At 37.2% G+C, this 44,455-nt stretch carries 37 protein-coding genes and 1 pseudogene; 20 read left to right on the top strand and 18 right to left on the bottom strand.

Annotated features, from left to right (window positions below):
* Positions 1 to 36: 36 nt before the first annotated feature.
* Positions 37 to 2,211, bottom strand: a complete 2,175-nt coding sequence (locus GGG_RS0112320) for a TonB-dependent receptor (protein WP_010115290.1) — start codon at positions 2,209 to 2,211, stop codon at positions 37 to 39.
* Between the two features lie 268 nt (positions 2,212 to 2,479).
* Between GGG_RS0112320 and tig the strand changes: the two genes are divergently transcribed.
* The 4 genes from tig (at position 2,480) to GGG_RS0112300 (ending at position 6,875) form a co-directional block, all read left to right on the top strand.
* Positions 2,480 to 3,811 carry a trigger factor gene (tig, locus tag GGG_RS0112315; RefSeq protein WP_010115289.1) on the top strand — a complete coding sequence of 444 codons (1,332 nt, stop codon included), beginning with the start codon at positions 2,480 to 2,482 and terminating at the stop codon, positions 3,809 to 3,811.
* A gap of 189 nt (positions 3,812 to 4,000) precedes the next feature.
* Complete coding sequence (clpP, locus tag GGG_RS0112310; protein ID WP_010115288.1) at positions 4,001 to 4,612, top strand: ATP-dependent Clp endopeptidase proteolytic subunit ClpP; 612 nt, start codon at positions 4,001 to 4,003, stop codon at positions 4,610 to 4,612.
* Positions 4,613 to 4,647: 35 nt separating this feature from the next.
* Positions 4,648 to 5,958, top strand: a complete 1,311-nt coding sequence (gene clpX, locus GGG_RS0112305; RefSeq protein ID WP_010115287.1) for an ATP-dependent Clp protease ATP-binding subunit ClpX — start codon at positions 4,648 to 4,650, stop codon at positions 5,956 to 5,958.
* A gap of 167 nt (positions 5,959 to 6,125) precedes the next feature.
* Positions 6,126 to 6,875 carry a DUF2846 domain-containing protein gene (locus GGG_RS0112300; protein ID WP_010115286.1) on the top strand — a complete coding sequence of 250 codons (750 nt, stop codon included), beginning with the start codon at positions 6,126 to 6,128 and terminating at the stop codon, positions 6,873 to 6,875.
* Positions 6,876 to 7,365: 490 nt separating this feature from the next.
* Here the strand turns inward: GGG_RS0112300 and GGG_RS0112295 are convergent, their stop codons facing one another.
* The 3 genes from GGG_RS0112295 to GGG_RS0112285 form a co-directional block, all read right to left on the bottom strand.
* Positions 7,366 to 7,893 carry a DUF2059 domain-containing protein gene (locus GGG_RS0112295; protein ID WP_010115284.1) on the bottom strand — a complete coding sequence of 176 codons (528 nt, stop codon included), beginning with the start codon at positions 7,891 to 7,893 and terminating at the stop codon, positions 7,366 to 7,368.
* A 49-nt stretch (positions 7,894 to 7,942) separates the two neighbouring features.
* On the bottom strand, positions 7,943 to 8,494 hold the full coding sequence (locus tag GGG_RS0112290; RefSeq protein WP_029574570.1) for a DUF2059 domain-containing protein: 552 nt from the start codon (positions 8,492 to 8,494) through the stop codon (positions 7,943 to 7,945).
* 83 nt (positions 8,495 to 8,577) lie between these two features.
* The gene (locus tag GGG_RS0112285) at positions 8,578 to 10,104 is read right to left on the bottom strand and encodes a fumarate hydratase (protein ID WP_010115282.1); all 1,527 of its coding nucleotides are present in this window, start codon (positions 10,102 to 10,104) and stop codon (positions 8,578 to 8,580) included.
* A 534-nt stretch (positions 10,105 to 10,638) separates the two neighbouring features.
* Here GGG_RS0112285 and GGG_RS0112275 point away from each other — a divergent pair.
* Together GGG_RS0112275 and GGG_RS0112270 are read left to right on the top strand one after the other, a co-directional pair.
* Positions 10,639 to 11,256: a trans-aconitate 2-methyltransferase gene (locus GGG_RS0112275; RefSeq protein ID WP_010115281.1), complete on the top strand. Its 618-nt coding sequence runs from the start codon at positions 10,639 to 10,641 to the stop codon at positions 11,254 to 11,256.
* A gap of 278 nt (positions 11,257 to 11,534) precedes the next feature.
* Positions 11,535 to 12,332, top strand: a complete 798-nt coding sequence (locus GGG_RS0112270; RefSeq protein ID WP_010115280.1) for an isopentenyl phosphate kinase — start codon at positions 11,535 to 11,537, stop codon at positions 12,330 to 12,332.
* Between the two features lie 64 nt (positions 12,333 to 12,396).
* Here GGG_RS0112270 and GGG_RS0112265 read toward each other — a convergent pair whose 3' ends face one another.
* Positions 12,397 to 13,737 (bottom strand): MFS transporter, encoded by a 1,341-nt coding sequence (locus GGG_RS0112265; RefSeq protein ID WP_010115279.1) that lies wholly within the window; start codon positions 13,735 to 13,737, stop codon positions 12,397 to 12,399.
* A gap of 405 nt (positions 13,738 to 14,142) precedes the next feature.
* Here GGG_RS0112265 and GGG_RS0112260 point away from each other — a divergent pair, with 405 nt between their 5' ends.
* Complete coding sequence (locus GGG_RS0112260; RefSeq protein WP_029574569.1) at positions 14,143 to 16,350, top strand: TonB-dependent siderophore receptor; 2,208 nt, start codon at positions 14,143 to 14,145, stop codon at positions 16,348 to 16,350.
* Positions 16,351 to 16,522: 172 nt separating this feature from the next.
* Here the strand turns inward: GGG_RS0112260 and pta are convergent, their stop codons facing one another.
* From pta to GGG_RS0112245, 3 genes are all read right to left on the bottom strand, one after another.
* On the bottom strand, positions 16,523 to 18,661 hold the full coding sequence (pta, locus tag GGG_RS0112255) for a phosphate acetyltransferase (protein WP_010115276.1): 2,139 nt from the start codon (positions 18,659 to 18,661) through the stop codon (positions 16,523 to 16,525).
* A gap of 50 nt (positions 18,662 to 18,711) precedes the next feature.
* The gene (locus GGG_RS0112250) at positions 18,712 to 19,929 is read right to left on the bottom strand and encodes an acetate/propionate family kinase (RefSeq protein WP_010115275.1); all 1,218 of its coding nucleotides are present in this window, start codon (positions 19,927 to 19,929) and stop codon (positions 18,712 to 18,714) included.
* Between the two features lie 371 nt (positions 19,930 to 20,300).
* The gene (locus GGG_RS0112245; RefSeq protein ID WP_010115274.1) at positions 20,301 to 21,566 is read right to left on the bottom strand and encodes a glutamate-5-semialdehyde dehydrogenase; all 1,266 of its coding nucleotides are present in this window, start codon (positions 21,564 to 21,566) and stop codon (positions 20,301 to 20,303) included.
* Between the two features lie 303 nt (positions 21,567 to 21,869).
* On the opposite strand from GGG_RS0112245, the gene GGG_RS0112240 reads away from it, so the two are divergent.
* Positions 21,870 to 23,201: an alpha/beta fold hydrolase gene (locus GGG_RS0112240; RefSeq protein ID WP_010115273.1), complete on the top strand. Its 1,332-nt coding sequence runs from the start codon at positions 21,870 to 21,872 to the stop codon at positions 23,199 to 23,201.
* Positions 23,202 to 23,278: 77 nt separating this feature from the next.
* Here the strand turns inward: GGG_RS0112240 and GGG_RS0112235 are convergent, their stop codons facing one another.
* Positions 23,279 to 24,133, bottom strand: coding sequence for a class I SAM-dependent methyltransferase (locus GGG_RS0112235; RefSeq protein WP_010115272.1), 855 nt, complete (start codon positions 24,131 to 24,133; stop codon positions 23,279 to 23,281).
* Between the two features lie 86 nt (positions 24,134 to 24,219).
* On the bottom strand, positions 24,220 to 25,239 hold the full coding sequence (gene nagZ, locus GGG_RS0112230) for a beta-N-acetylhexosaminidase (protein ID WP_010115270.1): 1,020 nt from the start codon (positions 25,237 to 25,239) through the stop codon (positions 24,220 to 24,222).
* A gap of 196 nt (positions 25,240 to 25,435) precedes the next feature.
* Between nagZ and GGG_RS0112225 the strand changes: the two genes are divergently transcribed.
* The 3 genes from GGG_RS0112225 (at position 25,436) to GGG_RS0112215 (ending at position 31,692) form a co-directional block, all read left to right on the top strand.
* On the top strand, positions 25,436 to 27,619 hold the full coding sequence (locus GGG_RS0112225) for a carboxy terminal-processing peptidase (RefSeq protein WP_010115269.1): 2,184 nt from the start codon (positions 25,436 to 25,438) through the stop codon (positions 27,617 to 27,619).
* 210 nt (positions 27,620 to 27,829) lie between these two features.
* Positions 27,830 to 29,899 carry an EAL domain-containing protein gene (locus tag GGG_RS0112220; protein ID WP_010115268.1) on the top strand — a complete coding sequence of 690 codons (2,070 nt, stop codon included), beginning with the start codon at positions 27,830 to 27,832 and terminating at the stop codon, positions 29,897 to 29,899.
* A 593-nt stretch (positions 29,900 to 30,492) separates the two neighbouring features.
* The gene (locus GGG_RS0112215; protein ID WP_010115267.1) at positions 30,493 to 31,692 is read left to right on the top strand and encodes an integrase arm-type DNA-binding domain-containing protein; all 1,200 of its coding nucleotides are present in this window, start codon (positions 30,493 to 30,495) and stop codon (positions 31,690 to 31,692) included.
* Here GGG_RS0112215 and GGG_RS0112210 read toward each other — a convergent pair.
* Positions 31,685 to 31,906 carry a hypothetical protein gene (locus tag GGG_RS0112210; RefSeq protein WP_010115266.1) on the bottom strand — a complete coding sequence of 74 codons (222 nt, stop codon included), beginning with the start codon at positions 31,904 to 31,906 and terminating at the stop codon, positions 31,685 to 31,687. The genes GGG_RS0112215 and GGG_RS0112210 overlap by 8 nt on opposite strands.
* Positions 31,907 to 32,120: 214 nt before the next feature.
* Here GGG_RS0112210 and GGG_RS0112205 point away from each other — a divergent pair, with 214 nt between their 5' ends.
* From GGG_RS0112205 to GGG_RS19755, 5 genes and pseudogenes are all read left to right on the top strand, one after another.
* Positions 32,121 to 33,002, top strand: coding sequence for a hypothetical protein (locus GGG_RS0112205; protein WP_010115265.1), 882 nt, complete (start codon positions 32,121 to 32,123; stop codon positions 33,000 to 33,002).
* Between the two features lie 158 nt (positions 33,003 to 33,160).
* Positions 33,161 to 34,387, top strand: coding sequence for a hypothetical protein (locus tag GGG_RS0112200; RefSeq protein ID WP_010115264.1), 1,227 nt, complete (start codon positions 33,161 to 33,163; stop codon positions 34,385 to 34,387).
* Positions 34,388 to 34,772: 385 nt separating this feature from the next.
* Positions 34,773 to 35,717, top strand: a complete 945-nt coding sequence (locus GGG_RS0112195) for an inovirus-type Gp2 protein (RefSeq protein WP_010115262.1) — start codon at positions 34,773 to 34,775, stop codon at positions 35,715 to 35,717.
* A gap of 182 nt (positions 35,718 to 35,899) precedes the next feature.
* Positions 35,900 to 36,202, top strand: a pseudogene (locus GGG_RS21575) (DUF6508 domain-containing protein); the annotation flags it as partial.
* Positions 36,203 to 36,232: 30 nt separating this feature from the next.
* On the top strand, positions 36,233 to 37,036 hold the full coding sequence (locus tag GGG_RS19755; protein WP_032811740.1) for a GIY-YIG nuclease family protein: 804 nt from the start codon (positions 36,233 to 36,235) through the stop codon (positions 37,034 to 37,036).
* A gap of 84 nt (positions 37,037 to 37,120) precedes the next feature.
* Here the strand turns inward: GGG_RS19755 and GGG_RS0112185 are convergent, their stop codons facing one another.
* The 5 genes from GGG_RS0112185 to GGG_RS0112160 form a co-directional block, all read right to left on the bottom strand.
* Positions 37,121 to 37,765 carry a hypothetical protein gene (locus GGG_RS0112185; RefSeq protein ID WP_010115259.1) on the bottom strand — a complete coding sequence of 215 codons (645 nt, stop codon included), beginning with the start codon at positions 37,763 to 37,765 and terminating at the stop codon, positions 37,121 to 37,123.
* Positions 37,766 to 37,779: 14 nt separating this feature from the next.
* Positions 37,780 to 38,004, bottom strand: coding sequence for a hypothetical protein (locus tag GGG_RS0112180; protein ID WP_010115258.1), 225 nt, complete (start codon positions 38,002 to 38,004; stop codon positions 37,780 to 37,782).
* Positions 38,005 to 38,133 (bottom strand): hypothetical protein, encoded by a 129-nt coding sequence (locus tag GGG_RS21540; protein ID WP_264650126.1) that lies wholly within the window; start codon positions 38,131 to 38,133, stop codon positions 38,005 to 38,007. It lies immediately after the preceding gene.
* A 2-nt stretch (positions 38,134 to 38,135) separates the two neighbouring features.
* Complete coding sequence (locus GGG_RS0112170) at positions 38,136 to 38,390, bottom strand: hypothetical protein (protein WP_010115257.1); 255 nt, start codon at positions 38,388 to 38,390, stop codon at positions 38,136 to 38,138.
* Positions 38,391 to 39,075: 685 nt separating this feature from the next.
* On the bottom strand, positions 39,076 to 39,366 hold the full coding sequence (locus tag GGG_RS0112160) for a hypothetical protein (protein WP_010115256.1): 291 nt from the start codon (positions 39,364 to 39,366) through the stop codon (positions 39,076 to 39,078).
* A gap of 205 nt (positions 39,367 to 39,571) precedes the next feature.
* On the opposite strand from GGG_RS0112160, the gene GGG_RS20690 reads away from it, so the two are divergent.
* From GGG_RS20690 to GGG_RS0112140, 4 genes are all read left to right on the top strand, one after another.
* Positions 39,572 to 39,871 (top strand): hypothetical protein, encoded by a 300-nt coding sequence (locus tag GGG_RS20690; RefSeq protein ID WP_081399945.1) that lies wholly within the window; start codon positions 39,572 to 39,574, stop codon positions 39,869 to 39,871.
* Between the two features lie 59 nt (positions 39,872 to 39,930).
* Positions 39,931 to 40,965 (top strand): DUF932 domain-containing protein, encoded by a 1,035-nt coding sequence (locus GGG_RS0112150; protein ID WP_010115254.1) that lies wholly within the window; start codon positions 39,931 to 39,933, stop codon positions 40,963 to 40,965.
* A gap of 202 nt (positions 40,966 to 41,167) precedes the next feature.
* Entirely contained in the window at positions 41,168 to 42,211 is a 1,044-nt protein-coding gene (locus tag GGG_RS0112145) for a YqaJ viral recombinase family protein (RefSeq protein ID WP_010115252.1), read from the top strand.
* Between the two features lie 212 nt (positions 42,212 to 42,423).
* On the top strand, positions 42,424 to 43,359 hold the full coding sequence (locus tag GGG_RS0112140) for a hypothetical protein (protein ID WP_010115251.1): 936 nt from the start codon (positions 42,424 to 42,426) through the stop codon (positions 43,357 to 43,359).
* Between the two features lie 180 nt (positions 43,360 to 43,539).
* Here GGG_RS0112140 and GGG_RS0112135 read toward each other — a convergent pair whose 3' ends face one another.
* Both GGG_RS0112135 and GGG_RS21040 read right to left on the bottom strand, forming a co-directional pair.
* Complete coding sequence (locus tag GGG_RS0112135; protein ID WP_010115249.1) at positions 43,540 to 44,031, bottom strand: hypothetical protein; 492 nt, start codon at positions 44,029 to 44,031, stop codon at positions 43,540 to 43,542.
* Positions 44,031 to 44,455 (bottom strand): hypothetical protein (locus GGG_RS21040; protein ID WP_010115248.1); only part of this gene is annotated, 425 nt, incomplete at its 5' end. The genes GGG_RS0112135 and GGG_RS21040, both read right to left, overlap by 1 nt.

The following is a 44,455-nucleotide window of genomic DNA, read 5'->3' as shown; positions in this document are numbered from 1 at the left end:
AGTGTTTTTATTGAAATTTTGGATTATAAAAAATCCTTAAAAATCATAGGATAAGGAAAGCCATAAATTACGACCTGAAATGTAAGTTCCAGAAGTACTAGAACCTATCGTCATATAATCATAGTAAGAGGCTGGATTACCATTTGCATCTATATAAGTGCCATTATCTGTAAAATCTTTATCCAGTAAATTGTTTACTGCACCATTAATACGGAGATTGTCATTAATTAAGTAGCTCGCACCTAAGTTAAATAGGTTATAGCCTTTTAATTTGTTTCCTGTTGCTGCATAAATAATGGCAGCATCACCAGCGGTTTGTTCTGTACTATAACGCTTACGCTCAGACTTATATTCATGTTGTAACCAAAGATCAAACTGATCATTGATATGCCATGTTGATGTCATATTGAAAGCATTTTTAGGAACGTTATTCAGATAAGAGCCTTTATTTTCACCTTTGGTAATCTCGGTTTCCATATAGGTATAAGCAGCTTTAATATCCCATTCTGGAATGATGTTGTATTTTAAACTGAGTTCAACACCTTTTGTTTCAGCTTCATCCGCATTGATACTTTGAGAAAATGTATCTTGAGTAATATGAGATCCATAACTTACGCAGTTTGGTCGATTCGGATTGGTTGTTGAAGAACAATTGTATAAATCAGGACCATCAGTGATCAAATTATCAATTTTTGTGAAAAATGCAGTTGTTGTAAGATCCAAATTACCATTATTAAAATTAAAGCCAAGCTCGTAATTTAATGATTCTTCAGGCTTTAGATTTGGAGAACCAACTAAAAAGTTTGTACCTTGACCACTCACACCAATAATACCGTCATGTAGTGCTTTTGCAGAAGGGGCTTTATATCCAGTACTCACACCACCTTTGAATGTGAATGCATCTGTCGCATTCCAAACCAAATAACCTCGTGGGCTAAATTGTCCACCAAAGCCTGAATGATCTTCATAACGACCACCGACTGTTAAGTGTAATGCATCATTTAGGCTCCATTCATCTTCTGCATAAAATGAGAATGAGTCTTTCTTAAATTTTGCTCCAGCGCCAGCCACATCATCTGCTATTTCAGCTTTTTTATATTCTCCTCCAACGGTCACTTTATGATTCTGAATCGGTAAAATGACATGTGAGTCTGCAACAAGGTCTGTATTTTCTAAAGTACGGTCTTGTCCTGCGTAAGCATTATTTGGAAATGTATTTCTAGGAATGGTTCGACCTAAAGTTTCAGTTTTTGTTTGGCTAACATAAGATTTCCAAGTACCAAAACTGTAATCACCGTCATGACCAATAGAATATTGTTCACGATTAAATTCTAATTCATCTTTATAACCGTTTGCTCGCGTAGGTGTGTCTTGAGTCCCTAAGCGATTATCATCGTTACTGTATGTTTGGCTAGAATGAAACCCATCGACCCAAAGCGCATTTTTATCATCCATTTTTAAATGTAACTTACCACCTACATCATAAATATCTGCTTCACTTGGGCGAGGATCACGACCTGAAGTTCCAGGGATACGTGCAGATTCTTGACGATCTAAATAACTACCACGTAGCTGTAATCCCAAACGGTCATTTATCAATGGTCCATTCAATACAAAGCTGGTTTTCCATGAGTCTGCTTCGTCTTTATCTTCCATAATGTTACCACCAACAGTAACATTTCCATTCCATTGATCAGATATTTTCTTGGTTATGATGTTAATGACACCTCCCATAGCCTCAGAGCCATAACGAGTTGCCATTGGCCCACGAATAACTTCAATCCGTTCAATGGAGGCTAAAGGTGGAAGAAATCCATTTGATGATTCACCAAAACCATTTGGTGTTACATCTGACGAAGTGGATTGGCGGCGACCATCAATAAGAATGAGGCTATATTCATTGCCTAAACCACGCATTTTGATGTTTAAACCTGAGGTTTTACCCACACCATCACGAATATCAATACCAGGAACATCAACCAATAAGTCTGAAATACTGGTTGCATTCTTTTTTCTTATATCTTCTTGCGTAATGACGCTAATCGATGCAGGCGCATTTTTAATATCTTGTTCAAACCCCGCAGCTGAAACCACAATTGTTGAAAGTTGATGTGTTGAGGAGGAATCTTCAGTTTGCGTATTTGCAAATGCTGAACTTGCGGTTATTCCGATAATAGCGAGACTTAATGGGCGGAGGTTGAACTTACTCATAAATAGAATTCCAAACTGGACGAGATAAATATATGAAAATTAATAAAATATTAAAAAGAGGTTTAATGATAATGATAAAGTTTATCATTTGCAATAAATTTCATACAAAAGTTGAGCATTTACTCAAAAAATAAAAAAAACGAAATAATCTAATAAAACAGGATAAAAACTTATAGTTTCGTCATCCTGTTTTGTATATCCTTTAATGTTGTCATATAATGTGGCACTTTTTTAAAAACTGTAATTATTAAATTCTATCGAGGAAGCCATGCAAGTAACTTCTGAAGCGGTTTCGGGCGTTGCCCGTCGTTTAAATGTATCTGTACCGACGAGCCGTATTAACGAGCAGTTTGAAGCTCGCTTGAAACGCACTGCTAAAACTGTGAAGATTAACGGCTTCCGTCAAGGTAAAGTGCCTGTAAATGTTGTACGTCGTGAATACGGCGCTGGTATTTACCAAGAAGTTGTTAACGACATTATTCGTGACACAGTATTCGAAGCAATCCAACAAGAAAAAATCAATGCTGTTGGTATGCCAAATATCGATAAAGTTGAAAACAAAGATGACGCTTTAGTTTATCAAGCAACTGTTGAAGTTTATCCAGAAGTTGACGTTAAATTTGACGGTCTTGAGATTTCACGTAAAACATCTGAAGTAACAGACAAAGATGTTGACGCAATGCTTGAAAATCTTCAAAAGCAACGTGCTGAATGGACTGAAACTAAAGGCATGGCGAAAAAAGACATGCAAGTTACTTTCGATTTTGAAGGTACTGTAGATGGTGAGAAGTTTGAAGGCGGTGCTGCTGAAGACTTTAAACTTGTTCTAGGTTCTGGTCGTATGATTCCTGGCTTCGAAGACGGTATCGTTGGTATGAAGAAAGGCGAAGAGAAAGTAATCGATGTTACTTTCCCTGAAGACTATCAAGCTGAAAACCTTGCTGGTAAAGCTGCTCAATTCAAAATCAATGTAAAACTTGTTGAAAAGCAAAAGCTTCCTGAAATTGATGCTGAATTCTTAAAAATCTTTGGTGTTACTGAAGAAGAAGGCGTTGAAAAATTAAAAGCTGACGTTCGCAAAAACATGGAACGTGAAGTGAAAAATGGTCTTCGTAACCAAGTAAAAGGTGCAGCTTTTGATGCACTTGTTGCTGCTAACGAAGTTGAAGTTCCTGAGTCTATGTTGGCTCAAGAAATTGACCGTCAACGTCAACAAATGATTCAACAATTCACTCAACAGTTTGGTGCTCAAGGTGCAAAAGCATTTGACAGCAGCATGCTTCCAGATGAATTGTTCAAAGAACAAGCTGAAAAAGCAGTTAAACTTGGCGTATTAGTCAGCAAAGTATTGGCTGATGCTAAACTTGAAGTAGATGCGGCTCGTGTAGATGCTTATATCGAAGATATGGCTTCTTCTTATGAAGATCCTACAGAAGTAATCGAATACTTCAAAACTGATAAACAACAACGCGCTCAAATTGAAGGCGTTGTGTTAGAAGATCAAGTTGTAGATCATCTTCTTGCTGCTGCTAAAGTAACTGACGAAGTTGTAAGTTACCAAGACTTATTGAAAGAACAACAAGCTCGTCAACAAGGCTAAGTTCTTCAGTCTAAAAAGGGCGCTTCGGCGCCTTTTTTTTATGCGATTTGATAGAGGCTTGTTAGATTCATTCACAATACTGATGCAAAAAATATCGGATATTTGGTTGGGAATATTTTGCATTTTCAGTCATTATCCCTCATATTGTGACTATGAGTGCAGTAACAAAAATTCAGGAATAAATAACATATGTATGTTCCATCAATTGAAAACGCTTTAGTACCAATGGTCGTAGAACAATCTTCTCGTGGTGAGCGTTCTTTCGATATTTTTTCACGTCTTTTACGTGAGCGTGTGATTTTTTTAACAGGCGAAGTTGAAGACAACATGGCGAACTTAATTGTTGCGCAAATGTTGTTCTTGGAAGCAGAAAATCCGGACAAAGATATTCATTTATATATCAACTCACCGGGTGGTTCTGTGACTGCTGGTATGGCAATTTACGATACCATGCAATTTATTAAACCTGATGTTGTGACTTATTGCATGGGGCAAGCAGCATCAATGGGCGCATTTTTATTAAATGCGGGTGCAAAAGGCAAGCGTTATTGCTTGGAAAATGCACGTGTGATGATTCACCAACCATTAGGTGGTTTCCGTGGACAAGCATCTGATATTGAAATTCATGCACGTGAAATTCTGTTCATTAAAGAGCGATTAAATCGTTTGATGGCAGAACACAGTGGTCAAGATTATGAAAGAGTTGCGAAAGATACAGATCGTGATAATTTCATGACTGCTGAGCAAGCGAAAGAATATGGTTTAGTGGATCAGGTATTAAGTAAACGCCCTCAAAACTAAACTTTAAAGACAAGATTTAAGAATTTGGAGTGAAAATGTCCGATCTTCCTCAAGGACAAAAGCATTGTTCATTTTGCGGTAAAACGCAGTCTGAAGTCGGTAAACTGATTGCAGGCGAGGACGCATACATTTGTAATGAATGTGTGGATGTATGCTTAGACTTAGTCCAAACCAGCCAGCAAGTGGAAACAGGTGATTGGGCGACGCGTCCATTACCAAAACCACATGAAATTCGTGCGGCATTGGACCAGTATGTGATTGGTCAAGATACAGCAAAGAAAACCCTTTCTGTTGCAGTATATAACCATTACAAACGTCTAAAAGTAAGCCAAACAGGTCATAAGCCTGCTGACGCTGTGGAAATTGCGAAAAGTAATATTTTGCTGATTGGACCTACCGGTTCAGGTAAAACTTTACTTGCACAGACACTTGCTCGTTTGCTAGATGTTCCATTTGCGATGGCAGATGCGACAACATTGACCGAAGCAGGTTATGTCGGTGAAGATGTTGAAAACATTATTCAAAAGCTACTGCAAAAAGCGGATTATGATGTAGAGAAAGCTCAGAAGGGCATTATCTACATTGATGAAATTGATAAGATTACCCGTAAATCTGAAAATCCATCGATTACCCGTGATGTGTCTGGTGAAGGTGTACAGCAAGCATTGTTAAAAATGATTGAAGGCACAGTTGCATCTATTCCGCCTCAAGGTGGTCGTAAGCATCCACAGCAAGAATTTATTCAAGTGGATACTGCAAATATCTTGTTTATTTGTGGTGGTGCATTCTCTGGACTTGAAAAAGTTGTACAACAACGTCAAGAAAAGGGTGGTATTGGTTTCACCGCTGATGTGAAAAATAAAGATGATAGTAAAAAATTATCTGAATTATTCCGTCAAGTTGAAGCTGCAGATTTAGTGCGTTTTGGATTAATTCCAGAATTCATTGGTCGTTTACCTGTGATTGCAACGCTTGAAGAGCTGGATGAAGAAGCGTTGATGCAGATTTTGACTGAACCTAAAAATGCATTAACACGTCAGTATCAATATCTCTTTGAGATGGAAAATGTTGACCTCATTTTTGAAGACTCGGCATTACGTGCTGTGGCGAAGAAAGCACTTGATCGTAATACAGGTGCGCGTGGTTTGCGTTCTATCCTTGAAAATGTATTGCTTGAAACGATGTATGACTTACCAAGTCGTCAAGATGTAGGTACAGTAATCATCAATGAAGCTGTGATCAATGATAAAGCTGAACCTGTTTATCAAGCAGGTCGTCAGCCAAAGCAAGAACAAGTCGATGTTGAAAAAGTGGATTTAAAGGTACTTGATTCAAAATCTGCTTAATTCAGTGGATTTTGTTTGAATAACCGATGCACTTCATCCGAAACGTGTAATTAGCTTGACTATTTACACGTTTTTTATTTTTAAATGGTCATTGAAATGTTAAGCTCAATGACGAGAATAGTGTTTATTAAAAACGAAAAATAAAAAATACGCGGTGAGGGATAATCATGCGTTACGTTGGTTTAGTCGTTCTGGTCAGTTGTGGTCTAGCAGCTTGTCAAAGTCATCAATCCGTTGAACAACAGTCGGCAAAAGTTGTTTCAACTTTAGATCCTATTGATTTCAAAAAAGAAGATTCGTTGGTTCATGAGAAGCTTGATCAATATAAGATCGCTTCATTTTCTGCTGGTTCGTGGATGAAACAAAAACCAGGGCAATATTTTAAACTGGTTAAGCCTCAAAATCCTCAAGCAGCGGTGGTTTATTTCTATCGTCCAGATAGTCGATGGAATAGACAAGAAATCATTCCAACCAGCTTCTTTTTAAATGGGGAGCATATCCCTAGCCTAATCAGCAATCATTATTACTGGGTTGAATTAGCCGAAGGTGATTATAAGCTAAGTTTAAGCCGTCCTTTAGGGGTTTTGCATTTTCAAAAACCAAAAGTTGCCTATTTTTCTGTAGAAGCAGGTGGGCAATACTTCGTGAAATATGAGGAAGAAAAATTTCGTGGAGGACCGAATGGTGAAGCAGGCTTACTACGTGTTGGACCTCTCATGCAAATGCCTACACGACAAGCTTTGAAAGAAATTGCGATGACTCAGTTGAAATCTCCAGGATTAAACTTTGTTGGAGAAGTCGCAGCGGATGGTCGTGTGATCAAACCTAAAGAAGAAATTAAAGGTGAAGATTATAAAGTCAGTGATGATGTACATTTGACTCGACCATTTAAGATTTGGAATCCAATGACTTGGTAATAATGAACTTTATATTATTGATTTATGAGTCAAAAAGATGATCCTAGGATCATCTTTTCATTAGGCTACGCAGTTTTATTTACTTCGTTTATCGTTTTGTTTTCTATCTTAACGTCAGTTCGGGATAGAGTTTGATGTAAGTTATTGAAAAGATAGATCAGGCACAGCGGAGTCCCACCGTTTAAAGTCAGATGTAGGGATTAACCCACTTCGTCTTGCACTTCGCTTGAAATATATTTCAATCTTGTTCAGGTTCGACCTGAGAGGTACTACCTCGTAAGCCTTTCGGGATGAGTGGCACTGCCACGTAAGGGCCAAACCATTTGTCAGTCGCCAACTCGACAGATACTATCAAGTACCTAATATATTGCAAAAACAGTATATTACAGATGTGGCCCGGCCTCGAACAATGCGACTGACATTTCCGCGTATCATATAGCTGGGAACATATCTTATCCCGAACTCAGGTTATCTTAAATTTTCTCAGGTCTCAATTGGCCTTCTTTTTTAACTCATTTAACTGTTTTGCAATGTCTTCAAAATCTTGCTGTGAAGTTTGCATGACTGAGCTTAATTGGTCATTCATAATTTTCATGGTTTCTTGAGCCACCAATGGTGTTTTTTGTAAGATCGATTGACCCACCGAGCTTGAATAAAAATCTATCTGTGCTTTAACTTCTTCGGCACTAAATACATCACCATAAATTTTTGAATAAACAGGTTTTAATTTATCCCACGCTAACATTTTCTGACTTTGTGTATAGAGCTTATCTGCCAATTGATTTGCGATGACTTGTTCTTGCGGGCTTAAATTTTCATGCTTTACAACGCTTTGTACGATTACATAAGCTTGCTGATCTAACTGTGGACGAAGCTGTTTAAGCGTGTCTTGCATCAGTTGATTTAAATTCATCACACTAATCAATTTATCGACATCTTGTGCTGTCGCTGGAGCTGCAAAACTTAAATTTGCTGAACAACAAATAAGACCACAGATGAGATATTTGATGGCTTTCATATTTTTTCCTTTATACCTATTACATTTAGAATTGAATGTATTTATAAATTCAGTCTTCTTGTCCTTGAACCAAAGGCACTAAGATCGCTTCCATTTTTTGTTTAATCAACTTTTGGTTTTCTTCTTTTAACATCTGTTCTTGTGAAAACTTGGTTGTTTCTAACATGATTTCAGACATCAGTAGATTCATTTTTTGATTAATCGATTGTCCTATAGGTGTGCTCAAAAATTCAATATTGGCTTGAACCTCTTCTTCAGTAAAAGTCTTTTTGAATAAGGCTTTAAACATATTAATGAATTGAGGATCTGTGGTAATTTTTTGCTGAACTTCACTGTAGAGTGCACTGATTTGTAATGCTGCATTTTGCTGGTCGATATTTAAAGTTTGTGCGCCAGTGACTTGACGGACTAGGTCTTCTGCTTGTTCATCAAAATAGGGTTGCATATCTCTAGTGCTTTGTCTAAAAATCTCAGAAATATTAGAAAGCTGCATCAGCCGATCTATACTTTTATCTGTAGCTGGGCGAGCAAAGGCGATGGATTGGGTTCCCAAAAATAAACTTGCGAATATAAGCGGTATGATCAGTTGTTTTATTTTCATTATTTAACCCAAATAAAAAAGCACTCTTCATCATAGAGTGCTTTTTTATCAAGATTCAAGTTGAATCTTAAAAGAATGATGGATTAACTCGCAGCAGCATCAACGACTGGGATTTTTCCAATTTTTGCTTGCCAGATTTTTGGTGCAGTTGCATGAATAGAAGTACCATTCACATCGACAGCAACAGAAACAGGCATGTCTTCAACTACAAATTTGTAGATTGCTTCCATTCCTAAATCAGCAAATGCAACAACTTCAGCTTGGCGAACTGCTTTAGAAACTAAGTATGCAGCACCACCAACAGCCATTAAATAAGTCGCTTTGTTGTCTTTGATTGCTTCAATCGCTGTAGGGCCACGATCAGCTTTACCAATCATACCAAACAAGCCAGTTGCTTCTAAAACTTGACGTGTGAATTTGTCCATACGAGTCGCTGTTGTTGGGCCAGCAGGGCCAACTACTTCATCACCCACAGGATCTACAGGGCCAACGTAGTAAATAAATTTACCTTTAAGATCGACTGGAAGCTCTTCGCCATTATCCAACATTTCACACATGCGTTTATGCGCAGCGTCACGACCTGTATAGATTGTACCGTTTAACAACAATGTGTCACCTGGCTGCCAAGAATTCATTTCTTCTTGAGTAATGTTGTCTAGGTCAACACGCTTAGAGCTTGAAGAATCCCAAGTCACTTCAGGATAATCAGAAAGTTTAGGTGCTTGAATATGTGCAACACCAGAACCATCTAATTGGAAATGTGCATGACGCGTTGCAGCACAGTTTGGAATCATACCGACTGGTTTACCCGCAGCATGACAAGGATAATCTTTAATTTTGATATCAAGAACAGTTGTTAAACCACCAAGACCTTGAGCACCGATACCGAGCGCATTTACTTTCTCAAAGATTTCCATACGAAGTTCTTCGATTTTATTTTCAGGCCCACGGCGAAGTAACTCGTCCATGTTGATTTCTTCCATGAGTGATTCTTTTGCAAGCATCATGGCTTTTTCAGCAGTACCACCAATACCGATACCTAACATACCAGGAGGACACCAGCCTGCACCCATTGTCGGAACAGTCTTAAGTACCCAATCCACGATAGAATCAGAAGGGTTTAACATCGCAAGTTTAGATTTATTTTCTGAACCGCCACCTTTGGCAGCAACCGTGATATCTACTTTATTACCCGGTACGAGTTTGTAGTGAATCACAGCAGGGGTGTTGTCTTTGGTATTCTTACGACCAAAAGCAGGATCAGCAAGTACAGATGCACGAAGAACGTTACTATTTTCTAAATAACCTTGACGTACACCTTCATTGATTGCGTCGTCTAAGCTCATGGTTAAATCAAATTTAACATCCAAGCCCACATCAACAAAAACGTTCACGATACCAGTATCTTGACAGATTGGACGATGACCTTCTGCACACATACGTGAGTTAATTAAGATTTGTGCAATCGCATCCTTTGCGGCTTTGTTCTCTTCACGATCATAAGCACGGCTCATCGCTTGGATGAAGTCTTGTGGGTGATAGTAAGAAATGAACTGAAGCGCATCTTTGACCGATGTGATCAAGTCATCTTGCTTGATAATAGTTGTCATATCGAAAATCTCTTGAGCGGGCTGATAGCTAGCGGGCTAAATTATACGTGATAAAGCAAGATTTGTGGGTGTTTTGCTGAGGATTTGGGCTAAAGTTTAATGAATAACACTTATAATTTATGCTCATACTTGGCTGTTATTTCGTGTCATAAACAGCGTATATTTTGAAATAAAGCTGAAATATTTTAATGGTTGGGATAATTTTTATTTTTCAAATTATTGTTATTTATAGCTAAAAATTATTTTTAATAAAATTATTCGAATATGACGGTGTTGTCATAAAGTTGTCATAAAACTTTCACATAATGGCATCAACAAAATAGAGTGATGAAATATGACAATGTTAAGCGTTCTGATGGTTGTAGCTTTTAGTATGTTTATTGCAGCAACTTGGATTTATGGTCAGAAAGAAGATCAAGCCTAACGCTTTATCTTCTTTTTTTATGTCTAAATTTTAAAAATAATTCCTTCATTTATTGTTAAAATTTCTATCCTCATTCGAATAAAAAATTCAATTCATTGTCCAAATAAAACATGACAGATCAATCTCATCTTGCTGAAAATATTATTCAAATTTATAAAAAACATGGTCGTGCATGGACTGAATTACGTGGTGATTTTTTGTATGAACAAGCGTGGTTAGATCGCTTTCTTTCGATCATTCCAAAGCATTCAAAGATTCTCGATCTCGGCTGTGGTTCAGGTGTGCCCATTGCTCGGTATTTGATTGAAAATAGTTGTTCTATCGTCGGCGTTGATGCTTCTGACACAATGTTAGAAATGGCAAAGCAGAATTTTCCTGAGCAGACTTGGATTCAGGCTGATATGCGAGATATTGAATTAGATCTCAAATTAAATCAAAAATTAGATCAAAAATTTCAAGCAATTTTAGCGTGGGATAGCTTTTTTCATCTCACTCAAGAAGACCAACGGAAAATGTTTGAACAATTCTCTAAGTTTGCCGAACACGGTACAGCATTGATGTTTACCAGTGGCCCTGCAAACGGTGAAGCCGTTGGCGATCTATTTGGAGATGCTTTGTATCATGCCAGTTTGTCAGCAGAAGAGTATCGTGAATTATTGAATCAATATGGTTTTGAAGTAGTGAAAATGATTGCAGAAGATGTTGAATGCGCAGGGCATACGGTGTAGTTGGTGAGAAAAAAATTAAGCTTAGGTTGAAACTGGCATATATAATAATGGCTAATTGTTAGCTTAGATTTTAGCTAATACAATTTAGAGAAGTCTAGATACAATATGACAAGCAAAAGAAAAATTTTCTGAATGCTGTAGTTTGCATGATTGTCATTCTGGAATGATTTTTGAACTCAAAATGTAAGCAGGCCCTATGATATTTGTTGTATCATTTGTACCTCATAGTTTTACAAATTTTAATAAAATTTAAAGTCAGAACTTATATAGCGATAAATATGTTTAATTCACCACTATATGTCGTAAAGCTTGGAGGTAGCATAACTACCATCAAAAATGGAAATTACGAACTAAATTATGAAAATCTAAAAAATATTGCGGAGACCATATCAAAATCAAAATTATTGAGTAACTCAAAAATAATTCTTGTTTTTGGCGGTGGCTCTTTTGGTAATGTGGCACCAATAGAATATAATATTTTATCTAAGAGCAATAAAGATAACCATTTGGTTAATATATCTAAAATGACGACTGTAATGTTTTCAATGCTTACAGATATTGCAAATGTTTTTATTGAATATGGTCTTCCAGTCTACCCTTTTCAGTGTTCAGCAATTGTTAGACAAAAGATAAACTTGAAATACGAAATAAATATTGAATCTATATTACTAGCTTTAAAACAGAACTATATACCGATAATTTCAGGAGATTTAGTTTTTAACAGAGAAAATAATTTTACTATTTTTTCAAGTGACAACATTCCTTTTTTAATATCTGAAGTTTTTCCTGTTAAGCATGTTTTATACTATACGGATGTAGATGGCTTGTATTCCAATTTAATTGATAAAAAGATTATTCCATTAATTAAATTAGGGGATTTTAAAGCGATTAAAAAGTTAGCTGGTCCCTCATTAAATCAAGATGTTACTGGTGGTATGGCTCATAAAATAATACAAATCGAGAATCTATTAAAAAATAACGTAACCAGTGAAATACTTTCTTTTAAAAATTTTAGATTAATTGATCATTCCCTAAATAAAGAGATTCATTTCGGTACACGCTTTGAGGTAAATTGAAATAATTACAAAGTTCATTCTGTAAAACGTTAAATAGCATCATTACTCGAAAGAAAAATCGAATTTACACAACATCTTCATTCAATACAATCTGTTCATTTTTATCAAAAGCTTTGGGGTAAAAGCGAGAATAAGCTCCATGAATTTCATCTTCAGGTAAAGCCAACACTTGTCGAAGATTTGAACTAAAAAATGATAAGACGGAAGCAGATACAATGATCAAGCTCAGGACAATCATTGTGGTATATAGTCCTAAATAGCTCATAAAAATACCTGCAACTACAACGCCAAGTGGACTGGCAATACCTGTACCAAAAGTTGCTGAGGCACTGATTCTATTTAGAAAATGATTTGGAGAAGCAGCGCTACGCATAAAACTAGTATTGGTCACAGCAACCATTAAGCCACAGCCAGCTAGACCCATTCCAAAACATAAGAGTAGAAAATAAGCTAGATGAAAAATGCTTAACACTTGGCACATCAATGCGGTTATGAAAATACCCAAACCTAAAGCCAAATATCCAGAATAAGTGGTGGTTGCACGACCAAAATGAGCATTTGCCATTGCGCCAATCTTTGTTGCACCGATAAACATACCGATAGCAAAAAAAGTGTCTGCGATACCAAATAGCCAAGGACTTTTGCTGTAATTTTGATAAAAGAATGCAGGTAGAATGACGCCTAAAAATGGATAAAGCCCTAAATTCATGAAAAAAGTAATTTTAATTAAACTGATTTCGGGTGGTAGTCGTAAAATTGCAGAAAAACCACTGTACCATTTGGGGCGTTTAGGTGCATGTTCGAAGTCTTGAGGGAGGTTTGTCGGCTTAATAAATGCTAAAAGTACAATTGAAACAATAATTAACCCAACACCTAGCCAAAGGGTATTTTGTGCACTGATGATTGAAATCAATCCAGTCCCAATAATAGGCGAACAAAATGTGACTATAGTGATGGCTGCTGAGCGCCATTGAATTGCTTTAGAAAGCAATGCTTTAGTCACTTGAAAAGGAATAATACTATTTTGTAATGGTTCACGAATTCCTACCGCTAAACCAGCGATCACTTGGCATAAAATCAGCAATCCTGACCAATACAAATCCGATGTAGCGAGTAGAGCAATGACCACTGATGAAATTAAGCTCATCAAATAGCAAATTGAAATCAGTTTTTGTTTATCGTAAGTATCACCAAGTGAGCCAAATAATCCACGTGCTAAGATATCAGCCGCAGAACCTACAGCAACAAAAACTGCAAAAGCAGTTGCATCATGGGTGATAGAAAGTACCCACCAAGCAAGTGCAAGATATGTACATCGAGAAGCAATACTGTTAAAAATTGCAGAGAACTGAATGAAATAAAAATTTCGTCCAAATGGAAATTTGCTTGTACTCGTTTCATTCATTGATGTAGCTACCAGTTTTTATTTTCTGTTCAAATTATGTTTTATCTTTTCCCTTTAAAGATATTGAAATAGAACGTTTTTATCAACGTTAAATTAACCATAAATCGATTTTATTTTTGAAATTTTCTGGATAAAAGTCATGAAAAATTGAAAATCTGTAAGCAACTTCATTATAACGGTGATGATTTATTTTTATTCTTTCATGGCGGAAAATTTTAATTTTAGGAACTTAACTTAGATTCACATTGTGAGAAATTGAACAGGATTTATCAACTTTTTTAAATAATTTTGAGCTTATATGGTGCAAAAGTTGTTTATTCTGTAGTTGAATTAATATGTTTTGTAAAGTTTTATAAAAGAAGTTATTATAATGATAATTGTTATCATTATATTTTCGGTGTTCTTGTGCCTTTCGTGAAAAATCCTTTATCCCTGATGATGCTATCGACAGGGTTTCTTTTTGTTTCCTCGACAAGTTTTGCAAATTCAGAAATAAATGAAGCGCAACAAACCAGTTCAGCAACACTTCCAACCATTGTTATTGAAGCGATGGAAGAAGGGGATCCAATAAAGACTTATGTTGATTATAAACAGGCAAATGTCACTCGAAATGGTTTGGATAAGAAAGATATTCCACAAACGATTGATACCATTGATGTTTCAAAGTACAAGCTTTATGGCGCAAATGATTTAAGCGTGATGTTACAAGGTACACCTGGTGTTTCGACCAGCTATGATGCACGAAATGATGGTATTTCCATTCGTGGATTTAATGCAGATACCAATGATATTTACCGTGATGGTGTCCGTGAAAGTGGACAGTATCGCCGTAGTACCGCAAATATTGAACGTATCGAGATTTTAAAAGGCCCTGCATCGGTACTTTATGGTCGTAGTGCAGGTGGTGGTGTCATCAATATGGTGACCAAAGTTGCTAACTTTGATTCTAAAAGTTCTGTTGGCGCCTATGTGGGTTCTTATGAGAATGTCGGCGGAACCATTGACCTGAATAAAATTTTAAATGATAACTGGGCAGTACGTTTAGTCGGTGAAAAGTCAGACAGTAATAGCTTTCGCTCAGGTATTGGCTTTAATCAAGAAATGCTTTCTCCAAGTGTGACTTATCGTAGTGATGATGAAAAGCTCCTGTGGACGACAGAATATACTTATGACAGTCTAAACAGAACGCCTGATCGTGGGCCAGAGTATGCAAATCTACCTGCAGGTGTTTCGATTAAAACAGGCTTTGCTGGTGAAAATGATCATATTGTTGATGAAACCAAATCATTTAGAACAGATTTAAAATATGAATTTGCCCCTGATTGGAAATTTCATTGGGCACTCAGTCATCGTGAATCATTCCAAGATTTTGATAATTTCTTTGCTGGAACGTGGTGTTCAGCGTCGGGTCTACAAAATGACGGCAAGCCATGTGATTGGCAAGGTAAAATCCGTCAAAATTATGCTTGGCAACAAACAACAAATAAAACTTTAGTCAATACTTTTGATATTACGGGACAATTTAAAACAGGTCTTTTAGATCATAAAGTCATGTTTGGCAGTGATTGGTCGAATGAAAAACGAGAACCGATCCTTGGAAACTATTCAAGTGGAGAAAAGGCGGGAATTTATTATCGCTATGTTGATCCATTTAATACGGCAGACAACTTCTTATCACCAAGTTGGGCATTGTTGAATGGCTCACGACCTGATGAAACATCACATAGTCAAACCGATGCCAATGCACTGAGTTTCTTCCTGCAAGATTTAATATCATTCAATGAAAAATACAAAATGATGTTAGGTTTACGATATGACAGTTATGATTTTAAAACCCATGATGTCCGTAAAAACAGTACTCGATCTTATAGTGATGATAGTGTAAGTCCAAATATTGGTTTTGTTTGGCAGCCTGTTGAAAGCCAAAGTTTTTATGCATCTTATAGTAAAAGCTTTTCACCTTATGGCGGGCGAGGATTGTTGGGCGTAAGTGCTTCGATCGAACCGAACTTATATGATGCTGAACCACAATATAACGAGCAGTATGAAATTGGTGTAAAAAGTGATTGGTTAGATGGCAATTTGAATACACAACTTTCAATCTACGATATTACCAAAAACAATATCCGCTATCAGCCTGATGCCATCTATAAACCAAATGAATGGGAAGTGGGGCAGAAACAACAATCAAAAGGTGTAGAATTTAGTTTTATCGGTAAAGTGCTTGAAAATCTCTACGTTCGTGGTGGTTATGGCTTTATTGATGCAAAATGGAAAGATGATAGTCGTAATGTGAAGGAAGCTGACAACTTAAAAGGCAATCGACTTGGCGGTATTTCTGAAAATACAGGGAACTTATTTGTCCGTTATTTACCGACTCAAAATTGGTACGGTGAAATGGGTGCAACCTATGTGGGTTCTTATTATACGACAGATAAAAATACTGCAAAAATGCCAGACTTTACTCGTGTAGATGCAGCGATTGGTTATAAAGATGACAAATGGGGCGCAACTTTAGCCGTGAATAATTTAACGGATAAAGAATACTGGCGTTCAAGTTCTATGCCAGGAACACCACGCAATTATTTATTCAGAGTGAATTATTTCTTCTAAGTCGTCGCTTTAATTAACGAGTATTTTGAATTTACAGTGAGTGTTCTTATTTAGAATGAACATTCACTCAATTTCTGAAAAAATATTTGATTACAAACAAAAAACCATCCAATTGTTTGATTGGATGGTTTTTTTGATTTAGAAGATTTTTTCTCGACGAGAATGTCTTAAATTAAACTTCTTGTTGCGCTGACTGAATTGCAGTCAAAGCAATGGTAAAGACAATATCATCAACCAAAGCACCGCGTGATAGGTCATTCACAGGCTTATTTAAACCTTGCAACATTGGCCCTACACTCACCACATTGGCAGAACGTTGAACGGCTTTATAGGTGGTATTTCCTGTATTTAAATCTGGGAAGATAAAGACATTGGCACGACCTGCAACCTGAGAATCAGGCGCTTTAGAACGACCTACGCTTTCCACCGATGCCGCATCATATTGTAATGGCCCGTCAATGAGTAAATCAGGGCGACGTTGTTTGGCAATTTCAGTCGCCTTAGCAACTTTCTCAACTTCTGCACCTGTACCTGACGTTCCTGTAGAGTAAGAAATCATGGCAATACGTGGGTCAATACCAAACGCTTTTGCTGAATCAGCGGATTGGATAGCAATCTCCGCCAATTGTTCAGCATCAGGATCAGGATTAATCGCACAGTCACCATAGACATAAACTTCATCTGGTAACAGCATGAAAAATATTGAAGAAACCAATGAGTATTCAGGAGCGGTTTTAATCAATTGGAAAGCAGGGCGAACGGTATTGGCTGTGGTATGGATCGCACCAGAAACCAAACCATCTACTTGATCAAGCGCTAACATCATCGTACCTAAAACCACAGTATCTTGAAGTTGTTCACGTGCTTGGAGTTCGTTGAGTTTGCCTTTACGCAGTTCAACCATTTTCGCAACGTAATTCTCACGGATGAGATCAGGATCAATGATTTCTAAATCAAAAGGCAATTCAATATTACGTGCTTTAGCAACTTCAAGAACGGCTTCAGGTTTTGCTAATAATACACATTGAGCAATACCACGTGACTGACAGATTGCCGCCGCTTGCACTGTACGTGGTTCATCACCTTCAGGCAGCACAATACGCTTTTTCGCAGCAATGGATTTCTGTACCAATTCATGACGGAATGCAGAAGGGGATAAACGGGGTTTGTAATCACCATTGAGCATTTGAGCCAACCAAGCTGGATCAATATGACTAGATACAAAACGTGTCACTTGATCAGCACGCTGAGTATCATCAATCGGGATTTCATTGCTTAAATTTGAAAGCCTTTGTGCTGTTTCAAAAGTGCTGAGAGGCGTATGCAAAATTGGTAAACCATTCTTAATCGCAGATTGGCAGAATTCAAGTACTAAAGCATTCGGCTCATAATGTTCTGTTAAAACCAAACCTGCTAAAGGAATACCATTACTGGTGGCTAAGCTACTCGCCAATAGCACATCAATACGGTCGGAAGCACTGATGATCAGTTCACCTGCAATGAATTTATCCAATTCATGTTCAATGTTAGAAGCGATTAAACTGCTGTGTAATACACGACGTGTTGACGCTTTACCCTCATTGATCCATGTGGCTTGGATTTGCTTTGCAAGATCTGAAACACGTGGCACACTTAAAATATCACTGAAGGGCACCATACCAATGATTGGTAATTTCGCCGAACCAATATACGGATGACTTTTCTGAATTTCAGCGCTGAATTTTCCGATATCACGGACTAAACGAAGATCAGTATCAATCGTGACAGGAATCTGCGCTGAATCGGCAGGAAGTCCACGAGTACGCATCAGCAAAACACCAGCATTACGTGATGATGATGCGCCACCAAAATTACGTAATTGGGTTTCGATTTTTTCAGCAGTTTGTTCAGGTTTGTGAATATCTGCATTGCTTACAAAAATGACTTTGGCATCTAAAGCTTGTGCCAAAGAAGCATTCAAGTCACTTGCAAACGAATCACGTGTCGTTGGAACTAAACCTTCAACAATAATAATGTCATGTAACTTTGCAACTTGACGGTGCAGACTGACTGCTTCTTCTAAAAGTTCATCTGTTTCATTGGCATTTAAGAGATGCGTAATTTTCGCAAAAGAAATCGGTTCAACGGTTTCTGAATTAGAAATATGGCGATACAGCGCAGTAGTGCGATCAGGTTCAGTGCTAAGTTCTTGCGAAAAAGGTTTTAAAAAACCAGATTTTACACCTTGGCATTCCAAGGCATAAACAAGACCTAAACAAGCAGAGGTTAAACCAACGCCTTCCCCAGTGGGAACCAATAAAATTGTTTTCATAAACTATTCTTAAAAAATAAAGATATTTTAATAGAAAGAGTGAGGACAGCTTATGCTGTCACCACATCTGATTCAGACTTTTTTGCGGTCTGTTGTACCTCGTGTTCTACAACAAACTCAGTTTCTTTGGCAATACGTCCTTCTTCATCTGTTGGAATCACCCAGATTTGAGGACCATGACCTGCATCGATACGACCTTCTGTACCACGTTTGAGATTATTATTTTTTTCTTTACTGAGGTCAAAACCAAAATGAGGTAGGTAAGCAACTGTTTTCTCACGAATATAAGCTGAGTTTTCACCAATACCGCCAGTAAAGAACAAACCATCAATACGAGGCAAGCCACAACTTAAAGCGGCTAAAGATTTTGCTAAACGATAACAGAATACTTCAATCGCGAGTGTTGCATCTTCATTGCCTTGTTCAGAAGCTTCGATTAACGTACGCATATCATTTGAAAGGTCAGATAGACCTAATAAACCTGATTGACTATTCAACATTCTGTCAATTTTGTAGATATCCCAACCTAGATTCGATGCAAGGAAACTGTGAATACTTGGATCTACATCACCACTACGTGTTCCCATGACCACACCTTCAAGTGGTGTTAAACCCATAGACGTATCAACACTTTGTCCATTCCAAATGGCACAAGTTGAGCTACCATTCCCCAAGTGCGCAGTTAACCAACCGCCTTGTTTGAAACTACCAGCCAGCTCAGAACCACGTTCCGAAACATAAGCATGACTTGTACCGTGGAAACCATAACGACGTACATTGTGGTCAGTATATAAGAATTTAGGTATTGCATAACGATACGCATGCGGTGGCATCGTTTGATGGAATGCGGTATCAAATACAGCGACTTGTGGTAATTCTGGAAATAAACGCATTGTTGCATTGATTCCGACCAAATGTGCTGGGTTATGTAATGGTGCAAGCGGTGTTGCTTCACGAATTTTTTCGATAATTTCAGGTGTTAATAATTCAGCTTTGGTCAACGTTCCACCATGCACAACACGATGTCCAATCGCTTTCGGTTTGTATTGAGATAAACGACCTAAAATGGTTTCTAAAGCTTTTTCATGGTCAGCATATGGAATCGCTATTTCAAGAGGTTGATTACCCGCAGTGATTCCTTTAATACGTGCATCAGCAGAACCTAAGTTTTCTGCTAAACCATAGATTCGATCTGCATGACCTTCAGAAACCAGTGCATATTTGATTGAAGAAGAACCACAGTTAATTACTAATACTGATGTAGACACGTTTTAATACCTGAAATTGTAATTTGAAAAGTCATCCTGATTGATCTGATTACGCTTTTTTTATAGCAGGGGAATAAGATCAGTGCGTATGTTTTACCATGTGTAGATTTTTTGTCCTAGCTAGACTTTAGGTGATTAGACTTTAGAACTATCGACCTAAAAATGATTAATATCTAATATTTATCAGTTGATTATTCATTTAATAAGTGAAAATTAGCATTCATTGTCCATTTTATCTATCTGTTCTATACAGTTTCTTGTAAATGTTGATTTCAGAATTGTTAATTTACATACGTAATAAGACATAGCAAGAAAAAACTCAGTACTTAAGAGAATAAATACTGAGTTCAAATGGTGTTTTTTAGATTGAATTATTGGCGAATTTGGCCATCACCTAATACGATCCATTTTTGAGAAGTTAAACCTTCTAAGCCTACTGGACCACGTGCATGAATTTTGTCGGTAGAGATACCAATTTCAGCACCTAGACCGTATTCAAAACCATCTGCAAAACGAGTTGATGCATTGACCATCACTGAGCTTGAATCTACACGGGTTAAGAATTGACGTGCCAAACTAAAGTTTTCAGTAATAATCGCATCTGTATGATGTGAACCATATTTGTTGATGTGCTGAATAGCTTCTTCAATACCAGAAACAATTTTCACAGCTAAAATTGGCCCTAAATATTCTTCATACCAATCTTCTTCACTTGCAGGTTTAACTGTAGCACCCAAGATTTTTTGAACTTTTAAGCAACCACGAAGCTCAACTTGTTTTTCAGCATACAATTCTGCAATACGAGGTAAAAACTCTTCCGCAATTTGTTCATCGACCAGCAGCGTTTCCATGGCATTACATACGCCATAACGATGTGTTTTTGCATTTAATGCAATTGGAAGTGCTTTGTGTAAATCAGCTTGTGCCTCAACAAAAACATGGCAATTACCATCTAAATGCTTAATCACTGGAATCGTTGCTTCATTGGTAATACGTTCAATCAAGCCTTTGCCACCACGTGGCACGATGACATCTACATATTCAGACATGGTGATTAATTGACCCACAGCAGCACGGTCAGTGGTGTTAATCACTTGCACACATGTCTCTGGTAAACCAACTGTTTTTAAACCATGTTGAATGGCTTTAGCAAGAGCTTGGTTGGAGTTTAATGCTTCAGAACCACCACGCAAAATAATGGCATTGGCAGATTTTAATGCCAAAGATGCAGCTTCAAGTGTGACGTTTGGGCGTGATTCATAAATCATACCAACCACACCTAAAGGCACACGCATTTTACCAATTTGGATACCTGTTGGACGGTAAGCTAAATCTGTGATTTCACCAATAGGGTCAACCAAACCAATCACATCTTTTAAGCCTTGTAACATTCCGTTAAAGCGTGTGGGTGTGAGTTCAAGACGATCAAGTAAAGCACTATCCAAGTTATTTTCACGACCTTGGGTCATGTCAATTTGATTGGCAGCTAAAATTTCGGGTTCACTATTTTTTAAAGCAGTATAAATAGCAGATAAGGCATTATTTTTTACAAGTGTAGTTGATGCAGCCAAAACACCAGCAGCTTGGCGAGCTTGTTTTCCTACAGTTTGCATATACTGTTCAATTGAATCTTGCATAGCGGTTTATTTGATCACTAAAAATATCTCTTTGATAGTAACAGTCTATGCACGGGCAAGGAAGTATTGCGTTGAAATAAAGCTGCTTAAAAATAGAGGATGTAAATATTTTGCAATCTTTTTGCCCTTTAAACTAGATGAGCGGTCAATTTAGCGATTGCGTATAAATCACACATCTGTATAGAATGAAACAATAAGGACATTGACGTAATACAAAACACAACTTGTATTGCTATTAGCGATAATAATGTGAGTTAAACTATCTTGCATATTAAAAGAATAAAGCAGGGATGGAGGAAGGATATGAATTCCATTATCCAAATGGACAATGAATCACACCAATCTTTTACGAGTTTTGGTTTTTTCGACCTATATAACAAACACAGTTTTAAACAACCTCCTCGGACGACTTGGATTGATGGTTGGAAAATTGAGTATATGGCAATTGCGGATCCACGAACGATTCACAATACTCCGATTGTGATTGTTGGAGGCGCATTTCAAAATTTTAACTCTTATAAGTATTGTGTTGAACAATTCTTTGAAAGCGGCCCTGTTATTCTAATTGATTTGCCATCGATGGGTGCCAATCAACAAATCACTAATGTAGATACAGGTCGATCAGCAGGGACATTAGAGCTACCTGACCTCTCTTGTATGTTAGGCGAATGGTTGGATATCGTTGGTATTGCTAAAGTCGATGTGGTGGGGATCTCATTGGGTTCAGTGATTGCTTCGTTCTTTGCCCATCAACGTCCTGAACTTGTCGAAAAAATGATTCTCATGGGCGTCATGCAAGAAACTCGCAAGAGTTGGCGTATGCTTTTAGAAGAATCATTGATGCTTATGAAAGAACAGCGTATGGATGAGTTTGGTCAAGCTGTGATTCTTTATTTAGTCAATCATGCCAAGCTTGATAAAACTCGGATGTCACCGACAGCGAAAAGATTGTTTTTCAAACAAATGGCTGAGTTTTCGAATACAGAACAAGAACGCTATGAAATTAATTGCAATCGCTTATTACGCTTAAATCACGTACCTGTACCACAAATGGATACGCTCGTTGCATGTGGTCAATACGACAGTTTTACATTGCCACATGAAAATGCGCACTTTGCTTTACAGTGTCCTGATATGCAATTTGCAATGATTGCCAATGCCGATCATGTGCCACAGTTACAACGCCGTAAAGAGACCATGACTTTATTTACCACGTATTTAAAAGGTGAGTCTATTCATGGACTAGATGGCATTATCAACCTAACTCGTGAAGAGATGCAGAAATTAGAACGTCGTGGTGAAGCACGTATTCAAGTGTTGCAATCACAACGTCAACTGACCCATCGCCATTCAGATCACATTGTGAATGTTGAAATTGTAGATTTAAACTATTTTGGTTTATGGATGAAGTTGGGCAATCAAGCTGACTTAACTTTTGTAGATGATCATCCACGTGATTTAGCTTTAAATCTGAGTGATGATGAAGGTGAGTTTGCAATTGAATGCTTGATTTTTGAAACGTCAGAACAAGGTGTACGTGCATTATTTAAGCATGGTAGCTTTGAAAATGCAGATCGTTTATTACGTTTTGTTGCACGTCAAACTCAAGAGCAACAAGTCGAAGCTATCGTTTAATTTCATAAATGTTAAATGTAGAGATTTAAAAAACCAGTCAATCGACTGGTTTTTTCTTTCCGAGTATCTCATTCGCCTTACAACTGAGCATCAATCATCCAAACCAAATCACCTAAATGTTCTTCAGGATTTAAATCTGTAGTATCTTGATGAAAATAGAGGCTTGGTTGAATCACTTTGACATTGCCAAAACCTGCATTTTGCATAAATGTTCTCACTTCTTCAGGTGTAACAAAGTGAAAGCTGAAAGCACTACGTGACATTACTTTTAATAATTTACTACTATTCCAAATGACCTTTGCCAGTTTATTTTTCACAGGTTCAGGGTATAAATCAGTCAAATAATGCAAGGTTTTAAAGTCTTTTCCATAATGTGCAATGGATTGAATTAATTGTTGTAAAAGATCTTTATTAAAATAGTTAATGAGTCCCTCACTGATCACTACTAAAGGGCGATTAGGATCGAATACCTCAAATGCTTTTTGAAAATCAGCGGTAAATAAATCTACAGAGAGTACATCTGGACTTTGTGCATCAATTTGTTTAAGTGCAGTTTGTTTGGTTTTTGCCATATCAGGCAAATCAAGTTCACGGTAATCAATGGTTGGATAATGCTGCCTAAACCACCAGCCACGAGGGGATAGCCCTGCAGCAATTTCTAAAACTTGTAAATCTGGAGATTGTTCAATGAGTTGTTTAAGACGTTCATCCAACATGGTGTGACGTTCTTTAAGTGTGGTACGCATACTGCCGCCCACATATTTTTCACCCCAACTTTCAATTGGATGGGCAATCATGGCTAAAGTTTTGCCTTTAGAGGTTGCAAGTAAAGGGTGAGAAATCCCCATTTGATACCAAATATAGCCTGTGTAATGGGCTGTAAATGAAATATGGCGATGTTTGGAAAGCTGTTGTTCTGGTAAATCTGACATAGTTATCCTTAACTTTTGTTTTTCTAATTTTGATTACAATTCATAATGAACATCCAAAAAGGAACACCGAAGTGTTCCTGTTCTTTTTAAAGGGAATTTTTAAAATCTTCAATGACTTTTCTGACAGATTGCCATTCATTTCCTAAATCGAGCTGTTCACCGATCTGAATGTTTGGAATTTTACCACGCATACGTTCTAAACGTTCTTGGTTGGGGAGTGGTAAGTTTTCAATACCAGTCAATGCGATGCATGCAGATTCACGGTCATTACATACCAAGCCCATATCGCAACCTGCATCTAAAGCAGCACGGATACGTGCGTCAGCAAGACCTGCAACGCAAGCCGCTTGCATACTCAAATCGTCTGAGAACAGAACACCCTCATATTTTAATTCTTGACGCAATATTTTTTGAATCCAATACGGTGAAAAACCAGCTGGATTTGGATCAACTTTTTCATAAATCACATGTGCTGGCATCAGGGCATTGAGTTGAGGTTGCAACTGAATAAAGCTTTGCATGTCATTGTCGTGGATTTCTTGATATTCACGTGTATCAATGGCTGCGGCGATATGTGAGTCAGCTTTTACTGAGCCATGACCTGGGAAATGTTTCCCTGTGGTTGCCATACCCGCACGTTGCATACCTTTCATAAATGCACTTGCGAGAGGCACGATATCTTGTACATTTTTTGCAAATGCACGATCACCAATGACATCGCTAATCGCATTTATATCCAAAACAGGAGCAAAGCTAAAGTCAATTCCTACAGCAAGTACTTCGATAGCCATTAACCAGCCACATTTTTCTGCTAAATCTAAGGCTTTTTCAGGTTGGGTTAAGTAAAGTTCACCAAAATGCCCCATAGCGGGAAGAAGCGTGAAACCTGTTCTGAGCCTTTGTACACGTCCACCTTCTTGATCTACAGCGATCAAAATATCTGGGCGGACTTGGCGCATATGATCCGTTAAAGCACGTACTTGAGCGGGTGATTCTATATTTCTTGCAAATAAAATCATGCCACCGACTTGCGGAGCTTGTAATAGTTCAATATCTTCTTGAGTAAGTTTTGTGCCTGCAATATCAAGCATCAATGCGCCGATCATAGGAAACCATGGTTGTATTTATAGAAACTTAGAAACAATACCTGATTTCTGCAATGATTTGCTACATTTAGTCTGCACAGATTATGATAAAACTACACAACATAAACAGATAAAGTCGTTTAAGATCTTGAAACTGTTGAGTTCAGATTGAAAAACGATATAGAAATTGGAAAACCCAAGGAAATATTAAGAATTTATGAAACTTCAAACTCTCGCTTGCGCTATAGCACTGGCAACTGGTGGTTTATTTTTTTCACATACCATCAATCAGGCAATGGCTGAAACCAATGCTACAAATGTTTCTCAGTCAATTCATCCTACGCAAGAGCAGGCTTTGGTTACACGACAGCTCGCTACGTTGATTGATCGTCAACATTATTTAAATATGCGATTAGATGTCAATACATCAAATCGTATTTTAGATATGTATATCGACAGTCTTGATCCTGAGCACACGTTATTCTTGGCTTCGGAAGTTGAAAACTATAAGAAAAAATATGGACCGACTTTAGGTGCTGCATTAAAAGCAGGTAATTTGTCTGCACCGTATGAAATTCATGCGCAGTATCGTGCACGTCTAAAAGAATTTTATGAATTTGAATTGGCTGAACTCAAGAAAACACAAAACTTACATCAGCCAAATCAATTTATCGACACAGATCGTGAAAAAGCAGCTTTCTTTGGAAGCAAAGCAGAGCTAGAAAATTACTGGCGTAAAATGCTGGTTTCACAGTTGATTAACTTGACCATTGCCAAACAAGAAGACCAGGCTAAACAAAAAGCCTTAAAGGATGACCCTTCTTTAGCAAATGGACAAGATCTCGCATCGTCTGAGGACCTAACCCCAGTTCAAACACTGACTAAGCGATATACCCGCCAGTTAGAGCGTATTGGACGTACTAAAAGCGATGATGTGTTAGAGCGCATTTTAAATGCGATGACATTGACCTATGATCCGCACAGTAACTATTTCCCACCTGTTGATGCGATGGAGTTGAATCGTCAAACCACATTGCAATTGGAAGGGATTGGCGTTTCTATTCGACCTGAACGTGGAAATGAAGATTACACCAAAATTGAAACCATTGTAGACGGTGGTCCTGCAAGTAAGACAGGGCAGGTGAAATCGGGTGATCGCATCATTGGTGTTGCCCAAGATGGCGATAAAATGGTGGATGTAATTGGTTGGCCAAGTTCTGAAATTGTTGGTTTAATTCGTGGTAAACGTGGCACAAAAGTCTCAGTTAAACTTTTAGCCGCTGGCGCTTCAATGAATCAAGCTAGAGTGGTGACCATTACCCGTGATGTGATTCAAGAAGAAGATGCAGGTGTACGCTCACGTACGGTGGATGTGACACGTAATGGCGTGAAGCATAAATTCGGTGTGTTAGAGATTCCATCATTTTATTTAAATTATCGTGCGCGTCGAGCAGGAACTGAATATCGTTCAGTTGCAGAAGATACCAATAATGCTTTGAAATCACTCGCTTCACAAAAAGTAGAAGGTATTATTATTGATTTGCGTAATAATCCAGGTGGTTCTTTAGAAGAAGTTGCCAAGATGATTGGGCAAGTGATTAAAGAAGGACCTGTGGTTCAAATCCGTGATGGCAATGGTAATGTCAGCGTGTTTGAAGATACCGATGGTGGCGCTCAGACCTATGCAGGACCATTGGCCGTGCTTGTCAATTTAGCGTCTGCATCTGCGAGTGAAATTTATTCTGCTGCATTGCAAGATTATGATCGTGCAATTGTGTTGGGAAGTACAACAACTGGTAAGGGGACTGCTCAAGTACAATTAGACAGCTTAGCCTATGGTCAAGCAACGCTGACGCAACGTAAATTCTATCGAGTTACAGGTGGTAGTACGCAAAATAAAGGCGTAATTCCAGACATTAAACTGGTCGATATTTATGATGAAGAGTTTGGTGAACGTAAAGCTAAAAATGCCTTGAAATGGGATACCATTCCAACAGCACCATTCAAGCGTGAAGGTTCAATTCAGCCTTATGTGACAAAGCTTGATGAAAAATCAAAAGTACGCGTGGCTGCTGATCCTCAATTTCAATATTTAGAAACTCGTAAAGCCATTGCACAACAAGCCAAAGATCAGAAACAAGTGTCTTTAGATATTGATCAGCGTAAAGCTGAATTAATTGCGCTTGAGGCGAAAACTTTAGCTGCTGAGAATAAACGCCGTACTGAAACAGGTTTGAAACCGTATTCGAACTGGGAAAGTTATCAGGCAAGTTTAGATGCTTTAGCTGAATCACGCGCGAAAATGAAAGCAAATCAACGTCCTGCATTGGCCGAAGAAGAAACTTTTGTGAATGAAGCTGCCAATGTTTTACTCGATATGGCAAGTTTGAAAAGCAAATAATTAAACATATTGTTTAGATAAATTAAAAAGCATATTTGATATATGCTTTTTTTATCTATTCAAATAAAAATAACTTGACGTTCAATAGGATAGTGATATTTTAAGGAGAACTAAAGATATTTAAAAAAGGTGAACCTGATCGCAGTTATGCGGCGTAATTATAGGGGCTTCTTATAACAAAAATAGATTTATTACGGGAAGAAAAATTTTATGAGTTATATGAGTTATGACACTAGTCTCGTAATAGGCTCTGTATGCATTGCAGTGATCATTTGTTACGTTGCTATTTCATTGGAACAGCTCATATTTAAACAAAAAACTGCACGTATCAAAAAATTGATGTTATGTGTCTGTGGAATGACGTTCGGTTTCGCAATTTGGGCGATGCATTTTATCGGAATGCTTGCATGTCATTTGCCAGAAGGCTATTCATTTGATCTTAGCTTGACCATTATTTCTTATATTATTGCTGCTATTGCTTCTACTTTTGCCGTTTGGTTAACCACACGTGACACTTTACCTATTCTGCGTTTGATTTTAGGCGCTATGTTAATGGGCTTGGGCGTTTCTGGTATGCACTACGTGGGGATGATGGGATTAAGTGTTCCTGATCAAATGATTTATTATAATATTCCATTGGTGGTGTTTTCTGTTCTGATCGCAATTAGTGGTTCTGGTCTGTCGTTTTGGCTTGCATTTAAATATAAAAATACTTTTCATCATAGGACTTTATATAAAGTTGCTGTTTCATTCATGATCGCTTTTACTATCGTGGGCATGCATTATACAGGGATGGCTTCTGCGACGTTTTATCCAATAGGCGATGTTATTCATGCGACGCAACATGTGCAAGAGCGACAGGACATTCTGTTGTTTGCCATCATTTTTGTCACCAGTTTGGTTTTAGTTTCTGCATTCTGTGTTGCGATTTTAGAAAAAAGATTAGAAGAACGAAATTTACAACTAGTTCAGGCCAATAAAGAGCTTGAAAGCTTGGCATTGCAAGACAATTTAACCAAGTTACCCAATCGTTTATTTTTAGTTGAATATACTGACGCTTTATTCTTAGAAAGTAACGAAAGAAAATCTAGAACAGCTTTAATTTATATCGACTTAGATCGTTTTAAGTCGGTGAATGATGCCTTTGGACATCATGTTGGTGATGAATTATTGGTGAAATTAGCACAACGCCTATATCCATTATTAGGACAAGGGCAAAAGCTGATTCGAATCGGTGGTGATGAATTTATTCTGATTGCAGAAAGGGTGAACAAAGCTCAAGCTGAACAAATAGCCAGTTTGGTGCTACAAAAAATCCAAGATGGTTTTCAGATTTCAGGCAAAGAAATCAATATTTCTGCAAGTATCGGCATCGTTTTTTTCCCTGATAATGGAAAGAGTTTGCAAGATCTATTGATCAATGCCGATTCAGCGATGATGCAATCTAAAGAGCAAGGTCGAAATACCTTTAGTATTTATAGTAATTCTTCTGATCAACAACTTCTAAGTCGTAGCCAATCTAAGTTGATTAATGATCTTTATAAAGCAGTTGAAGATCAACAGTTTATACTGTTTTATCAGCCTAAGTTTACTGCAGACTATCAGATTTGTGGTGTTGAAGCACTGATTCGATGGAAGCATCCGTCGCTAGGATTACTTGCACCAAGTATGTTTATTGAGGGTGCTGAGCAAACAGGCTTAATCATTCGAATGGGTTATTGGGCATTAGAGCAAGCGTGTATGCAAATGCGCGAGTGGGAAGAAAAACAATATGCTTTTGGTCCAATCGCAGTTAACCTTTCAGCCGTACAATTTGAACATAAGCATTTGATTGAATCTTTGGAAAAGCTGATTAGAAAATATAATGTTAAAAGTGGTAATTTAATTATTGAAATTACCGAATCCACCGCTATGCATCATATTTCAAGTAGTATTCAAACATTTGAAAAACTAAGAAATTTAGGCATTAAATTAGCGATTGATGATTTTGGAACAGGACATTCGAGCTTTTTATATTTAAAAGATTTACCGGTAGATGAATTGAAAATAGATCGTGAATTTATTCGTAATTTAAGTGTGGGCTCAAAAGAAGAAATTATATTAGAGAGCATTATTCAGTTGGCTATCCGTTTGGGATTGGTGGTTACAGCTGAAGGTGTAGAAACAGAGCAACAAGCTGAAATTTTAAAGCGTTTAGGTTGCCAACAACTACAAGGCTATTTGCTCGGTATGCCTTTACCTGTCGATCGTTTGGAATCGTGTTATCCAGTTTTTGCTTGATTTAAACTATTTTACGAAATTTGAAGTTGCTCATTGATTTTATGATCAATTAATTGTTATTTTTTAACCACAATAAACAACTTGAGTAATATCATTTTGATATGTTCTTAATGTTGCTTAGTCTCAAAAAACTTTTGAACAGCAAAACAAGGTATAGACCAATGTAAATATTCGGCATTGTAGTTAAAAAACTACTTTCAAGATTACCGTGTAGCATGACGTAATTCTGCTACAATATCGCCAATTTTATATTTGGGTCTTTTTTGATCCTTAAAACTGCGTATTCGCAGTAGGTATTTTGCATGAGCTTTCAAAATGAATTAGCGACTCAAGTCGCTCAGCGACGTACGTTCGCCATCATTTCCCACCCAAATATTTGATATCTATTCAAGCCCATTCAACCTATTTCAAATATAATAATAAAAGCATTGTAAGTGCTGTAAAAATATAAAAATATTGATATTCTTTATCTGTTATATTTTTCAACCCCATTCAATAGATTTCAAGTCTAGTCAGTATGTTTGTGTACATATGTGTGTACACATTTTCTAGAATTTTCTATTTGAAAAAAATATGTACACAGGTGGAGTAAAATGCCTCTAACAGATACGTGGCTTAAGAAGAATTTGGATCGTGAACGTTCGGCAATACATACGGAGCCTGATCAAGATGGTCTAAGTGTTCGTGTATCGCAAAAAGGAAAGCTCACTTTTCAGATGCGTTTTCGATACAACGATAAACAAGCTCGTTTAGACTTAGGAACATATCCAAATATGAGTCTTAAAGAGGCTCGTACTGAATTGCAAAAAATGAAAGCAATATTAGAAAAAGGACATGACCCACGTATTCACAAAAAGGTAGAGCTTCACAAGATCACAGAGGCTATTACATTTGAAGCTTTATTTAGAGAGTGGCACACTAAATATAGTATTCCTAATAAAAAGAATGCAGAACAATATCTGAGGTCATTTGAACTATATGTTTTTCCTAAATTAGGAAGCATTCCTGCTGAGCAAATTACGTTGCACATGTGGCTGGATTTGCTGGAAGAGCAATTTAAACAGTCACCATCAATAACCGATCGCATCCTAACTAATACAAAGCAGTGTTTGGATTGGGGGATTAATCGAAAATTAATTGAGCAAAATCCCATAAGACATATCACTGGAAAGCGTGACTTGAATATTAAGAAAAATAAAACTGTTCGAGTATTACAAGATGATGAGTTGTCTTTAATTTTTAAAATTTGTGATGAGTCTAGAACATCATTAAGGAATGTTTTATTTCTCAAGTTATGTTTGTTTTATGGTAATCGATATAGTGAGTTGAGGCTTGCACGGAAATCAGATTTTGATTTAAGTAAAAATACATGGACAGTACCGTATGAAAATCATAAGACAGGAGAAAGTAAAGGGGACATTGTTCGACCTATTATTGATGAGATCAAACCGTGGCTTCAGTCTGCAATGGATTTGAGTAATTCTGAATACATTTTCCCACATGAAAATGGCAAAGAGCCAATGGGGCGTAGTGGGCCAACAGATACCCCTTATAACTTCATGCAATTTGCAAGGAAGAATTATAAAATTGAAATGGATCATTGGTCTATGCATGATTTACGGCGTACAGCAAGGACAAATTTCAGTGCGTTTACAAGTAGGGATGTTGCGGAACTGATGGTTGGTCATGTGATGCCTGGGGAACAGGGGACATATGACTATTATGATTATCAAAAAGAGATGTCGAAGGCTTATAAAAAATGGTGGAAAAAGTTAAGTAATCTGTCTAGCTAGACAGATTACTCATTTGGTTGTTATTGAAATATTTGATTAGCCATTCGTTAAACATTTCTTCATCCCAAAGGCTAGTAGAGCCAGCGCATTTCTTAATAGGTTGAGGCATTGGTTGCTCGAACATTTTTTGATTAGGTTGTTGGTAACGCCATAAAGTCGATGCAGAGCAATTTTTGAGTTTGTGGCGAATTTCTTTAGATGTTAAGTAGCCCATATCTTTGATCCTTTTGTGATTATCGCAATTAGATAAAAGAACTAATTTTTTAACCTTAAATATTGGCTGGAAATCAACCTATAATGTTAAAACTATTAGATCAGTTCATTGATGGGGTAACTATAAAATTTAGAAAATAGTAAAAGTAGATTGGTGCTAGCTTTTAAAAATATATTAGTATTATGCTATACAATTATCTGTATTTTAATAAATTATGATTGATAAAAAAATATCAAGCTTAGAGCAGCTTGAGCAAAATATATGGTTAAACTTTTGTTACTACTATCAGTGTGAATTGGATAATGAATTAATAGAAACGGAGAATCAATCATATATTGATCAAAAAGAAAAAATCATAAAAAGAATGCAGCAAAATGATTTTCCATTGAGTGAGCAGTCAGCTTTTCATTTAGAAATGATGGGGGATGTGGTTTCAATCCCTTTCAAGCCATTCCAGATTGCACAGCTTTTAATGCAGATAAATACATTAAGACTTGAGGTGAATAACTTGCCTGCCAAAATTTTCCAAAGGCAATATTCAGATATTTTAATTGCTTATGTGCAAATGCTCGGTGGAGTGGAGTTTATTCAGAACCGTACACTTGCCAAAAGTGCAAAGGCAATCATTGCAGTCAAAGCTCGTTACGACAAGCATTTATATCCAAGACGGGAAATTTTATATCGCATTTTAAGAGAGCAGGTGGCGCGTCGTGGCAAATGGGATAATTTGAATCAAGCAGTTAATTTTGTGCTTAATGATCTAGTCAAAGCTTTTGAGGCTTACGATATTGAATGGCTTCAGTCTGAATTTGTGCTTAAGCAAAAAATGCTCAGTGAATTAGAGCAGGAGAGTAAGCAGTTGTATGCTAAAGCTCAGTCAGATGGCGTGCGAAGAAAGCCAGCATCAATTGGGAAAAAATTAGAAAAATTACAGCTCGAACTTAACAATCTTAATCAGATACTGAAAGCAAAATATCCTTCTAAAGAGATGGAAAAGTTTGGGTATAAGATGCCTTACAGTGGTGGATACATTGCTGAAACCATCATTCATGAGCTCCGAACTCAGCCTGATATATTGAAAGAAATCTTGTTCTAAAAGTTTGTTTTAAGCTGTACCTGTAAAATATATCTAATGAAAATTTGGCTGAATTATATGAATCACAAGCCTTACAAAGATTGGTTAATAAGCTAATAATTTTGGTACTATGATATACAAATTTGATCTCTAAAAATAGTTTAAATGCAGGTATAGTAATGTCTTTAGTTTATTTCAGTGACAAAATAATTAAAAATATTTTTCACAACCTTGGTATCGACCTGAATCGCAGCGGTTTTCTGAAACACAGGGATGAGTTGAATCTGGGAATTTTATTGGAATTGATACTGTTTATAAGATCACTAGATAAGATGAAGGGACATTATTTTTTAATCACATGGAATAAGTTCTATTTTCCGGTTTCTGCTTATAAGTTTTATCCTTTTAAATTTCTTAGTAATGATCTTGGTCTGAAGAATACCCGTAGGATGCATATTGATAATGCGGAATATAAAGTCAATTTATTTGAGTCGACATCACGGGTGGAGCTGTATTACGAGGTTCTCGATTTACATATTAAAAATGAGAAATTAGTGAGGTTGCATGAACAATTACGTCCCACTCTGAATGAAAGGAGCAAGCCTACACAATTTAACGTTTTGCCTGCGAATTTCTTCCCTGATGTGTTTAGTGACATGAGTGTCGAAAATATTGCTTATATGGATGAATTTATTGAAAAGTTCAGAAACCATGAGGAATTTATAAAGCGAAAAAATGAAGAAAATAAGGCTGTCAAAAAATTTCATGAATATTGCCAATATTTTAATAATGTGATGAATCTGAGTGCTAGAAGTTTTATTTTTACCATTGAGTTTCTGATGCATGGACAGCAAAAATTATACGATGATAGCTTCATTAATCTAAAAAAAGACTTTATGAACGCAATGAGGGGCTACAGGCAACTTGCTCAGATTTCAGGGTATTTGGGGTTCTGGGATTTAGCAGAAGACAATAAATTATGCTTCAGAATGATGTTTATTGTGCCTGATATTGGCATTGAAGCAGAAGAATGGATTGAAGATATCTGCTATTACTGGGAAAACGTTTATTTCGATAAAATTAGAGAAGAAAAAAAATATCAATTTACAGGCACAGATGCGATAAGATTTGAAGCGGTTGAGCTGCCTGTTGCATGGTCACATAAAAAACTTATCTCCCATTTTTTAGCAGTCGGCAAGAATAATCAGAATATGAAAAGGCTGATTTGTGAACATGCTGTTGCTTACATCGTGCTATCTGAATTTTTTTACTGCCCATTCGAGCTTCAGCTATACCTGAAATCCATTAAGATGATTTCTGAGGAACAGTCTGAAGTGGATCAAGTGTTACGTCTTGAGGGAAAAAGAATGTACAGGGTGTTCAGAGGAAGCCTGCCTAAAAAATAAAAATTAGTGTAACTTTAGCCTAAGCAAAATCCGATAGATTGGCGATTAGCGTTATGTAGATGAACGAACTTATCGAAACTACAGGATAGAGCACTTAGCAGGTGATATATATTATTAACTATAAGTAATATATAAATAATATCTTATCTAGTTGAGTGAGTACTGTGAGACACTTAGCACAGTATAGCCTATACTCAAATGGGCTATAGACTATGTATCAATAACACAGTGTTAAAATATTCAGAACTAACCTATAGTATGTTCCAAAGTCTATGAGCATATTCAGCTAAGCAGGATGATCACAACATCCTGCTTTAGAATCAAGATCAGTAAAAAAATATATTCCTCACTTACATATGAACCTTATGTTTCAGTGAGAACCTAAATGTACCAGAATATTCAATATGATCAGCTTTACCATGAAGCAGAAGTATTGGCAGCAGTAGACCATTTCATTCAAGAAGTTTGCTTAGGTAGTTATGATTTATATCATCAAAACCTGATGATAGACCTACAAAAATTAGTTCAGTCATTTAAGCCAATCTACAATGCTGATTTTTTCTATTGCAATACAGTACTGATATTCATTGATGTTGTGAACATCGTTGATTACACACTCAGCCTAATGCATCAGGCAAATTATGAATCTATTGAGTATTTTGATGAGATGACTGTCTGGCATATTCTGACCTACATCAAGTCATTATCAGGCTGTGTAAAACAGCAACTGATCGAATATCAACAACGTGAATTGAAGAATCAACAAAGCCTTTTTGATTATGCATCCACACTCATTCATCATTATGCGAGAACGTTAGTTGTTCGGGTGGATTTGTCTATAAAGAAAGAATATCAAGCCTTATACAACATTCAGGCATTTAACCAAGCCTTAGAGGTCTTACTTCGGCGTATCGCAGATCAGGATACTTGCTTTAGTGGTTTACATGGTTATGCATGGGCATTAGAGCATGGGGTAAGCAAAGGCTACCATTGTCATCTCCTGCTTATGTACGATGGAAATATACATCAAGAAGGTTTTATGATGGGGCAGTGGGTCGGTGAGTGCTGGAAGCAGATTACTCATGGATATGGTTATATTTTTAACTGTAACCATCCCGACTATATGGCGATCTATGAAGCGATGGGGACATTAGGGATTGGTATGATTCATCGTCATGATGAAAATAAACTTAATAATTTTCTGAATTACGTTGTCCCTTATCTGGTGAATGCTGAAAAAGAGCAACAACATCCAAGGGTCAAGGATACGTCAAATATGCGTAGTTTTGGTAAAGGTGTGATCGATTCGAAAAACCGAAGAGGTTTATAAATATTGAATTTTTAATAGAGAACACATCTAATGTATTGTGTTCTCTATATTGTGTAATCTAGATACTAATGAGCGACGCAATATGACGTTTAGGATTGATGAAGATTGATTTTTGGACAGATAAAACTATATTTTTATTGTAAATTATTGGTTTAAATTTACTATATTTTTAATAAAAATTTATGAACTTAAATCATCCACTTTTAGAAATTATTCCGAGTTTAGAGAATTTAAAGTTACATCCTGACTTGGCTATAAATGATATTGAAGATAATCTGATTAAAGCTATGGCTAATGAGATGGTTTTGAATTATCAGGAAGTATTGTCGGTATATGCCGATATAGATGAGAACATAATTCTTCAGTTTGATAAAAATACAACGTTAGCTTTTTTAACCTCAGTTATTCGAATGGAACGTTTTGTAGAAGGTACGCTTTCTCATACTATTCGCTCAGGCCTAGTTTTAAAAGCAATAGAGCATCTGTCTATTTTAGCTGAGGCTCATCATAAGGTCATGCTCAATGATCTTTTGCAAATTCAAGATTTAGATAATACAAAAATTAGACTGAATGTCATGTTTGGTGGAAATTGGAACCCGATTGAAGTATTTAAAAATGGGAATATTGACGAAATTCTTAAAGGGCACTATTGGAATTATAATTCCAAGAAATCTTATAGAGAAGGCCAGTTCACTATTGGGCTCATCAGAATAAAACCAAATGAAGACTTATGGCTATTGGTTCATGTCGGAAGAGTGACTAAGGATCTTAATAAATTTAATGATGTTGGATATGAGTTTGAGGCTTTGGAACAATACCGTAAGTTCTTTGGTCGCTTAGTTGTGAAATATAAAAATTCATCTCAAACCTTAATTCGTTGGGCAAATACAATTATTGATGAATGCGAAGTACATCAACTTCTTCCCGATATTTTTGACAATGATATTTTCCCAGGATATGAAAATGTAAATATATCATGGCAGGAGTTAACACGAGTTATTGAAAAAGAATCATGGAAAACAGCTTTGCAAAATCAAAAAGCAGTATATTTGATTACGGATACATCTAATGGGAAACAATATGTTGGATCTGCATATGCTGAAAATATGTTGTTAAATCGATGGCAGAATTATGTGAAAAGTCGACATGGTGGGAATGTTCAGCTTAAACAACTTTCGAAAGAGCATATTGAAAACCATTTTAGATATTCAATTCTCGATATTTTTAAATCGACAACGGATGACAAAGTCATATTGAGTAGAGAAAGTTGGTGGAAAGATACTTTAATGACAAGAAAGTTTGGCTATAACTCGAATTAAACCAGCTTTGAATATTTATTCTTAGATGGGATAGAAAAGCTCGGCAACCGCCGAGCTTTTCTATGTACATGGATTTAAACATCATTAAAAAGACAAATTCACATTACCTTGATCAGTTATTAATTCAGCTTCAAGGACTTGATCACCACGGCATTTCAGCAAATAGGATACTGTTGAACTATAGCTCATTTGCACAGGCATCTTGCTATGGAAATCTGCGGTGTAATAACCACAACGACCACGATTAATACTCATGCCTTGTAAAACAAAAGGTTGATCGTTGGTGGACTGAATTTCTAGAATATATTCAATCGCTCCTTGTACATTAAAAGCAGATTGAGACTCACGACTGGTAATTTGAGCACGAACAGATAATGCAGGCTGTTCCATTTCCATGGGAATATGATTGCTATATTCAGCGTTGTTGGGATCGAGGTCAGACTCCATCATAGATTTGAGTGCTTCAGGATATTTATTCCAACTCTCAAGAAATGATTGAGCTTGCTTAACTGCCGCAGGCAGATACTCGGTATCATTCTCCACAATCTGAGTTAAAGCTTGTACTTTGGCTTCAACCTCGTCCTTGCTATATGGAGCATATTTGGATTGCTCTATCTGAACAGGTGAGCTGGATGTTTGATCCGTTGTAGTCTTCTGAGTTGGCTGATTGTTCTGATTACATGCAATGAGTAAAGTTGATATTGCTAAAGTGGAAAATATTTTTTTCATAGTTTGGCTCTCACTCACTTAGAACGCATAGTCAGAAAACCGACCAACCATAGAATCAAAATTCCACCAATGATTTTCCCTACTGTTGGAAACATCACCGCAGGCCAAACCAAACCTTGCCCAATATTGTAGGCAAAGGACTTGTAGTTATACTGTCCCCAAAAGTGTTGATAGACCGCAAAGAAGAAACCAATCACCAAATAGACACTAATCAAACCTGTTTTGATATTCGAATTCACTTACTTTCCTCCAGTGGCAAATTTTGCTAATGCAATAAAAATTCCCATCACGATCATGAAGCCAATGAAGGGCAAGCCTAAAAAGAAAATCACTGCAACAATGCAGATGATGCCTGCGAGTGTTCTCATGGCTACTCCTTCATGCATTGATAGGAAATATTGACCAGATCCATTTGGAAGGATTCAGTTTGTTGCAAGGTGTAGAGATTGCTTTTGAGATCATCCTCACCGTATTTATCTTCAAGTCGATCATAAATACATGAGCAAGTACTACCATCGATCCCACCTGTTTTACATCCACTGATAAATTGGCGTTCAGCTTTACTGGCACAACCAGTTGTCATCAGTGCAAGTGAGATGAGTACAAGTGAAGTTTGAATTTTCATCATTTCCCCGAGTTATTATTGTGTTATTTGAAGTGTTATCAATTTTGCTGAATTTACTAAACGGTAGGTGAGATAAAGCTTTCTAAGGCTGAATCGCTTTTAGATCAGTTCAATAAGCAAAAGTTTATGAGTGCTGTTAGGGCAACACGGGGATAGAAAATCGTTTTAGGGAAAACAATAAAGATAGAAAAAAATGAGTCATGGTGACTACTCCTTTTGTATGAAAGGGAGTCTTACCAAATTACTGTCAAATAATGGTGGCAAGACTGGACGGGTTGACAGACTGATACAAAAGGAAATCAGCGCACGCAAGCGTGCCCCTCCCAGTCTCACCATAAAGGCGTGACTTAAGAGTACGCACAAAACCAGAACAGCGTTGTTGTGCGCCTTTTGTAAACGGTCTGTCAAAACCGACTGACGATGTAGGTCAGCAATTGAATGATAAAATTAAGGGTGAGTTTAGTCAATCAAGCTGAGTTGAAAAAATAAATAGAATCAAAGATAGAAGATAAGATTTGTTGCAATTGCATTTATTGGTCATTATTAAATCTAATCTAAAATGAAGTTTCTTGTATGGCAGTCGTCGTAAAGGCTTACGACCCCTGAATACGCAGTATTCTGATGAGGGCTAGCATAGGTGCTTCCTATGTGTCTGCCATACAAGCCTCAAAGCTCACTTTTAATATCATTCATTCGGTGGAAAAACTTTTCCACCGTTACTCGCAGGGGCAATCATAGATTTTACCCATTCCTGAGATAAAAATGTTGGCTTATCCTGAGTTTGAGTTGATTGCCCAGCTTTTGGATTTATTTGTTGCTTGGGTTTTGTGTATGACAACATTATTTGTAGTGCAACTTCTTCGTCTACGATTCCTTTAGCAACTTTGTCTAATTTTCCTGTACGAGTTGCATGTCGTATTTGATGTGCTGTAAATCCATACTTATTACAAAATTCGCCAATTTTAATCTGAGTCATAATTCTAAAATCATTTGTGATGTTTTAATTTATCTTACTGATTTTAGGGTGTAAATAAAAGTTAAAGAAAATCTAATTCCAAATAATTTCAAATACATAACATCCTAATGAGAATCATGAAGCTCATTTGAGAATACATGAAAATATGAAGATTAAGCCTGCCATCAAGCAGGCTTTTTTATGCCCAAAATTAAGGAGTCAAGTCATGCACTTGAGCTGTCCCTTTTGCCATTCAACGAATGTGATGTTGGTTGAAGCAAGTACACAACAATCCAATACAGCCTTATCCAGTCTGGTCACACCAACCACATTAGGCGCATTGGGAAGCACAGTCGCAAAGACTTTCAATCTGCCACCCATTGTTGGTGGAATCGCAGGAACGTTTTTGGGAGGTATGTTGGGCAGTGTATTGAATTCATTCACTGAACCAAGCGCACCGCCACAACAGAATTTGTGCTTTTGCCACAACTGCTACCAAAAGTTTCCAACACATCTTCTGCACTAAAGATCGATCCATATCAATACAGAATCAAATTTCATTTTCAAATTAAAAGGAATACAACCATGGCACATCAACTTGAACAAATGGCCTATGTCGGAGAAACCCCTTGGCATGGACTCGGCAATCAACTCACGCAAAACCAACCGATTGAAGTCTGGGCACAACAGGCAGGCATGGACTGGCGCATTGAATCCTCCAATGTCAGTTATATGGCACAAAATGAACGAGGGCAAAGCATCATCATGCCTTATGAAGAACAACGAGTTCTGTATCGCTCTGATACCCATGCACCACTTTCGGTGGTTAGTCAACGCTTTCAGGAAGTACAACCGAGAGAGATTTTAGAATTTTATCGTGATCTGACTGAGCAATCAGGCTTTGAGCTTGAAACAGCAGGCGTGCTCAAAGGTGGAAAGAAATTCTGGGCATTGGCACGTACAGGACAAACCTCGATGTTAAAGGGTAAAGATGTCAGTAATGGTTATATGCTTTTGGCAACTGCTTGTGATGGAACATTGGCAACCACAGCACAATTCACTTCGATCCGTGTGGTGTGTAACAACACTTTAGCCATTGCCTTAAAAGGACAAAACAGTAGTGCAGGCGTGATTAAAGTGCCACACAGCACTAAGTTTGATGCAGATAAGGTCAAACAGCAATTGGGCATTTCAATCCGCGCATGGGATGAACACATGTATGAGATGAAACAACTTAGTCAACGTAAAGTCACCCAGTATGAAGCAGCTGCTTATTTCGATGCTGTGTTTAATAACACCAGTATGAGCATTGCTGATCAAGAGGACAACATTATTCAGTTCTATCGAGATATTGCTACTCAAGCCAATGGCAAGGAAAAATCTGAACCGAATGCCAAATCAATGAGTAAAGCCATGGAGATGTTTAATGGACAAGGACGAGGTGCAAGCCTCTCTTCAGCCAAAGATACTGCCTATGGATTATTGTGCTCGATCACGGAATTTATAGATCACGAACGTCGTGCCATGAGCACTGACCATCGACTTGATTCAGCTTGGTTTGGTGCAGGTGCAACGATGAAACAACGTGGGCTCGAACAAGCCTTAAGTATGCTCTCATAAGCGTGGAAAGATATACTTTTTCTCATGGAAAGATAGCCTAAGCAACTGTCTTTTAAATCAAATTTTTGTTTTAAAAATCATCAAGCCACATCTTCGGATGTGGTTTTTTTATGCCCGAAATTTGTTCCTTTGATCAAAACGACTTCTTAACGCTCAATCCAAACCGTCATAAAACCCTCAATTAAAAAATCAGGAATTCACCATGAATACAGTAATATTAAACCCATCCATGCAACAGGCGAGTACCCCATTTATTGCCCCAAAATTGTTTACCGCCAAACGCTTAGTCAATACCAAAAACATGACTCAGGCAGAATGGCTTGAAGTACGTCGTCAAGGTATCGGTAGTAGTGATTGTGCCGCAGCCTGTGGACTCAATCCCTATATGTCGATGCTCGAACTGTGGATGATCAAAACAGGACGAGTCAAACAATCCATTGAAGATGAAAGCACAGGTCATGCACCACTCTATTGGGGCAAACAACTTGAACCTTTAGTCGCTGAATACTACAGCATGCATACCAATAACAAAGTCCGTCGCATCAATGCAGTCCTACAACATCCCGAAGCCGATAAACATTTTATGTTGGCAAATTTGGATTACTCCGTGGTAGGCAGTGATGAAGTCCAGATTCTAGAATGCAAAACCGCAGGTGAACATGGTGCCAAACTATGGCGAGATGGTGTGCCTTTATATGTACTCTGCCAAGTTCAACATCAACTGGCAGTGACAGGAAAGCAGGCAGCGCATATTTGTGTACTGATCTGTGGACATGAAACTCGTATCTATAAAGTCACACGCAGTGAAACCGTGATCAAACACATTATCAATTCAGAACGTTACTTTTGGGAATGTGTAGAAAAAGATACGCCACCTGATGTCGATGCCAGTGAGTCGGCAGCCAAAGCCATCCAACAACTTTATCCACAACATGTGCCACTCACAGTGGAAGACCTCAGCCAAAACGAACAAGCCAATCGATTGTTTACTCAACTGATTAAAGAAAAACATCACATTGAAATCCATCAAAACAACTTTGATGAAACCAAACATCACATTCAAATGTTGATGAAGGATGCAGAGCGAGCCACTTTTGCCACGGGTTCAGTGACATGGAAACGATCCAAAGACTCCATTGCTTTAGACAGTAAGGCAGTATTGAAAATGCATCCAGAACTGATCAATGAATTTCCACAAAACAAGGCAGGTACACGGCGTTTTCAAATCTATAGCGATGATGACTAATCCTATCTAAACCAAGCATCTATATCACTAACTATATATGCATGAAATATCCATTTTTCCCAAAAGCGCAAAAAACCACCCCCGATCTACCGACTCCCGAAGGAGCGGTAGACCAACAATGGCGGTTTTTGCGAAGTCGTAGCTTTTTCATATTTCTGTTTACTTACATAACAAGGGGTAAGCAGTAAAATTTTACTTATAGGACAAACAACATGATTAAAGGTTTAGCGGTTACACCGCCAATACTCGGCAGAATTAGCATTGGTAAAGTGGTTGAAAAGAACGGCAAACGCATCCCCGAAAAGGATGACCAATTCACCATTACCAGTCAAATTCAAGGCAAAGAGGGCTGGGTCAAACATCCACTCGATGAACAGCTCAGAGCCAAAGCACCGAATCAAAACCAAAAACTCAGAACTATTCCTGTGCGGATGATCTTTAACGACCCTGAACTTAATCTACGTGCAGAGTACAGTTTATTTGACCGACAAACAGGACGCCCGATTTGTGTAGGGAATGGGGAAACTTGCCAGCGACTGACCAATCAAGGCATTGAACAACATTCATGTCCATCCCCTGACTTATGTCCATTGGCACAAGGCGGCAACTGCAAGCCTTATGGACGTTTACACGTCAACCTAGATGAGTCGGATGAACTGGGAACTTTCATTTTTAGAACCACGGGCTTTAATAGCATTCGCACCTTGGCAGCACGATTGAGTTATTACCATGCTGCATCCAATGGCTTACTTTCGTGTCTGCCACTGCAATTGACACTGAGAGGAAAATCGACAACTCAAAGCTATCGAACCCCTGTGTATTACGTGGATTTAACACTACGTGATGGTGTAAATCTTCAACAAGCCATTCAGATGGCAAAAGACATTGATCAGCAAAGTAAACAGAGTGGATTCAATCAGAATGCATTAGATCAAATAGCACGACAAGGTTATGGTAATGCGAGATTTGAAGTGAATTCAGAGGAGGGATTAGATTTGGTGGAGGAGTTTTATACGGATGAGGTCGTTGAGTCTGAACAAACTCAGCCTGAGTCGAAAACTAAGACAAAGCCTAAATTTAATCAAGGGGATGGATTCGTGCAAGATATTCAGAAGGGATTGCAGGGGAGTGTGAGGGCAGTTAATTAGGTGAATTTGCCTTATATTAAAAATATAAGGCTTTTTCGGAATCTTAAAAACCAAATATTTTAGCTTGGTGAATTAAAATACTAACCATCCCTATAGAGTAAATGGGAACAAAGATAAAGAAAATTAAAAAAGGTAACTGTCAGATCAAGTTTAAGCTAGTACAGCCAGATTAAGTTGGAGCTAATACAACTTAGGTTTAAATAGGTAATTTCTAATTTTTTTAATCAAATAGTTTGTAATTTTCAAGCTATTTATATAATAAATTTCATCATCTACATTGGGTTTGTTTAAATGCAAAATCTCTTCCACAAAATCAATTTCAGATTTATTGAACCTAAACTCACCACGTAGTAAACAAGGAACTTGTTGTATTTCTTCAAGTAAAAGTAAGCACATTTCTAATTGAGTATGATTTAAACTTACTTGGGGGTTGAGCTCTGTCAAGTAGCGAACCACCCATATATCGTATGTCCAACAAGTTATATTTTCTAGAAGTTCTTTTTTATCTTCTTCATCTGCTTGAGTTTCAATAATTTCTTGAAATACATTCAAGCGTTCAGGAGAGTCATCACCTTCAAGGTAAAAGTCATTACCACTCTTATCTTCAAAATAACTAATACTATCTTCTAGAATGATTTTTAATAGTTCAAACTCTTTATTTGAAATTTCCATCATTTTTTCCAAAATTGCCAAGGTTTTTTATCGGCACTTGGTTTAATCGTGTCAGCATAAAGTCCCTCCTTTGCAAAAAGACCATCTTCAAAGTCTGGATATTCTAATCTTGCACGTTTCAAGATTTTTAATAAAAAATCGTCCATATAAGGTTTTTTATTTGGATAAAATTTTCCTAAAGGAGTTGTCATAATTACATGGTTTAAAATAGGATTTTCTAAGCCTTTTTCTGTTCTTAACCTTAAGATTGTATGTATTTCAAAGGGCAAATATGAGAATGTAAAATCTGAGATATCAAAAAATTTTGTTGCTGTATCAAATTTTGATTGATGAGTGTGTCTATCACATAAGCATAGTAATAAATGTTCTAATAATATAATATTTTCTGTATCCCAATTTTCAATTAATTGATTGAATAATGGTT

Origin of the sequence: Acinetobacter sp. P8-3-8 (assembly GCF_000214135.1) — a bacterium.
Classification (GTDB): Bacteria; Pseudomonadota; Gammaproteobacteria; order Pseudomonadales; family Moraxellaceae; genus Acinetobacter.
The sequence above is the reverse complement of the archived record's forward strand: the minus strand, read 5'-3'. Positions and strand labels throughout refer to the sequence as shown.

Excerpts from the sequence above, each read along its gene's own strand:
- GGG_RS0112320 (WP_010115290.1), bottom strand. The coding sequence starts at position 2,211 with ATGAGTAAGTTCAACCTCCGCCCATTAAGTCTCGCTATTATCGGAATA.
- tig (WP_010115289.1), top strand. The coding sequence starts at position 2,480 with ATGCAAGTAACTTCTGAAGCGGTTTCGGGCGTTGCCCGTCGTTTAAAT.
- clpP (WP_010115288.1), top strand. The coding sequence starts at position 4,001 with ATGTATGTTCCATCAATTGAAAACGCTTTAGTACCAATGGTCGTAGAA.
- clpX (WP_010115287.1), top strand. The coding sequence starts at position 4,648 with ATGTCCGATCTTCCTCAAGGACAAAAGCATTGTTCATTTTGCGGTAAA.
- GGG_RS0112300 (WP_010115286.1), top strand. The coding sequence starts at position 6,126 with ATGCGTTACGTTGGTTTAGTCGTTCTGGTCAGTTGTGGTCTAGCAGCT.
- GGG_RS0112295 (WP_010115284.1), bottom strand. The coding sequence starts at position 7,893 with ATGAAAGCCATCAAATATCTCATCTGTGGTCTTATTTGTTGTTCAGCA.
- GGG_RS0112290 (WP_029574570.1), bottom strand. The coding sequence starts at position 8,494 with ATGAAAATAAAACAACTGATCATACCGCTTATATTCGCAAGTTTATTT.
- GGG_RS0112285 (WP_010115282.1), bottom strand. The coding sequence starts at position 10,104 with ATGACAACTATTATCAAGCAAGATGACTTGATCACATCGGTCAAAGAT.
- GGG_RS0112275 (WP_010115281.1), top strand. The coding sequence starts at position 10,639 with ATGACAGATCAATCTCATCTTGCTGAAAATATTATTCAAATTTATAAA.
- GGG_RS0112270 (WP_010115280.1), top strand. The coding sequence starts at position 11,535 with ATGTTTAATTCACCACTATATGTCGTAAAGCTTGGAGGTAGCATAACT.
- GGG_RS0112265 (WP_010115279.1), bottom strand. The coding sequence starts at position 13,737 with ATGAATGAAACGAGTACAAGCAAATTTCCATTTGGACGAAATTTTTAT.
- pta (WP_010115276.1), bottom strand. The coding sequence starts at position 18,661 with ATGAAAACAATTTTATTGGTTCCCACTGGGGAAGGCGTTGGTTTAACC.
- GGG_RS0112245 (WP_010115274.1), bottom strand. The coding sequence starts at position 21,566 with ATGCAAGATTCAATTGAACAGTATATGCAAACTGTAGGAAAACAAGCT.
- GGG_RS0112240 (WP_010115273.1), top strand. The coding sequence starts at position 21,870 with ATGAATTCCATTATCCAAATGGACAATGAATCACACCAATCTTTTACG.
- GGG_RS0112235 (WP_010115272.1), bottom strand. The coding sequence starts at position 24,133 with ATGTCAGATTTACCAGAACAACAGCTTTCCAAACATCGCCATATTTCA.
- nagZ (WP_010115270.1), bottom strand. The coding sequence starts at position 25,239 with ATGATCGGCGCATTGATGCTTGATATTGCAGGCACAAAACTTACTCAA.
- GGG_RS0112225 (WP_010115269.1), top strand. The coding sequence starts at position 25,436 with ATGAAACTTCAAACTCTCGCTTGCGCTATAGCACTGGCAACTGGTGGT.
- GGG_RS0112220 (WP_010115268.1), top strand. The coding sequence starts at position 27,830 with ATGAGTTATATGAGTTATGACACTAGTCTCGTAATAGGCTCTGTATGC.
- GGG_RS0112215 (WP_010115267.1), top strand. The coding sequence starts at position 30,493 with ATGCCTCTAACAGATACGTGGCTTAAGAAGAATTTGGATCGTGAACGT.
- GGG_RS0112210 (WP_010115266.1), bottom strand. The coding sequence starts at position 31,906 with ATGGGCTACTTAACATCTAAAGAAATTCGCCACAAACTCAAAAATTGC.
- GGG_RS0112205 (WP_010115265.1), top strand. The coding sequence starts at position 32,121 with ATGATTGATAAAAAAATATCAAGCTTAGAGCAGCTTGAGCAAAATATA.
- GGG_RS0112200 (WP_010115264.1), top strand. The coding sequence starts at position 33,161 with ATGTCTTTAGTTTATTTCAGTGACAAAATAATTAAAAATATTTTTCAC.
- GGG_RS0112195 (WP_010115262.1), top strand. The coding sequence starts at position 34,773 with ATGTACCAGAATATTCAATATGATCAGCTTTACCATGAAGCAGAAGTA.
- GGG_RS19755 (WP_032811740.1), top strand. The coding sequence starts at position 36,233 with ATGCTCAATGATCTTTTGCAAATTCAAGATTTAGATAATACAAAAATT.
- GGG_RS0112185 (WP_010115259.1), bottom strand. The coding sequence starts at position 37,765 with ATGAAAAAAATATTTTCCACTTTAGCAATATCAACTTTACTCATTGCA.
- GGG_RS21540 (WP_264650126.1), bottom strand. The coding sequence starts at position 38,133 with ATGAGAACACTCGCAGGCATCATCTGCATTGTTGCAGTGATTTTCTTT.
- GGG_RS0112170 (WP_010115257.1), bottom strand. The coding sequence starts at position 38,390 with ATGAAAATTCAAACTTCACTTGTACTCATCTCACTTGCACTGATGACA.
- GGG_RS0112160 (WP_010115256.1), bottom strand. The coding sequence starts at position 39,366 with ATGACTCAGATTAAAATTGGCGAATTTTGTAATAAGTATGGATTTACA.
- GGG_RS20690 (WP_081399945.1), top strand. The coding sequence starts at position 39,572 with ATGCACTTGAGCTGTCCCTTTTGCCATTCAACGAATGTGATGTTGGTT.
- GGG_RS0112150 (WP_010115254.1), top strand. The coding sequence starts at position 39,931 with ATGGCACATCAACTTGAACAAATGGCCTATGTCGGAGAAACCCCTTGG.
- GGG_RS0112145 (WP_010115252.1), top strand. The coding sequence starts at position 41,168 with ATGAATACAGTAATATTAAACCCATCCATGCAACAGGCGAGTACCCCA.
- GGG_RS0112140 (WP_010115251.1), top strand. The coding sequence starts at position 42,424 with ATGATTAAAGGTTTAGCGGTTACACCGCCAATACTCGGCAGAATTAGC.
- GGG_RS0112135 (WP_010115249.1), bottom strand. The coding sequence starts at position 44,031 with ATGGAAATTTCAAATAAAGAGTTTGAACTATTAAAAATCATTCTAGAA.